This window comes from Sutterella wadsworthensis 2_1_59BFAA, assembly GCF_000297775.1.
Taxonomy (GTDB): domain Bacteria; phylum Pseudomonadota; class Gammaproteobacteria; order Burkholderiales; family Burkholderiaceae_F; genus Sutterella; species Sutterella wadsworthensis_A.
This window is the reverse complement of record NZ_JH815515.1, coordinates 287,407-345,077: the sequence shown is the minus strand read 5'-3', so window position 1 is coordinate 345,077 and position 57,671 is coordinate 287,407. Positions and strand designations below refer to the sequence as shown.

General features: G+C 61.4%; 45 protein-coding genes and 1 pseudogene (1 of these 46 running past the window's edge). 35 read left to right on the top strand and 11 right to left on the bottom strand.

Annotated elements, in window-relative coordinates; translation table 11 throughout:
• The 3 genes in view from HMPREF9465_RS05700 to HMPREF9465_RS05690 are tightly spaced (at most 58 nt apart) and all read left to right on the top strand, a layout consistent with a single transcriptional unit that may run on beyond the window.
• Window positions 1–1,649: the 3' portion of a TonB-dependent receptor domain-containing protein gene (locus HMPREF9465_RS05700; protein ID WP_231289352.1), read on the top strand. It extends 376 nt beyond the left edge of the window; 1,649 of the gene's 2,025 nt are visible here — the last part of the coding sequence; its start codon lies off the left edge, out of view; it ends in the stop codon at window positions 1,647–1,649.
• Window positions 1,650–1,707: 58 nt separating this feature from the next.
• Entirely contained in the window at window positions 1,708–3,414 is a 1,707-nt protein-coding gene (locus HMPREF9465_RS05695) for an ABC transporter ATP-binding protein/permease (protein WP_005434954.1), read from the top strand.
• On the top strand, window positions 3,380–4,237 hold the full coding sequence (locus HMPREF9465_RS05690) for an ABC transporter substrate-binding protein (RefSeq protein ID WP_005434953.1): 858 nt from the start codon (window positions 3,380–3,382) through the stop codon (window positions 4,235–4,237). The genes HMPREF9465_RS05695 and HMPREF9465_RS05690 overlap by 35 nt, the downstream gene beginning before the upstream one ends.
• A gap of 399 nt (window positions 4,238–4,636) precedes the next feature.
• On the opposite strand, the gene HMPREF9465_RS05685 is transcribed toward HMPREF9465_RS05690, so the two are convergent.
• Entirely contained in the window at window positions 4,637–5,812 is a 1,176-nt protein-coding gene (locus HMPREF9465_RS05685; RefSeq protein WP_005434951.1) for an ATP-binding protein, read from the bottom strand.
• Window positions 5,813–5,931: 119 nt separating this feature from the next.
• Here HMPREF9465_RS05685 and HMPREF9465_RS05680 point away from each other — a divergent pair, with 119 nt between their 5' ends.
• Window positions 5,932–6,837: an IS5 family transposase gene (locus HMPREF9465_RS05680; RefSeq protein ID WP_081579432.1), complete on the top strand. Its 906-nt coding sequence runs from the start codon at window positions 5,932–5,934 to the stop codon at window positions 6,835–6,837.
• 210 nt (window positions 6,838–7,047) lie between these two features.
• Here HMPREF9465_RS05680 and HMPREF9465_RS05675 read toward each other — a convergent pair whose 3' ends face one another.
• The 3 genes from HMPREF9465_RS05675 to HMPREF9465_RS13415 all read right to left on the bottom strand — a co-directional run bounded on the left by HMPREF9465_RS05675 (window position 7,048) and on the right by HMPREF9465_RS13415 (window position 8,678).
• Window positions 7,048–7,419, bottom strand: coding sequence for a hypothetical protein (locus HMPREF9465_RS05675; protein ID WP_005434948.1), 372 nt, complete (start codon window positions 7,417–7,419; stop codon window positions 7,048–7,050).
• A gap of 359 nt (window positions 7,420–7,778) precedes the next feature.
• On the bottom strand, window positions 7,779–8,015 hold the full coding sequence (locus tag HMPREF9465_RS13420; RefSeq protein WP_005434946.1) for a hypothetical protein: 237 nt from the start codon (window positions 8,013–8,015) through the stop codon (window positions 7,779–7,781).
• 156 nt (window positions 8,016–8,171) lie between these two features.
• Window positions 8,172–8,678, bottom strand: a complete 507-nt coding sequence (locus HMPREF9465_RS13415) for a hypothetical protein (protein WP_005434945.1) — start codon at window positions 8,676–8,678, stop codon at window positions 8,172–8,174.
• Window positions 8,679–8,931: 253 nt separating this feature from the next.
• Between HMPREF9465_RS13415 and HMPREF9465_RS05665 the strand changes: the two genes are divergently transcribed.
• The 18 genes from HMPREF9465_RS05665 to fabZ all read left to right on the top strand — a co-directional run bounded on the left by HMPREF9465_RS05665 (window position 8,932) and on the right by fabZ (window position 31,947).
• Window positions 8,932–10,077 (top strand): CynX/NimT family MFS transporter, encoded by a 1,146-nt coding sequence (locus HMPREF9465_RS05665; RefSeq protein WP_147645242.1) that lies wholly within the window; start codon window positions 8,932–8,934, stop codon window positions 10,075–10,077.
• An 88-nt stretch (window positions 10,078–10,165) separates the two neighbouring features.
• Window positions 10,166–12,022: a sensor histidine kinase gene (locus HMPREF9465_RS05660; RefSeq protein ID WP_147645241.1), complete on the top strand. Its 1,857-nt coding sequence runs from the start codon at window positions 10,166–10,168 to the stop codon at window positions 12,020–12,022.
• On the top strand, window positions 11,991–12,635 hold the full coding sequence (locus tag HMPREF9465_RS05655; RefSeq protein WP_005434942.1) for a response regulator transcription factor: 645 nt from the start codon (window positions 11,991–11,993) through the stop codon (window positions 12,633–12,635). Before HMPREF9465_RS05660 ends, HMPREF9465_RS05655 begins: the two co-directional genes overlap by 32 nt.
• Window positions 12,636–12,670: 35 nt before the next feature.
• Window positions 12,671–14,065 (top strand): flavocytochrome c, encoded by a 1,395-nt coding sequence (locus HMPREF9465_RS05650; protein WP_196793856.1) that lies wholly within the window; start codon window positions 12,671–12,673, stop codon window positions 14,063–14,065.
• A gap of 131 nt (window positions 14,066–14,196) precedes the next feature.
• Window positions 14,197–15,681 (top strand): FAD-dependent oxidoreductase, encoded by a 1,485-nt coding sequence (locus HMPREF9465_RS05645; protein WP_005434940.1) that lies wholly within the window; start codon window positions 14,197–14,199, stop codon window positions 15,679–15,681.
• Between the two features lie 250 nt (window positions 15,682–15,931).
• Window positions 15,932–16,393, top strand: coding sequence for a hypothetical protein (locus tag HMPREF9465_RS05640; protein WP_005434939.1), 462 nt, complete (start codon window positions 15,932–15,934; stop codon window positions 16,391–16,393).
• A 126-nt stretch (window positions 16,394–16,519) separates the two neighbouring features.
• Window positions 16,520–17,263: a polyprenyl diphosphate synthase gene (gene uppS, locus HMPREF9465_RS05635; RefSeq protein ID WP_231289350.1), complete on the top strand. Its 744-nt coding sequence runs from the start codon at window positions 16,520–16,522 to the stop codon at window positions 17,261–17,263.
• Between the two features lie 355 nt (window positions 17,264–17,618).
• Complete coding sequence (locus HMPREF9465_RS05630) at window positions 17,619–18,467, top strand: phosphatidate cytidylyltransferase (RefSeq protein WP_005434935.1); 849 nt, start codon at window positions 17,619–17,621, stop codon at window positions 18,465–18,467.
• A 77-nt stretch (window positions 18,468–18,544) separates the two neighbouring features.
• Window positions 18,545–19,177, top strand: coding sequence for a YigZ family protein (locus tag HMPREF9465_RS05625; protein ID WP_005434934.1), 633 nt, complete (start codon window positions 18,545–18,547; stop codon window positions 19,175–19,177).
• Between the two features lie 181 nt (window positions 19,178–19,358).
• Window positions 19,359–20,501: a metallophosphoesterase gene (locus HMPREF9465_RS05620; RefSeq protein ID WP_005434932.1), complete on the top strand. Its 1,143-nt coding sequence runs from the start codon at window positions 19,359–19,361 to the stop codon at window positions 20,499–20,501.
• 120 nt (window positions 20,502–20,621) lie between these two features.
• Complete coding sequence (gene dxr / locus HMPREF9465_RS05615; RefSeq protein ID WP_005434929.1) at window positions 20,622–21,788, top strand: 1-deoxy-D-xylulose-5-phosphate reductoisomerase; 1,167 nt, start codon at window positions 20,622–20,624, stop codon at window positions 21,786–21,788.
• Window positions 21,789–21,974: 186 nt separating this feature from the next.
• The gene (msbA, locus tag HMPREF9465_RS05610; RefSeq protein ID WP_005434927.1) at window positions 21,975–23,780 is read left to right on the top strand and encodes a lipid A export permease/ATP-binding protein MsbA; all 1,806 of its coding nucleotides are present in this window, start codon (window positions 21,975–21,977) and stop codon (window positions 23,778–23,780) included.
• The gene (gene msbA / locus HMPREF9465_RS05605) at window positions 23,777–25,516 is read left to right on the top strand and encodes a lipid A export permease/ATP-binding protein MsbA (RefSeq protein WP_005434925.1); all 1,740 of its coding nucleotides are present in this window, start codon (window positions 23,777–23,779) and stop codon (window positions 25,514–25,516) included. Before msbA (HMPREF9465_RS05610) ends, msbA (HMPREF9465_RS05605) begins: the two co-directional genes overlap by 4 nt.
• Before the next feature lie 117 nt (window positions 25,517–25,633).
• Window positions 25,634–26,971, top strand: coding sequence for an RIP metalloprotease RseP (rseP, locus tag HMPREF9465_RS05600; protein WP_005434923.1), 1,338 nt, complete (start codon window positions 25,634–25,636; stop codon window positions 26,969–26,971).
• Between the two features lie 269 nt (window positions 26,972–27,240).
• The gene (gene bamA / locus HMPREF9465_RS05595; protein WP_051009025.1) at window positions 27,241–29,529 is read left to right on the top strand and encodes an outer membrane protein assembly factor BamA; all 2,289 of its coding nucleotides are present in this window, start codon (window positions 27,241–27,243) and stop codon (window positions 29,527–29,529) included.
• 124 nt (window positions 29,530–29,653) lie between these two features.
• Complete coding sequence (locus HMPREF9465_RS05590) at window positions 29,654–30,184, top strand: OmpH family outer membrane protein (RefSeq protein WP_005434919.1); 531 nt, start codon at window positions 29,654–29,656, stop codon at window positions 30,182–30,184.
• A gap of 84 nt (window positions 30,185–30,268) precedes the next feature.
• The gene (gene lpxD / locus HMPREF9465_RS05585) at window positions 30,269–31,366 is read left to right on the top strand and encodes a UDP-3-O-(3-hydroxymyristoyl)glucosamine N-acyltransferase (protein WP_005434917.1); all 1,098 of its coding nucleotides are present in this window, start codon (window positions 30,269–30,271) and stop codon (window positions 31,364–31,366) included.
• A gap of 98 nt (window positions 31,367–31,464) precedes the next feature.
• Complete coding sequence (fabZ, locus tag HMPREF9465_RS05580; RefSeq protein ID WP_005434915.1) at window positions 31,465–31,947, top strand: 3-hydroxyacyl-ACP dehydratase FabZ; 483 nt, start codon at window positions 31,465–31,467, stop codon at window positions 31,945–31,947.
• Between the two features lie 506 nt (window positions 31,948–32,453).
• Here the strand turns inward: fabZ and HMPREF9465_RS05575 are convergent.
• A complete protein-coding gene (locus HMPREF9465_RS05575) occupies window positions 32,454–33,035 on the bottom strand; it encodes a TMEM165/GDT1 family protein (RefSeq protein ID WP_038006611.1) in 582 nt (193 codons plus the stop codon).
• Between the two features lie 1,514 nt (window positions 33,036–34,549).
• On the opposite strand from HMPREF9465_RS05575, the gene lpxA reads away from it, so the two are divergent.
• The 8 genes from lpxA (at window position 34,550) to HMPREF9465_RS05535 (ending at window position 43,541) form a co-directional block, all read left to right on the top strand.
• Window positions 34,550–35,338, top strand: coding sequence for an acyl-ACP--UDP-N-acetylglucosamine O-acyltransferase (gene lpxA / locus HMPREF9465_RS05570; protein ID WP_005434902.1), 789 nt, complete (start codon window positions 34,550–34,552; stop codon window positions 35,336–35,338).
• Window positions 35,339–35,396: 58 nt separating this feature from the next.
• Window positions 35,397–36,572, top strand: a complete 1,176-nt coding sequence (lpxB, locus tag HMPREF9465_RS05565; RefSeq protein ID WP_005434900.1) for a lipid-A-disaccharide synthase — start codon at window positions 35,397–35,399, stop codon at window positions 36,570–36,572.
• A gap of 103 nt (window positions 36,573–36,675) precedes the next feature.
• Complete coding sequence (rnhB, locus tag HMPREF9465_RS05560) at window positions 36,676–37,353, top strand: ribonuclease HII (RefSeq protein WP_005434898.1); 678 nt, start codon at window positions 36,676–36,678, stop codon at window positions 37,351–37,353.
• Window positions 37,346–38,161, top strand: coding sequence for a TrmH family RNA methyltransferase (locus HMPREF9465_RS05555; RefSeq protein ID WP_005434896.1), 816 nt, complete (start codon window positions 37,346–37,348; stop codon window positions 38,159–38,161). Before rnhB ends, HMPREF9465_RS05555 begins: the two co-directional genes overlap by 8 nt.
• A gap of 365 nt (window positions 38,162–38,526) precedes the next feature.
• A complete protein-coding gene (locus HMPREF9465_RS05550) occupies window positions 38,527–39,687 on the top strand; it encodes an iron-containing alcohol dehydrogenase (protein ID WP_005434894.1) in 1,161 nt (386 codons plus the stop codon).
• Between the two features lie 662 nt (window positions 39,688–40,349).
• Entirely contained in the window at window positions 40,350–42,512 is a 2,163-nt protein-coding gene (gene nrdD, locus HMPREF9465_RS05545; protein WP_005434892.1) for an anaerobic ribonucleoside-triphosphate reductase, read from the top strand.
• 10 nt (window positions 42,513–42,522) lie between these two features.
• The gene (gene nrdG, locus HMPREF9465_RS05540) at window positions 42,523–42,990 is read left to right on the top strand and encodes an anaerobic ribonucleoside-triphosphate reductase activating protein (protein ID WP_005434889.1); all 468 of its coding nucleotides are present in this window, start codon (window positions 42,523–42,525) and stop codon (window positions 42,988–42,990) included.
• Between the two features lie 8 nt (window positions 42,991–42,998).
• Window positions 42,999–43,541: a phosphatase PAP2 family protein gene (locus HMPREF9465_RS05535; protein WP_005434887.1), complete on the top strand. Its 543-nt coding sequence runs from the start codon at window positions 42,999–43,001 to the stop codon at window positions 43,539–43,541.
• A gap of 87 nt (window positions 43,542–43,628) precedes the next feature.
• On the opposite strand, the pseudogene HMPREF9465_RS05530 reads toward HMPREF9465_RS05535, so the two are convergent.
• The 6 genes and pseudogenes from HMPREF9465_RS05530 to HMPREF9465_RS05510 form a co-directional block, all read right to left on the bottom strand.
• Window positions 43,629–44,786: pseudogene (locus HMPREF9465_RS05530) on the bottom strand (DASS family sodium-coupled anion symporter).
• A 3-nt stretch (window positions 44,787–44,789) separates the two neighbouring features.
• Window positions 44,790–44,933 (bottom strand): hypothetical protein, encoded by a 144-nt coding sequence (locus HMPREF9465_RS13650; protein ID WP_005434880.1) that lies wholly within the window; start codon window positions 44,931–44,933, stop codon window positions 44,790–44,792.
• A gap of 335 nt (window positions 44,934–45,268) precedes the next feature.
• Entirely contained in the window at window positions 45,269–46,984 is a 1,716-nt protein-coding gene (locus HMPREF9465_RS05525; protein WP_005433715.1) for a transposase, read from the bottom strand.
• 176 nt (window positions 46,985–47,160) lie between these two features.
• Window positions 47,161–48,267 carry a threonine synthase gene (locus HMPREF9465_RS05520; protein ID WP_005434879.1) on the bottom strand — a complete coding sequence of 369 codons (1,107 nt, stop codon included), beginning with the start codon at window positions 48,265–48,267 and terminating at the stop codon, window positions 47,161–47,163.
• Between the two features lie 30 nt (window positions 48,268–48,297).
• A complete protein-coding gene (locus tag HMPREF9465_RS05515) occupies window positions 48,298–48,681 on the bottom strand; it encodes a RidA family protein (RefSeq protein ID WP_005434877.1) in 384 nt (127 codons plus the stop codon).
• Between the two features lie 81 nt (window positions 48,682–48,762).
• On the bottom strand, window positions 48,763–49,422 hold the full coding sequence (locus HMPREF9465_RS05510) for a helix-turn-helix transcriptional regulator (protein ID WP_005434875.1): 660 nt from the start codon (window positions 49,420–49,422) through the stop codon (window positions 48,763–48,765).
• Between the two features lie 265 nt (window positions 49,423–49,687).
• Between HMPREF9465_RS05510 and HMPREF9465_RS05505 the strand changes: the two genes are divergently transcribed.
• The 5 genes from HMPREF9465_RS05505 (at window position 49,688) to pepE (ending at window position 57,316) form a co-directional block, all read left to right on the top strand.
• Window positions 49,688–51,691 (top strand): FAD-dependent oxidoreductase, encoded by a 2,004-nt coding sequence (locus tag HMPREF9465_RS05505; protein WP_005434873.1) that lies wholly within the window; start codon window positions 49,688–49,690, stop codon window positions 51,689–51,691.
• Between the two features lie 22 nt (window positions 51,692–51,713).
• Entirely contained in the window at window positions 51,714–53,531 is a 1,818-nt protein-coding gene (locus HMPREF9465_RS05500) for a [FeFe] hydrogenase, group A (protein ID WP_005434871.1), read from the top strand.
• Window positions 53,532–53,653: 122 nt separating this feature from the next.
• A complete protein-coding gene (locus tag HMPREF9465_RS05495; RefSeq protein WP_005434869.1) occupies window positions 53,654–54,643 on the top strand; it encodes a malate dehydrogenase in 990 nt (329 codons plus the stop codon).
• 170 nt (window positions 54,644–54,813) lie between these two features.
• Window positions 54,814–55,989 (top strand): alanine racemase, encoded by a 1,176-nt coding sequence (locus tag HMPREF9465_RS05490; RefSeq protein ID WP_005434868.1) that lies wholly within the window; start codon window positions 54,814–54,816, stop codon window positions 55,987–55,989.
• Window positions 55,990–56,437: 448 nt separating this feature from the next.
• A complete protein-coding gene (gene pepE, locus HMPREF9465_RS05480) occupies window positions 56,438–57,316 on the top strand; it encodes a dipeptidase PepE (protein WP_005434865.1) in 879 nt (292 codons plus the stop codon).
• Window positions 57,317–57,671 lie beyond the last annotated feature (355 nt).

Here is a 57,671-nt window from a genome sequence, read left to right as displayed (position 1 = left end):
GCAACCGTCCGATGGGCGTCTTTGCCGACCCTGAAATCCTTAAGCAGGTGGAGGTTCGAAACGGCGGCGGCAGCGCGCTGTACGGCAACGGCGGCATCGGCGGCACGCTTGCTCTGGAAACGAAATCGGCCGCTGATTTTCTGGCCGACTCGGACAAGGACTTCGGCGCTCTCGTCAAGGTCGGCTACGGTTCTGATTCCATCTCATGGTCGAAAAGTGCCTATGCGTTTGGACGCAGCGATATGTGGGACGTTGTAGCCGGCGTAACACGCAGAGATTCTGGTGCGGCTAAAACGTCATATAAGGGACTGCGCTCCACGGCGGACGTGGACAATGATTCGACGTCCGTCTTTATCAAGGCCACGCTTTCTCCGACTGACAACAATGCAGCTACGCTTTCCTATGCCTATGACATCGCGCACAACGACAGTGAAAAGGGGACTCGGTTCGACAGTTACCGCTATGAGCAACACCGCATCATCGGCCAGTGGGAGTACGAATTAGACGAGTTCATTAATCTCAAGACCGGCCTTCAGTACGCTCAGTCGAATTTCAATTTTGAAAACAATGTTCCCCGTATCTTTAAGGACAAGTTTGAGTCGTTCAGCGGAAACTTTCAGAACACGAGCCGTTTTGAATTGTTCGGTCGACACGACCTAACCTACGGTTTAGACTTTTCCCGCACGGAGCAAAGCGGGTTAACTAAAAATTCAGGCGAATGGGCGGATGACACTTCGCGCCCTGATGCCGAAGGCCTGGACGCAGGTGTTTTTATCGAGGATCAGTACAAGCTGACAAATTACCTCGCCATCGCGCCCCAGCTACGCTGGTCGTACTTCAAGCGCCAGTCTAACGCAGATTATCCGTCCCTGTCGGACAGCAAGCTCACGCCCGGTGTCACGGTCAAGCTCACGTCGATAGAAGAGGTGATGTTCTGGGGCTCCGTCACGACAGGCTATCGTCCGCCGATTCTTGACGAGATGTATTACCGTATGGACTATTCGAGCTGGGGAATCCAATCAGTGGTCATCCCAAATCCGGATCTCAAGCCTGAAAAGTCCGTCAACTACGAAATCGGCACTAGCCTTGACTTTAAGAACCTTAGCGGTGTTGGCGATCGGTTCACGGCTCGCGCTTCTGTCTTCTACGATGATGTGAAGGACTTCATCAACGTGGAAGTGGAACCTGACAACAGCGGCAGTTTGCCGGTATTCACCTACCGTGCGAAGAATCTGGGCCACGTCGTGAACAAGGGCATCGAGCTTTCGGCTTCGTATGTAATTGACAGCTTCAAAGTGTCGGCATCCTACGGCTACCTCAAGTCGGAGAACAAGGATACGAACGAGCGCGTGACCGGCGTCACGCCTCAGTCCGCCAATTTACGCACCGGCTACAGATTTGAGGAAGTTCAGCTCGAACCCTGGTACAAGCTTCATTGCGCCAAGGGCGGTTGGACTTCCCAGGATAAATATCAGGGCGGCTATGCTACGCATTCCGTCGGCCTGACCTGGACGCCGAAGATTCCGAACTTCTACACCGTGAGAGCCGGCATTGCCGTCGACAATCTCACAAACAAGAAATATGTCTCGGTAACGGATTCCTACGGCTACGCCCGTTCGTTCCGCGCGTGGCTCTCGGCTCAGTTTTGATCATTTCTGACTGCGGGCGGAGCGTCTCTTCAAGCGGATGCTCCGCCGATTTTTTAACATGATTCGGACGACTAACGGAGGCCTGAAGCGACTTCTTCTCGCTTATCTGTTCAATCGGGTTCGTTGGAGGCTGTGGCTTCTTTTTGGCGTCGTTCTGGCGGCCTATGCCTTCAACATCAAGCTTGCGGTTCTCTACAACGATTGGAATGGGCGCTTCTTCAACGCCTTGCAGGCAGTGGACAGCGACGGCATCTTTCGTGAGCTTCTCTACTTCATCGGACTTGCCGCCGTCATTATCCTGCTTTTGGTCTGGGCTGGATATCTCAAGGACCGCCTTACGCTCGCGCTTCGCCGAGACTTGACGTCACTCTTCTTCAACCGGTGGCTATCACCAGACAGCGCGCATTACTTGCTAAGGGAAAGTGGACGCGAGCCCGACAACCCCGACCAGCGAATCACTGAAGATGTCAAGACACTGGTGGCCTATGCAGTGAGCCTTGCCGTAAGCTTCTACGACTCACTTCTAACCATCGGTAGCTTTTCGGTGATCCTATGGAATCTGTCGGGATCTGCAGTCCTGTTCGGCTTCACGATTCCCGGCTACATGTTCTGGACATGCATTATTTACACGCTGATCGCAACGGCTATCACGCATTTCATCGGACGCAAACTTAAGCCTCTCAACATTGAGGCGCAACATCGCGAGGCCAACCTCCGTGCCGCTCTCATCGAAAAGCATAGGCATTCGGATTCAATTGCGGGTGCTCGCGCTGAAAGCGTCGAGGTAGCGGGATTGAAGGATCGTCTCGTTTATCTGGTGGATGTGCAGATAGCGCTGCTTAAGCGGAAGAGGGATCTCGACCTTTTTACTGTTAGCGTTGGGCAGTTTACGCATCTGGCTCCGATCTTTTTCGCGCTTCCTTCATTTTTGTCAGGTTCCATTCAGCTCGGCGGCCTGATGCAGATACGGGGAGCCTTCAACGATGTCGCCCGATCATTGTCCTGGTTCATCATGGCCTATGACGATTTGATGCGGCTCGCCGCTGCATACGAACGTCTTCAAAGATTGGAGCAAGGTCTTACAGATGCAGACGAAACTCATTGCTCGCTCGCCGCGGCGCGTATAGCTTCGGACGTGCCATTGGCTGCAGATATGACGCTGAGCGTCCCGTTTGGAGACAAAATCCGAACGGTTGGCGTCGACCTGAAGCTCAGCCCTGGAACGATCACCCTGGTGACAGGTCCTTCAGGCATAGGTAAAAGCACGCTTCTACAGGTGCTTGCAGGCTTTCGCGGCGGCTTTCAGGGAGACATAGCCTCACGCGGAAGAATATTTTGGCTCCCTCAACGAACCTATCTTCCGAAGGGGACGCTCAAGGCGGCGCTCACGTATCCGATGGCCCCAGGCGATGTGCCAGGCGATTCTGTTCGGCAGCTGCTCGCCGATGCTGGACTGGCGCATCTTGTTGGAAAGCTTGAGGAAACAGCTGACTGGATGACGCTTTTGTCCGGCGGAGAGCAGCAGCGATGCTCACTTCTAAGAGCTGTTTTGGCTTCGCCTGACGTACTGCTTGCAGATGAAATGACAAGCGGTCTCGACGAGCCTGAAGTTGGAAGAATGATCCGACTCCTGCGACGCCGGCTTCCAAATACTGCCATTCTGATGGTTTCACATCAAGACGCCGTTCGCGCGCTAGCGGATGTCGTCATCACGCTAAACGGAGATACTCATGGGCAATCCATTCATTCCCTTTCCACGCAATGAAAACATCATCATTGTTGGCGACACGGCAACCGAAATTCTCGGAGCTCTGAGAATCTTCGGCAAGGGACTCATAGGAGGCGAAGTGCCTTCGATGGAGCTGCGTCATCCCAACGAAAAGCATCTGGAGTGCATTTCGTGCTTTTTGAATCATCCGGAGCAGATTCTTGCGCCTGCCGTCAGAAAGATCGGGGCAGATTTTGTCCTGCTTGAAGCCAACGGAAAGGCTGGATTCGATCCGAGTACCGCAGAAGGGCGCTTGGTTGAAATGGGCATCCCTGTTAAGGTGCTGGATGTTAATGGAACGCCCGAAGAGGTGCTTAGACGAGCAGGTGAACTGTTTGGAGAACAGCGACAGGCTGAGCGCGTGATTCGTGAGAGAAGCGAGCGCCTTGAAGCCCTCTCAAAACTTGAGGTGCCGAAGGGACAGACCGCCGTCATCCTTCTCGCCATTCGGAGTCCTATCAGGCACGAAAGCTATGTATTCCGCGTTGCAGCTCATAGCGAACTGTCACAACTTCTTGCCGAGCAATGGGACGTGATCAATCTATTCGAATCTTCGAGAGAGCTCGATCAGATCGAAGGCATTCAGCCTCTTGGCGACATTTCGGAACTTTTGATGAAGAATCCAGACGTCATAGCCATCGCAGGCGATACTGCGGCGGGGGGAGCCGTGATTCGAAAAGCCGTAAAGGCTCATCCTGAACTGCAATCATACAGAGCTCTGAGAGAAGGACGAATCGTCGGGGTCCCGTACTACTGTCGTCCCCTTGAATGGCAGGCACCCATGATTCTCGAACGTTGGGCAGACGCGTTGATGCTTTAATTGGCAAAGACTCTGCACCTCATGATCAATCGAGTGCGTGATCTCGACCATGATATTGCAACGGTGTTGAAGCTACTGCCTGAGGCAGCCAAGCGAGAACCGCGCGTTTCCTAGCTCCGCCCGATACAAGAGTTTCAACGAAAGATCCATTTCGTTGAGTTGCGCCGGCGCCGGGAACCTGAGTATTGCTTGACAGCGGGGATATCCTTTACCCACAGATATCCCCGAAGAGCTAGAAAGGCTAGGGTGGTCCAGAGATCAGACGCTGGGAGAAAGTCAAAAGCCCGGCCTGATCAGACTATCAACGGAACATTTTGGGATTATAATCCCAAAAAAAGCCGAACATTCTGGGAATATAATCCCAATATTTGCCAAATTGAAGACTTACCGTCGGGACGGTCAGGGATTTGGAGGGGCGTCAAATGCATTTGCTAAGCTCGCAGGCTCCGCCGGCTCTTGGTCAATATTGTCAGGGGAGACAACTGTCACCGGAATGTTCGGATAGGCGCGAGAGAATGCTTTGATTGAGGTGGAGTTGATTTTGTTGCCAGCCTTGCACTCAAAGGCAGCAATGGTGCCGTTCACAATCTCGATAAAGTCCATCTCATGCTGCTTTTTGGTTCGCCAGAAATAGATTTCTCCGCCGTCTCGCCTGAAGGCATGGAGCTTTAAGCGTTCGGTGAAGAACAGGTTTTCCCAAAGAGCGCCCTTGTCTTCGCGTGCAGGCACAGGCGCGAAGTTCTTCAATAGCGCATTGCGAATTCCATTGTCGTAGAAATAGATTTTCTTACTGAGTTTGAGCTCTGCCGTTGGGTTTCTCGACCACGAAGGAACAACCTTCAAGATGAAACAGGAGGCCAATAAATCGACATAGCGTTCGATAGTCTTGTTTTGAATGCCAAGTTCGGAAGCGATGGAGCCGTAGCGGATTTCGGAGCCAACGTTAGCTGCAAGGAACGTAACCAACTTCGTGAGATCGGTAGGCTTCCGGACTTCAGCCAGTTTGAACAGGTCCTTGTACAAAATGGAATCCGTGAAGTCGAGAAGATACTCTTTGGCATGGGCCGGATCATTGATTACATCAGGATGGCAACCATAGATCATGCGATCATTGATTTGACGCTTGACTTCGATCCAGCTGCTGTGTTCGGCAAGTTCTTCCAGAGAAAGAGGCCAAAGGTTGTACGAATTGAAGCGGCCGGCAGCAGATTCTTTGAGATGGCCACCAAGGTCCAGGGCGCTGGAACCGGTTACGAAGATGCGCGAGTCCGTTGTGTTGTTATCGACTAAGCGCTTGATCACGCGGCCAATGTTCGGTACAAACTGCGCTTCGTCAATGATGACATTTGGGAATTGTTGCGTTAGCGTGAGAAATGTCTTCGGATCTGCAAGGATGCTCAGGTCGTCCTCATCTTCTCCGGTGAGCTTAATGAAACGCTGGTTCTGTACAAGATGATCGAGCATTGTACTTTTACCTACCTGTCGAGGACCGAGAATCAGCTCCGCTCGATTGCGGAGTGTGCCTCTTAAGATGGGGGCTTCGAGCTCGCGGCGAATGTAGGGAAAGTTGAACATGATGAGCTAACCTGCAGGTTTGGAACATTTTGGGATTATATTCCCAAAAGGGCGTGTAATTTTGGGAATATGGTACCAGAATTTGCCAAAATTGAACGTCCGGGACCGTTGACACGCTGATGCTCAGACTTTCCGGGATTAAGCCGGAGGCCGAAGCTTCCATGCCGCAATCAACGATGGTTCGGGTTCACCTGCTTCAGGTCTCTCTCAACCTGTCTGATCCAGAGATGGAGTCATATTTGGCGAGCGACATGGTGGCTCGCAACTTCTGCCGCGTGTCCAGCACACGTCTGTTCATCTCAGACTCGACGATACTGCGCTTCAGGTATTTCATTGACCAATATGGGTTTGCTCAAAAATTCCTCGAGCGCACGGTAAATCTGGCCGTAGAGGCCGGAGCTTGTTCTTTTGAAATGGTTGCCGCTGACGGCACCTTTATCGAAGCGCCGTCGTCAACGAAGAACCAGGCTCACGCTCGAGATCCTGAGATGGCTTCGGGCAAGAAGGCCAACACCTGGCATTTCGGGATGAAGGAGCACATTGTAGCCTGCACCGAATCAGGGATCATCTACGGCACGGTCGCCGCACCGGCCAATGAACATGACATTACTCATCTGGGCGATCTTCTGAAGGGCCTTGAGAAGATGGTCTTCCTTGATTCCGGCTACATCGGTTGCCCCAAGCGCGCTGAAATTCAGGCGATTCCTTTCAAGGATGTGTCCTGGTACATAGCAGCCAAACCAAGTGCATGGAAGAAGGAATTGTCAATCAGTAAGAATTTCGGAGGCGAACTTGGTCAAGCGCTCGTCGAATGCGTGAACGTAAGACGGCATTTGGAGCATGCGAAAGCATCGGTGCGATGCTCGATTGAGTGGAGCTTCCTCTGGCTGAAGAGGATTTATGGCTATGCCAAGGTTCGTTATCGCGGGTTGGCGAAAAATCACAGTCGAGCGCTCACGTTGTTTGCTCTCTACAACTGCAACCGCTTGCGCAAATGGTGCGCTCCGCCAAGGCTACCTTGCTGATTACCCCGAAACTCTGGTGCGCGCTTCGTCTCGAGTGCCATGGGGCCTTGCCGACTCTTGAAAACGGTATTTGCCCAATTTTTAGGCAAATATCGAGTTGTTTCAGCATTATTCGGAAAAATCGAACGACTAACGTTCACGGGAACTTTCGACGCTTTTCAACACCTGGGCAAAAGTCACTCGTTTAAACAAATCTGCTTCCCCCATCGTTCAGAGATGGGGGTTTTGAAGAGCTTCCTCAGATGGCTCATTCATACCCAGTTCGTGGCGCCTGTCGTCATAATCCGCACCAACAATCTGGGATTTCAGACCGTCATGTGAAATGGTCTCCGGTCCTTTTTCGAGATAATCCTGTTTGACAGGTGCCGCCAGACCGTCCATACCGCTGATACCCGTCGAAGTCGCCGCGATCTGGGCTTTCATGGCTTCGCCGCCCAAGTGTTGATGATGGCCAATAATTTGGAAGTTCGCCATATCGTAGGCAACATCGGCCCGATAGCCCTGACGCTTGAATTCTTCCGCCATTTTGTTACGTTGAACTGCAGCCTCGCCCGTTATTTGGTTCGAGACGCTACGCAGCATGCCCCTGGCTTCCTCATTGGCATTAATGGCGTTAACCCATTCCGACAAATCGCGCGTTTCGCTCCCTGAAGAGTTGCGTTGGAGGCTCTTCAACCTGAAAACCGTGGAATCTACACTCAGTCAGATTCGTCGAAGAAGAGCTCGAGGAACATCTGGTCTCTGGCCGTCGTCTCCGTAGACCAACGGTACTGAGCCACCCTGTTCCTCACCTCGACTCTTTCCACGCCGCGTTCCACGGACTTCCGAGATGAACCTTTTTTTCAGGGATCAATCCCACAAAAAAAGCGGCGGATTCCGGAAGGAATCCGCCTGTGCGGAATGCACGAAATGGGAGAACTTGCTGAGAGACCTTGTGAGGATCAGTGTTCGCCTGCGGCGTTGAGCACGGCGACCATGTCCTCGAGGTACATGCGGGCGCGGTCAAGCGGAGACATCGTCAGGGCAAGGTTCGCGTTGCAGACCTCGATGGAGATCGGCAGGTGCTTGAGAAGCTGCACGAGGTAGGCAGCGCCGGTGCCCGAAGACAGGCGGAAGTTGCGGGCCTGATAGAGGATGCCGTCCATCGTGTCGGGCATTTCGGCCGTGATGGCGCACATCTGGCAGTACTTGAGCGAGCCGGCGGGCAGGTTGTCGATGTCCTTGTAGTCGTTCTTGGCGCGGTAGAAATGGATCGGGTCGACGAGGCAGCCTGCGTTCGGACGGTTGATCTTGCGGAGGATCTCACCGTGCTGCTTGATGGTCGAGACGTTGCATCAGGGCATCGGCTCGATGCTGAGGTTGAGGCCGTACGGATGGGCGAGCTCGCAGAGTTCGGCGTAGTTGTCCGTCAGGCGGTTGATGTCGGGGTCGTTGCCTGCGCAGAGCACCTGAGTGGCGCCGAGGCGGGTGCCGGTTTCGAAGAAGGCCTTCCAGTTTACGGCACGAGTGTCGGGCTTGATGCGGAGAATTTCGATGTCGAGGACCTTGATGCCGGTGGCCTTCAGATTGGCTTCGACTTCACGGATCATGGGCGTGTTGCCGATCATGTCGTACTGCGTTTCGGTCGGGGTGGCGGGCACGAGGCGGATGCCGACGTGGCTGTAGCCCGCCTTGACGGCGCAGAGCACCTGATTGGCGGGAGAGACGTCGAGAATGGTGAGGGCGGCCAGACTGATCGGACGCGGAAGCTTCAGTGGCTCGTAGCTGCGGTCCTGGAGCGTGACGGGGGCGACCTTCGCGGAGGCGGCACCCTGAAGGAAGCGGCGGCGATTCGAAAGCATGATGTTTTTCTCCTTGGTTGATATGGTTGAGGCGCCCTCCAGGGACCGTGTCCGGCCCCGCGCCCTAAGCATGTCCTTCATCCTAAAGAACTAATCCGAACGCCGATACGGCTCGTGGGAGGTGGCCGCGAGCGGTGGCGAAAACCCTCTGTTCGGGAAAACCAATCTGGTCAAGGCACACACGAAGGGATAGCCTTTTCAGTAATCACTTTTCCGAAGGCTTCTGATGCACAGCCAAAAGCAAATTCTCCTCATGATCGTCCTTGCCGCACTTGTCATGCGCGGGCCCATCAATGCAGTGGGTCCGATGGCGCCCGTCGTTCGCGATGTCTTCGATCTGCCGTGGGAGGCTTTCGGCGTACTCGCAGGCATTCCGACCATGGCCTTTGGACTCTGTAGCCTCGCTGTCCTGCCGCTTGTGGCCGGATTCGGAAGTAGAACCTTCGCCGTCGCTGCTCTGACCGGAGCCGCACTCGGATCCTTCGTCCGATGCATCGAGTGGATGCCCGCTCTCTTTCTCGGAACGCTGATTCTGAGCGTTTCAATCGCGGGCCTGAACGTCTGGGTTCCCTCTGTCATCAAGGTGGTCTTTCATGACCGCCAGTCTCAGGTGATGGGCGTCTATACGGCGGTGCTCAGCATCAGCGGCCTGCTGGGTACGGCCTCGGTCATGCCGGCTCTGGAGGCGGGCGGCGTCTGGTGGGGTCCTTTTGCAGTCTGGGGATTGGCGGCTCTTGCGCCGCTTGTCTGGGCAGTGGGTTTTGGAGGCGTTCCTCTGCCCGTTCCAGAACGGAAGGAAAAGCGTCTCGAGAAGAGCGGAGCTCCCGTTGCACTTCTCGTGTGGTTCGTTGCTATTCAGGCGGGGCTCACCTTCACCGTTGCGTCGATGATGCCCTCAGGGCTTGAGGTTGCGGGCTTTTCCAGACCTGATGCGGTCAATGCCGTGACGTTCTACCTTGGCGCCATGTTTGCCGGATCTCTCGGGTGCGGCTTTCTGCCTGTGGCGAGAACAATCTATCCTGTGGTCGGCGCCGTTTATCTGACGGGGCTCTGGATCTGGATGGAGGGGGTCGGAGGATTCGCAGGCCTCATGGGAGCGGCGCTTGTAATGGGCGTGCTGCAGGGAGCATTCGTGACGATTTCGCTGACCGCCGTGACGAAGAAGACGCCGGAAGCTGACATTCTTCGCGTGACGGGGCTCGTTCAGTGCGGCGGTTACCTGCTGGCCGGCCTTGCACCCATGATGGCGGGCGCCTGGGCTTCGGCCTTCGGATTCGGCCGCATGCCCGTGCTTCTCATGATCCTCGTGCTCATGTGGTGCGTGGTGGCGTGGCTTGTTGCGGGAAGACCTGATGCAACGGATGGCGCGCCTCGGCGTAAATGTGCGTGTCTACCCTGACTGAAGATCAGACGTGAACGATGAGGAGCCTCAGTAAAAGCTGAAGCTTTTAGAATTATCCGAAGCGAACTTGAGGACACTGTACGTCGTGACTGCATTTCCCGTCCGCCTTAAAGCGACATGTCTGGCATTTCTTTTTGGCGCCTCCGCCGCAATTGCCGCTGAGACGGGGATGGTCGCACCCTCCGGGGACGCTTCAGGTGTTGTGCGTGTTGGACTTGTCGACACCTTTACACCGAGCTTTTATATTGACGTCTATACGCCGCTTATCGAGTCGCTCAAGGCCAGACTGCCGCAGTACAGGTTCGAGACGAAGGAGATTTCTCATGCCGATGCAATGAAGCCCGAGTCTGTGGAGAACATCGACTTCGTCATCGTGTCTAGTGGAGGAGCGCGCATGCTTTCGCGTGCGGGGCTCCAGCAGATTGCAACGCTTCGCAAGAGTCGATGTGCAGATGTTAGCCGCAGTGTAGGCGCAGTCTTTCTCGTACCGGCGGGAAGTCCCGTGCAGACGATCGAAGACCTGCGGGGCCGCAGGGTGGCCGCGACGGCACCTTGGTCTTTTGAGGGGTGGCTCATTCCTCAAGGAGAGATCGCCAGACGTGGGTTCGATCCCGAGGACTTCTTTCGTGAAGTGACTTTCACAGAATGGAACTTTCCCGATGTGCTCACGCTTGTGGTGACGGGCATGAGCGATGCGGGCGTGCTTCCTGCGTGTGAGCTTGAGCAGGCGGTCAGAACAGGCGTTATACAGGCCGAGGATGTGAGGATCGTCGGCGAACGTCCCGAAAGGGCGGCAGGCGGCTGTGCAACTTCGACTGAACTCTATCCCGACCTAATGTTCGCCTCTTCCCCATCGGCGGATCCCGATGTGGTGAAGGCGGTAACTGTGGCCCTTCTTTCGATGCCCGCCGATGCCAACGGTCTTGACTGGCTGTCAAACACTCGCATGCAGGGGGGGGAGGCACTTCTTGTTCGGCTGAAAATCGGTCCATACGCCTATCTGAGGGACAATTCGATCACGGCACTTGCGCTCCGTTGGTGCAATGAGCTTGCGGTCATGGGGCTGGTTCTGCTTCTTCTGCTTGTGCATCACTGGCGCGTCAATCGTCTTCTCAAGCGCAGGACGGCAGAACTCAGGGCTGAGGAGAGTGCGAGAGGAGCGGCCGCCGAAGCCCTTAGGGCCAGTCAGGAGAACCTCGCGCTTGTTGAGCGTGCAGGCATGGCCTCTCAACTCGCCGCCATGTTTGCACACGAGATCAAGCAGCCTCTGACGAGCATCGCCAACTATCTGACGGGTATCAGGTTGATGATGAAAATGGGAAACTTTGATGTTCCCAAGTGGACCGAGGCTCTGTCGGCAGCCGAGCACGAGACGCACAGGGCGGCGGACATCATCGAGCGCGTTCGCACGGTTCTTCGAAAGGAAACGCCTGGATTCGAGCCCGTCGACGTACGGGGGCTTGTCGGTGAGGCGCTGAAGCATGCGGGGCACTTGTCCGAGGTGGTCGACGTAAAGACCGTGTTTCCTGACGAAGAGGTACTGGTGAAGGGGGATGCGCTTGAACTGGAGCTCGTGGTTGTGAACTTCCTCAAGAATGCGGTCAGGGCGGTTGCGGATCTTCCCTCTCGGAGCTCGATTGTCGTTGAGGTCCTCTGTCAGAACGAGATCGTTGAGGTGAGCGTTCTCGACGAAGGACCTGCCGTCTCCGATGAGGTGTTCGGAGCGCTGGGCAAACTTACGAAAAGCGTTAGCAAGGAAGGACTTGGGTTCGGACTTTTCATTGCATCCTCTATTGCCGAGATGCATCGGGGCCATCTCGCCTTTGCGCGCAGAACTCCCCAGGGGCTGAAGGCCTCGCTCGTGCTCCCGCGACTGCGGGAGCTCAACATCAACAATCAGGAATGGAAACATGAAGCAGGTGCCTTTGATTCGCATCGTTGACGACGATCCTAGCGTGGGAGCATCCTTCAGATTTGTGCTTGAGGCCGTGGGCTATCAGGTGAGGACCTATGAATCCGCAACTGAGTTTCTTGACGGTGATGATCCTACCCGCGAAGGCTGCATGCTTCTCGACGTGCGCATGTCTGGGCTGTCCGGTCCCGAGCTTCAGACAAGACTCGCGAAGATGAAGTGTGATCTGCCGATCATCTTTCTGACGGCTCACGGCGAAGTCCGCATGGCGGTGGAGGCCGTGCAGGCAGGGGCCCTCGACTTTCTCGAAAAGCCTGTCGATGCCGAAGCGCTTCTGCCGCTTCTCGCACGAGGGTGTGAACTTCATAGGCGGAGAAGGGCTGTCGCAAGGGATCTGAAGCGGGCTGAGGTTCTCTGGAACGAACTCACTGATGCGGAACGGCGGACGGCAGAGCTTGTCGCCAAGGGGCTCCCCAACCGGCAGGCGGCTGAAATTCTGGGCCTTTCGGAGGACACCGTCAGAAGCCGAAGGGCGTCAGTGTTCGGAAAGCTTGAGCTTCACAATGCAGCAGAACTCTCTGAGTTTCTGCATGACATGGCGGAGCTCAGAACTGAGGCACACTGGTGGAGGACGGCAGAATGAGGAGGCGGACTTTGTGCGCGGCGAGCGCGCTTGCCATGATGACTCCTATCCCTGTGAGCGCGTTTTCGTTCGCGGAAGACGAATTTGACGTCGTGGTGGCGGGGGCTGGCGGTGCGGGGCTTGCCGCCGCACTTTCAGCCGCCGAGCAAGGAGCGTCGGTGCTGCTTGTCGAGAAGATGGCGGCGATCGGCGGCAACACGTTGCGTGCAAGCGGTCTGTTCAATGCGTCTGATCCTGCCCGTCAGGAGCCGATGGGTATCACGGACTCCCCTTCCTGGCACTATGAACAGACGATGGCGTCAGGACACGGCCGAAACGACCCGGCTGTTGTGAGGCGCTTCGTGTGCGAAGCGTTGCCAACCTTGAAGTGGCTTGAGTCTCTTGGCGTTCGATTCATGCCCGAAACTGTCGCCACCTGGGGCGCAGAATGGCCGCGCGGCCACAAGCCCACGCAACCGAGGGGGCAGGCCTACATCCGGACGCTTTCCTCGGAGTGCATAAGGCGTGGCGTAAAGATCCGCACAAGATGTGCCATGACGAGGCTTCTAATGAAGAACGGCCGAGCAGCAAGCATCGAAGTCGAGGATCTTTCCTCCGGAAGAGGGAAGGACAAGATGATCTTTCATGCCAGAAAGGCCGTCATTCTGACGGCGGGAGGCTTTGCGGCGAATCCTGAACTGGTGGAAAGCTACAGGGCTGACCTTGCTGGCATTCCTACGGACAACAATCCAGGGAGTACGGGCGAGGTCATGCTTGAGGCGATAAGGGCTGGTGCCGCTTCGAACGCGCTCGAATGCATTCAGTGCGTGCCAGGCGCCCCTGAAGGACGGGGCTTCCAGGTGAGACTTGATCTGGACGCGGGCCGTGTTCTGATGGTGGATGGCGGAGGACGCCGCTTTATTGACGAGGACGGCTCGCGTGACGGACTCGCGAAGGCGATACTCGCCAGACCCAGAGGGTCCGTCTGGATGGTGACAGACGATGGCGCGGTCAAAGCCATGGATCTTATCAGCAGAAAGGACGTCTACAGAGGGTTGCAGACGGGCGACGCGCTCCGTGCCGATTCCTGGGACGCATTGGCTCTACTGATGGGGGTCGATGCAGATGCGCTCAAGGACAGTGTCCGTGTTTTCAACGTCGAAGCAGGCATGGGCGGCGGCAAGTGCGCACGTGTACGCTGCCTGCAGCTGTCGGAGCCGCCCTATTGGGCGTCAAGAGTCGTCCTCAATATTCACACGACGATGGGAGGACTCGTCATTACGCCTGACGCACAGGTTGTTGGACTCGACGGCAAGCCGGTGACCGGACTCTTTGCAGCCGGGGAGATCACAGGAAGCGTGCACGGTGAAAACCGCATGGGCGGCAATGGCATCGCCGATGCGCTGACTTTCGGTCGGATTGCGGGAAGGACGGCGGTTCTCAAGCGTTGAGATCACTTTTTGTCAGTCTTGTCAAGATCCCGATGTGCTTTAGATTCCGTCGGGAGGAGCCTATAGTCGATTTCAAGCGATGCGGGAGCACAACCGCATCGGGACCATAAAGACTAATGGAGAACAGGTAAATGACTACCTCTCGTCGTGAATTCTTCAAGACCGCCGCCATGGGAGCGGTTGGTGCAGGTGCTGCATTCGGCACGGTTGCCGCTGAAGCCAAGGCTGCGGCCCCCTCCAAGTACGACATCATCATTTTGGGCGCTGGTTGTGGCGGCCTCACCTGTGCCGTGCGCGCGGCTGAAAACGGCCTCAAGCCGCTTCTTCTTGAAAAGATGGCCATGCCTGCGGGCAACACGATTTATGCTGCGGGCTTCCTCCTTGGCGTCAACACCTCCTTCCAGAAGGCCAAGAATGTTCAGGGCGATTCCGCCGAACAGTTCCTCAAGGACTGGATGAAGGTCACGCAGGGCAAGGCTGATGAAAAGCTCGCTCGTGTTGTTTGCGAAAACGCCGATGCCACCCTTGAATGGCTTCACGGTTATTGCGGCATCAACTTTGCGGCTGGTTCCAAGCTTGTCTGGCCGATGCTTTCCCGCGCACATCTCGTTGTTGGCGAACACAAGCCGGGTGGCGGCGAGCTGGCCCTGACGCTCATGAAGAAGGCCAAGGAGCTTGGTGTCGAGATCCGCTTCAATACGAAGGCCGTGGCACTGCTTTCCGATGAAAAGACGGGCGCCGTGAACGGCGTGCGCGTCAAGACGAAGGAAGGCCTCTCCGAAATTCATTCGAAGTTCGGCGTCGTGTTGGCCACGGGCGGCTTCTCCGCCAATCAGGCCATGGTCACGCAGTACATCGGTTCGGGTGGGGCCAAGATGCCGATCCGCGGTTCGCGCATCATCGCAGGTGAGAACATCAATCTTGCGCTCCCGTTCATGCCGAAGATCGTCAACGTTGACCAATACCACTGCGGTCCGATCTACGGTCCGACCGGCGCGAACCCGCTCAACATTGTCAATAACGGCATCTGCGTCAATGACAAGGGCGAACGCTTCACGGACGAAGGCCAGACCTACGTGCAGATGTCTCGAGACGTTGCGGCCATGACCAAGGCCAACTGGGCGTACATGATCGTCGACCAGACGGGACATGACGTGCCGATTCTTGCCAATGACTGGGAATCCTACAAACGCACCAAGGCTCCCGTGTACGTCGGTCAGACGCTTGACGAAGCGGCCGAAAAGGCAGGTCTTCCCGTTGACGCCGTCAAGGCCACTGTCAAGGCTTACAACGAGGCGATCGCTGCGGGCAAGGGCAAGACCCTGACGCCGGTCAACACCCTGCCGAAGGCACGCACGGTTGAAAAGGCACCGTTCTATATCGTTCCCTTCCAGGGGGGCATGACGGCTACTTTCGGCGGTCCGCTCATCAACGTCAAGGGGCAGGTGCTCGATACGGAAAACCACGTTATCGATGGTTTGTTCGCCATTGGCAACGCTGCGGGCGGTCTCTTCTACGACAACTACATTGGCGGCGCCCAGCTTACGAGTGCGGCGGTGTACGGCATCGTGGTCGCCGATTTTGTCAAGGCGGCCAAGACTCCCGCCGGCAAATGACCGGCTTCTGATGAACTGAGCTGCCACAGCGGCTGTTGCTCTTGAGATGAGCGCAAGCATGCCGCTCTCGTAAAGGGGACTCCTTTGCAAAAGAGGAGTCCCCTTGTTGCCTGATGCTCCCAGTTTTGTGGACGGCGATTTGCAGGATTTCTAAATCAGAATCATTGTCATTGGCCTAAGTGTTCGCGTATGATTGAAGAACGGCCTCCAGTCGGAGGGTTGACTGAACCATTTGCGGAGAGACAAAAGAATGTTCAAGAAGACTATCGCCATGACCGGCGCTGCGGCGCTTTTGGCCCTGGGCCTGACGGGCTGCGGTGCAACTCTGGGCGGAGGCGCCCAGTCCGAGGAGGTTGCCGCGTCCGCAGACAACCAGCTCTGCGTAATTCCGCGCACGCCGACCCCGCAGCTGCTTGAGGCCGTGTCCGCGGGGTTGAAGACTGCGGGCTATGAAGTCAAGGTCCTGCCCGAAGACGCCAAGACCGACGCCTGTGATCATTGTGTGCTCTACGGCCTCATGCTCAACGAGAAGCGCGACGGCGTGAAGGCCTTCGTCTTCCAGAGCTTCAAGAACGGTCAGCCTGAGCTTGCCGCCAACGCTCCCGTTGAAAACAACCAGGTGAACCTGCAGCAGGTCGCGCAGTATGCGGTCGAGTTTGCAGCGGCGCTCAAGAAGAATGCTGAGGCGGGTGGCACTCCTGCGGCTCGGTAATTCCTCTCTCCGGAAGAACAGCGGCATCCGGCAGGCTTGCGGGTCTGCCGGATGTTTGTTTTGGCTAGCGGACAAATACGTTACGGGATGCGTTCCGGGGCTGTTCTCAGCGCCTCGGCGTGTAAAATGCCTGCCTTGTACAAACACCGCTTTTCCTGCTCCTTTCTCATGTCCGCCTCCCACATTCCCCATCACGTCGCGATCATCATGGACGGCAACGGCCGCTGGGCCAAGTCGCGTCTGCGTCCGAGGACAGAGGGGCACAGGCAGGGCGTCGAGGCGCTCAACCGCGTGGTGGAGGCGGCCGCCAGGGCAGGCATCGAACGCCTGACGGTATTCGCCTTTTCGAGCGAAAACTGGCGCAGGCCCGCCGCAGAGGTCTCGATGCTCATGAAGCTTTTCGCACAGGCGCTCCGCCGCTGGTGCGAGCCGCTCGCCGAGGCGGGCGTCAGGCTTCGAGTCATCGGAGACAGGACGGCCTTTTCCGATACGGTTCGCGAGGCCATCGCTGAAAATGAAGCTGCCACTGCGGGTGGCACGAAGATGGAGCTCGTCATTGCGGCGAACTACGGCGGACGCTGGGACTGCTGTCAGGCGGCGTCCGAATGCGCCGCGGCAGGGCTTGAGATGACGCCCGAGAATATCGGAAGGTTCATGAGCGTGCCTGATGTCGATCTTTTGATTCGTACGGGCGGCGAATGCAGGATTTCCAACTTTCTTTTGTGGCAGAGTGCTTACGCGGAAATCTACTTCACCGATGCGCTCTGGCCCGACTTCGGCGAGGACGACTTGAAGGAGGCTCTTCGCTGGTATGAGGGGCGCGAGCGCCGCTTCGGTCGCACGAGCGAACAGCTCAGGAACGGCGGCTGAAGTCAGGGGAGCTTTCCGACTTTCCGACAACATGGATGTAGAGACGGCCTGCCTTTCAGCGGGACTTTCTTGTGCGCTCCAACCGAAGAGGCGGAAGAACGGGAGTGCTCGTCTTCGCCTGAATGCAGCCGCGTTTTCGGCTTTCTGGGTTTCGGATGCAGGACATGAGGCCTGCAGTGAGGAGCGGGCGCAGGCCTGAACAAGACGGTGTTTTCAACGCGCCCCTTTGAGGAATTCGGCCACGCGAGGTCCTGCATTGGCTAAAATGGCAGGATGCTGGCCTTTATATGAAAGGCGACACCCCCATAGACATACAACGCGCCGGTCACGAGAACCGGCCGGAGGTTCCTTCATCATGTTGCTTACGCGCGTGATCACCGCAGCCGTGCTGCTGGCCGTTCTGACGCTCTCGATCTACATTGGTCCGTTTGCCTTTGCAAGCGTCATGGCCATTGCCTTCGGCGCCACGCTCTATGAGTGGCTGCGCATCGGCGGCCTCGGTCCCCGTCCCGCTCTTCTCGTCGCCGCCGTCGAAATGGTAGTCCAGCTTTCGCTCTACTGGGCGGGTGCGCTTGACCGCATGAACTGGTTCCTGATGCTCATGAACGGCTGCGTGATGCTGGCCTGGTTCGTGATCTTCTTTGCGGAACTCTTCCATCGTGAAAACGGCTTCAAGGTCTCGCAGCGCCAGTGCCTCTGGTCCGCCGTGACCTTCGTGCCCGCCGCCTACCTGTCGCTTCTCTGGCTCTTTGAACAGGGGGACTGGGTGCTCGTCCTCTCCGTGCTCCTTATCGTCTGGGGCGCCGACATCTCCGCCTACTTCTGCGGTCGCGCCTGGGGCAAGCACCGCATGGCGCCCGCCATTTCGCCCAAGAAGACCTTCGAGGGCGCGATCGGCGCCTACGTGATCGTGATCGTCTTCTTCGCGCTCACGTACGTCTTCTGCGTGCAGCAGAACGTCTTCACGAACTACCTTTTCGACAATGCGGGCTTCCTGTGGGGCGTCGGCGTGCTCGCGATGCTCGTTGCGCTCTCGATTGCCGGCGACCTCTGGGAGTCGATGCTCAAGCGCCTTGTCGGAATCAAGGACTCTTCTAACCTGCTGCCCGGCCACGGCGGCTTCTTCGACCGCATGGACGCCTCGCTCCCCGTTCTGCCTGCCACGGCCTTCATCATGCTGTGGATCCAACTGATCGTTCACTAAGCCTGAACTGAGGATCATGCAGAGGGCGCGGTACCGACAACTCGGCCCGCGCCCGTTCTTATTTTGGACCCTGATTCATGACCGACGCCTACAAAGTCCCCGACCTTGCGCCCGGCGCCTTTCACCGGGCTGAAGAGACCGTGCGCCGCTCCCGCTTCATTGTGACGATGGCGAGGGTTTCGAGTCCCGAGGAGGCGAAGGCCTTCATCGACCGCATCCGAGAGGAGCACGCGGGCGCCACTCACAACTGCTGGGCCTACAACGCAGGCGCACCCGGCGACACGGCTCAGGTGGGCGCGAGCGACGACGGAGAGCCAAAGGGCACGGCGGGACGTCCCATGCTCACCGCACTCCTGCACAGTGACGTGGGTGAGGTGGCGGCCGTCGTGACGCGCTACTTCGGCGGCATCCTGCTCGGTACTGGCGGTCTTGTCAGGGCGTATCAGGGTTCGGTCAAGCTCGGACTTGAGGGCCTTCCCGTCACGCTTCGCGAGGACATGCGCCGCTTCGTGGTTTCGATCGAACCCCATCAGGTTTCGGACTTCCAGCACTTTCTCGCCGAGGCGAGGGGACGCGTGCAGTCGTCGGACTTCCGCTTTGACGCAACCTTCGAGGTGCTCGTCCCGTCGGACGAGGCGGACGCCTTCGTCGAGCGCCTGTTGGAGGCCACGGCGGGCGAAGCGCTCATCGATCCGATTGACGAGGAGTAGGTCCTCAGGGAGATTCAAGCCCGGGGGGATCCCATGAATGTGACTGCATCTGTCAGGCTGCAAGTCTTCGCAAGAGAAGGATCGCGTGAAAACATAGCGGTCTAGAATGGGATCATGGGCAGTTCGCCCTGCAGGATTTGCCGGCCGCAAGGCCTAAACAGGACGAGAGGATTGGTTCGCCGTGCGTTTTGCAATTTTTCATGCCGTCTGTGCGCTCTGGGTGCTCTGGCGCTTCTGGCTTCCGATGAATGCACCGCGGGCGGTGAAGGTCGCGGGCTTTGTTGTGACGCTTCTCATCGCCGCCTTTCCCGCCGTCACCGCCACGTTCTTCGGCGGGCTCGTTAGCCCCGAGCTGCCCGCCTGGGTGCTGGCCGCCGGCAACGGCTGCGTCTTCGCGCTCACCGTGCTTGCAGGCCTCACGCTGCTTCGCGAGGTCGTCATCTTTCTGTCCGTTCTGGCCGGCCGTTCGGGAGAGCGCATGCATCGCTTCGTGCAGAAGGACAGGCGCGTGGCGATCGGCATGACGGCCGCGGCCGTCGGCATTTCGGCCTTCGGTCTTCGGCAGGGACTCAGGGTTCCCTGCGTCAAGGAGATGACGGTTTCGATCGAGGACCTGCCTGCGGGACTTGAGGGCATGAGGATCGTGCAACTCTCCGACCTGCATGCGTCGGCGCTTCTGCGCGCGCCCCACATGAAGGATCTCGTGGCAAGCGTCAACAGCCTCTCGCCCGATCTCGTCGTCATCACGGGCGATCTCGTCGACGGCGAGGTGGACGTCAGGTCCGAGGACGTTGCTCCGCTCGCGGAACTTCGTGCACGGCACGGCGTCATCGCGGTCGAGGGCAATCACGAGCACTACCTTGACTACGAAGGTTGGATGAAGAAGATTCCGTCGCTCGGCATAAGGCTTCTGAGAAACGAGTGGAGGGCCGTCGAGCACAACGGGGCCACCCTTGTCGTGGGCGGCGTGACGGATCCTTGGGCAAGGCGCTTCGGACGCGAGCTGCCCGATCCCATCAAGGCCTTTGCGGGCGCACCCGAAAAAGGACCGAGAATTCTTCTTTCCCATCAGCCCAAGCACGCCCGAAAGTACGACGAGGCTGTGCGTTTTGACCTGCTGCTTTCGGGGCACACCCATGGCGGGCAGCTCTTTGCGCTCACCGAGCTGGTGGCGATCCTCAACGCGGCCTTCGTGCGGGGCTGGTATGCGCTTAAGCATGCGAGGCTCTACGTGCATTCGGGCTCGGGCGTCTGGAACGGATTCCCCGTGCGCGTCGGGGTGCCAAGCGAGATCGCCGTCTTCACGCTATCCCGAAAGGTCTAAGGCTTAAGGCCCGGGCGTTCGGCCGCGGGTAAAATACTGCGCAGAACAATGGAAGCCTGACGGCAAGGACCGCAGGCCGACCGACAGGAACAATCGAACCAACAACTGACAAGGGGCAACATGACACAGTCCATCACGATTCTCGGCGCAACGGGCAGCATCGGCCGTTCGACGCTTGACGTCGTCTCGCGCTATCCCGAGCGCTTCAGCGTTCACGCCGTGGCGGGCGGCTCCCGCGTGGAGCCGCTGGTGGACGTCTGCCTCTCTGCACGTCCGAAGCGCGCCGTCATTGCGGATGCCTCGAAGGTGGTGGAGCTTGAACAGGCCCTCTGCACGGTCGGCCTCGGTGACATCGAGGTGCTCGGCGGCCCCGAGGCCGTCTCCCGCCTCGCGGATGATCCCGACACGGACGTCGTCGTGCAGGCCGTGGTCGGCGCCGCGGGTGTTGCGCCCACCTTTGCGGCCGCTCGCGCGGGCAAGCGCCTTCTTCTTGCCAACAAGGAGAGCGTCGTCTGCGGCGGCCGTCTTCTGATGGAGACCGTCAGGAATTCAGGTTGCGAGCTTCTGCCCGTCGACAGCGAGCACAATGCGATCTTCCAGTGCCTCGCGGGCGCGACTGAAAAGGCGAGGGCGGGGGCGAGGATCGTCCTTACGGCCTCCGGCGGCCCGTTCCGCGGTCGCACGAATCTTGAGGGCATCACGCCTGAGCAGGCCGTCGCTCATCCGAAGTGGTCCATGGGCCGCAAGATCAGCGTCGACTCCGCGAGCCTCATGAACAAGGGCCTTGAGGTGATCGAGGCGCGCTGGCTCTTCGACTTCGAGCCCGGGCGCATCAAGGTCGTGGTCCACCCCGAGAGCATCGTACACTCGGCGGTCGAGTTCGAGGACGGCGCGGTCATCGCGCAGCTGGGTTCGGCTGACATGCGCACGCCGATTGCCTACTCCCTCGGCTGGCCCGAAAGGCTTGACGGCTGCGCGAAGCGCCTGAGCCTTGCCGAAATCGGTCGGCTGACCTTCGAGGAGCCCGACACGAAGACCTTCCCGCTTCTTCAGGCCGCCTACGATGCGCTGGCCGCCGACAACGGCGCGACCATCGTCCTCAACGCCGCCAATGAAATCGCCGTCGAGGCCTTCCTCGAGGGCCGCATCGGCTTCACCGACATCTTCAGCACGGTGCGCGGCATGCTCGAGAGCATTTTGGCGCCGCTTCCCGGTTCGGTCGACGAGATCATTGAGCTCGACCGCGCCGTTCGCGCCAAGACCCGCGAACGCCTCGCGGTTCGCTGAATCCGCTCGATCTTCTGACCGGCCGGGCATCGGGAGCGAAACAATGCGTTTCCCGATTTGCCCGCGCGCATCGCCTCTGTAAAATAGCGGCAGGCACGGAAATCGCGTTCCGTGCCGTCCCGCCCGCACCGCAGGCGAGACGCATCCGCACAACGCGCAGGACCCACCGTCTGCACACCTCACTGCATGCCACTTATCCAACGCCTCCAGTCCAAGCTCAATCCCAACCTCGTCAGGCTCCTTGCCTACCTGAAGCCGCACAAGGGAAAGCTCCTCATGTCCGTCTTCTTCATGATCGGGGCGGGCGCGGGCTCCTCGCTCATTGCGCTGCTTCTGGGCAAGCTCACCGACGTGGGCTTCTATGACCAGGAGGAGTGGATCGTGCTCGGCGCGCCTGCGGCGCTCATCTTCATCGCCTTCCTGCACGGCGGCAGCATGTTCATGAGCAACTACCTGCTCGGCAAGACGACGCAGAGCGTTCTCGTGCAGCTGCGCGGCGAGATCTTCAGGAAGCTCCTGCGCTGGCCTGCCGCCACCTATCAGGGCTATCCCACGGGAGCCGTCACCTCGAAGTTCATCTACGAATCAAACGTGGCGCTTTCGAGCGCAGCCAAGTCGAGCATCATTCTCGTGCGCGACACCTGCCAGGTGGTCGCGCTCGTGTGCGTGCTTCTCTGGAACAACTGGATGCTCGCCCTCGTGAGCCTCCTGCTCGCGCCCCTGATCGTCAAGCTTCTGCGATTCATCTCGTCCCGCGTCAAGGTGCTGATGAAGCACTGTCAGGAGTCCTTCGCCGAAGTGCTGGGCCGCATCAAACAGGTGTACGACGGCCACAGGCTCGTCAAGCTCTCCGACACCTACGAATACGAACTCGGGCGCTTCCACAGCATCAACGACACGATGCGCAGGATGCTGCTCGAAATGACGAAGGTCTCCTCGCTCGGAACGCCGCTCACGCAGGTGATCTGCATGTCGGGCGTCGCCGTCGTGCTGGCCTTCGCCATGTACCAGACGAGCCTCGGGCTCCTGACGATGGGTGACTTCGTCACCTTCCTCGCCGCGCTTCTTCTGCTGATGCCGCCGCTTCGCAACCTCGCGGGCGTCAACACGGGCTTTGCGCAGATGGGCGTTGCGGCCGAAAGCATCTTCGGCCTGCTCGACGAGCCTGATGAGGCGGACGAGGGCACGATCGAGCTCAGGGACTGCCGCGGCGAATTCGTCTTCGAACATGTTTCGCTCCGCTACCCCGGAACGGAGAGGGACGCGGTCCACGACCTCTCGCTCACCGTCAGGCCGGGCGAATGCGTCGCCTTCGTTGGTCTTTCGGGTTCGGGCAAGAGCTCGCTCGTGCACATGATCCCGCGCTTCTGGAATCCAACCTCGGGCCGCATCCTGATCGACGGCGTCGACTCTCAGAAATACACGCTTGACTCGCTTCGCGCCAATATTGCGACGGTTTCTCAGGACGTGAGGCTCTTCAACGACACGATCCGCGGCAACGTGACCTACGGCTCTCCCGACGCGACCGAGGAGGAAATCTGGAAGGCGCTCGACATGGCTGCGCTCGGCGACTTCGTGCGCTCGCTCCCCGAAGGGCTCGACACGCCCGTGGGCGAGCACGGCGGCCTCCTGTCGGGCGGCCAGAAGCAGCGCGTCTCGATTGCGCGCGCGTTCCTGCGCGACACGCCCGTCCTCATTCTCGACGAGGCGACGAGCGCGCTCGACAGCGAGAGCGAGGAGAAGATCAAGGACGCCCTGATCGAACTGATGAAGGGTCGCACGACCTTCATGGTCGCGCACCGCTTCTCGACGATCGAGCACGCCACGCAGATCGTCGCGATGGCCGACGGCGTCGTTCAGGAAACGGGCACCCGCGAGGAGCTTCTCGTGAAGAACGGCCTTTTCGCCGAGCTCTCCAGGCTCCAGGCGCTCGAGCATCCAGGGGACTTTTCGGATGCACCTGCCGAGACCGCCACGGAGGTGCAGGCATGAAGACCTTCAAGATGATTGATCCCAACCTGATCAGGCTCTACCGCTACTTCATGCCCTACAAGTGGAGGCTCGGCTTTGCGTGCGTCTTTCTGATGGGGTCCGCAAGCATGTCGTCCATCACGGCCACGCTGCTCGGCAAGATGGCCGACTTGGGCTTCTATCAGCAGGAAAGCTGGATGATCTATGCGGCGCCGGTCGCGCTCATCGCCGTCACGGTGGGCTTCGCCTTCTGCACCGTGATGAGCGCCTACCTGATGGCGCAGGTGAGCCAGTCGGTCCTCCTCACCATGCGAGGTCTGCTCTTCGAGCACATCCTTCACTGGCCCGAAAGCGAATTCCAGAAGCACACGTCGGGCCGCATGAGCTCCAAGTTCGTTAACGAGGCGGCTTCGGCCCTTTCGGGCGCCGTCGGCTCGTTCACCGTTCTCGTGCGCGACTCCGTGCAGGTCGCCGCGCTTCTTGTCGTCCTCTTTTGGCAGGACTGGAAGCTCACGCTTGTCACGTTTGTCATCATTCCCGGTCTGGCCGTCACCCTTCGCTTCATCTCGACGCGCATCCGAAAGATCGTCGGAGAAAGCCAGGAGCTTCTCGGCGGCATGATCTCGCGCGTGCAGGAAACCTACGAGGCCGAGCGCCTCGTCAAGGTAAGCAACGCCTACGACTTCGAGGAAAGGCGCTTTGCGGACGTCAACGACGGCATCCGCAGGCTTAGCCTCAAGTCGCTCAAGCTCAGCGCGGTCACGACGCCCGTCACGCAGATCCTCACGCTCGTTGCCATCGCATGCGTCGTCGGCGTTGCGCTCTATCAGGCGCAGCATGGCATGCTCACGATCGGCGAGTTCGTCACCTTCCTTTCGGCCCTGCTGCTCATCAAGGCGCCGATCCAGCATCTCTCGGGCCTGAGCGGCACGTTCGCGGGCATCTCGGTCGCGGCGGAGAGCATCTTCGAGACGCTAGACTCGCCCGTAGAGACCGAGGGCACGGAGGAGCTTGAGATAGGTCCGGGCGAGGGACGCATCGAGTTCGAGCACGTCGTCGTCCGCTATCCCGGCAAGGACGTTCCCGCCGTCAGGGACTTCAGCCTCACGGTCAGGCCGGGCGAGTGCATCGCGGTCGTGGGCCAGTCGGGCTCGGGCAAGACGACCCTCATCAATCTTCTGCCGCGCTTCCTCGAGCCCGAGTCGGGCCGCGTCATGATCGACGGGCGCGACATCCGCGACTTCAGGCTCGGCAGCCTGCGAAGCCGCATCGCCTTCGTTACTCAGGACGTCGTGATCTTCGACGACACGCTGAGGAACAATCTGACCTACGGCCTTGAGAACGTCACCGACGAGCAGATCAGGGAGGCGCTTGAGGCGGCCTCGCTGACCGAGATGGTGGCGGAGCTTCCCGACGGGCTCGACACCCGCACGGGCGACGGCGGCAGCCTCTTCTCTGGCGGTCAGAAGCAGCGCATCTCGATCGCCAGAGCGTTCCTGCGCAACGCGCCGATCCTCATCATGGATGAGGCGACGAGCGCGCTCGACAGCAAGACCGAGAAGCACGTCTCCGAGGCCATGGGCCGACTGCGCTCGGGTCGCACGTGCCTCGTCGTCGCGCACAGGCTCTCGACCATCGCCGACGCGGACCGCATCGTCGTGATGAAGGACGGCTGCATCATCGAAATCGGCTCCTACAACGAGCTGATGGCCGCACAGGGCGCCTTCGCGCGTCTCGTCGAGCTGCAGACGGCCTGAGGCGGATCCTCCCGAGCAAAAGCGTAACCAATCGTCCGCAGGGCGCGGAGGAGCCGCGCGTGCGCGGCTCAAACCGTGTATCTTGTTGGGTCCGACTCCAATCTCCCGCATCTGATCATGAGCTTTCTTCTGGGCCTCGCAGGCTTTCTACTCACCATCGGCATCATCGTCATCGTTCACGAGGGCGGGCATTTCTTCACGGCCAAGTTCTTCAACATCAAGGTGACGCGATTCTCCTTCGGCATGGGACCCGTGCTCTGGCGAAGGAGAAAGGGGGAGACTGAATACTGCTTCTCGGCCCTGCCGCTCGGCGGCTACGTGAGGATGGCCGACGAGGCGGATGCGGATCTCACTGAAGAGGACCGCAGCAGGCTCTACACCCGTCAGGCCCGCTGGAAGCGCGGCCTCGTGCTCTTTGCGGGTCCTGCCACGAACTTCATCCTCGCCTTTTTTCTCTACGTGATGGTCGGCGCGATCGGAACGCCCGACTTCGCGGCCGTCATGGGCACGCCGCCCGCAGGCACGCAGGCGGCGAGCGAGAACGTGAGGCAGGGCGACCGCGTGCTGTCCGTCAACGGTGCGCCGGTTCTCGGCATCACGGACATGAACGTCGAGCTTTTCGGTCTGGCGGGCAGCGCCGACATTCCCGTCAGGTTCTCCCGCGGTGATGAGACCTTCGTCAGGCATTTCTCGCTCGCAGGCGTGAGCCTTGACGACATGAGCGGGCGCCCGCCCGTCATCCATCTCGGCCTCGTGCCCTGGCTCAGGGACCCCGTCGTGGCGGGAACGGTGAAGGATTCGCCCGCCGAAAAGGCGGGGCTTGCGAGCGGCGACAGGATTCTGGCCGTCAACGGCGCAGGGGTGAGCTCGGTCCAGGAGGCGGTTGAGGCCATAGGCGCGACGCCCGCGGGCTCGCCCGTGAGGCTGACGCTTTCGAACATCAGGACGCCCGAGACCGAGCGCGTGGTGGAGATCATGCCCGTGACGTCCGAGGGCCGCACGGTTGTCGGCATCCGCATCAGGGCGCTTCCCGAGATGGTCGTCGTGAGGCTCTCGCCTGTTGACGCAGTCGCCGCGGGTTGGCGCAAGGTGAAAAGCATCACCACCCTTCAGGCCAGAGGCGTTAGCCAGATGGCCACGGGCGAGGCCTGCACGAAGAACCTGACGGGCCCGATCGGCATTGCCGACATGGCGGGCGACGCCGTTCGCGGTGGCTTCGTGCCCTTCCTTGAATATCTTGCGCTCATCTCGATCGCGATCGGCTTCATGAACCTGATCCCCGTGCCGGTGCTCGACGGCGGACAGCTCGTGGTGCTTGGCCTCGAGGGCCTGCGCGGCCGGGACTTTTCCGAAAGGACGAAGAACTGGATCGGCAAGGCGGGCTTCGGCCTGATGCTCGTCGTCTTTGCCTTTGCAATGAACAACGACCTCACGCGCCTGTTCGAGGGCGTGTGACGGGGCTCGGCGGGAGTCGGGCGGCGCGTGAATGCGGCCTCGAAGACAGGGATTACCCGTTCTGTCGTGAAAGAGGTCCCGCCGCCCGCTAACGGAGAGCCTCAAGATTTGGTAACCTTACACAAATTTGCCGCCGCCGTTTGCGGTCGTCTTCGGGGATGAACCTGAAGCAGACCGTGCAAGGGCGGAGGGCGTGACCCGTGACGATATAGAGAGAATTCATTTTGTCTGCCAATCTGACGAAGACGGCCGCCGCTGTCATTGCGGCCATGGTGTGCGCCGAGGGGGCCTCGGCTTTTGTCATTTCCGACATTCGAGTTGAAGGCCTGATGCGTACCGAACCCGGTACGGTCTTTTCGCATCTTCCGTTCCGCACAGGCGACGAGTACACGCCCGACATGGGCACCCGCGCCATCCACTCGCTCTACCGCTCCGGCCTCTTCAAGGACGTGTCGCTCTCTCAGGACGGCGACGTGCTCGTCGTGCACATCGTCGAGCGTCCCGCCGTGGCGACCATTGAGACGCACGGCATCAAGGCCTTCGACAAGGACGCTGTCGAGACCAGCCTGCGCGACGTCGGCATGGCCGAGGGCCGCATCTTCGACCAGGCGACGCTTGACCGCGCCGACCAGGAGCTGCGCCGCCAGTACCTCGCCCGCGGCTATTACGGCGTGAAGATCAAGACGATCGCCACGCCGCTCGAACGCAATCGCGTGCGCATCACGATCAACGTCGACGAAGGCCGTGCCTCGTCGATCGCCTCGATCCGCTTCACGGGCAACCGCCTCTTCGATGCCGACGAGCTGCTCGACCAGATGCAGCTCGGCATGCCGAACTGGTTCAGCTGGTACACGAAGCGCGATCTCTACAGCCGTGAAAAGCTTGCGGCCGACCTTGAGACGATCCGCTCCTTCTACATGAATCAGGGCTACCTCGACTTCAAGATCGACTCCGTCCAGGTTTCCATCGCGCCCAACAAGTCCGACGTCTACATCACGATCAACATGACCGAGGGCGAGAAGTACACGATCGCCGGCGCCAAGCTCACGGGCGACCTTCTCGGCATCGACGAGGAGCTCAACAAGCTCCTGACGCTCAAGGCGGGCGAGATCTACAGTGCCGAGCAGGTCAACAACGTCTCCACGGCGCTCGTCGACAAGCTCTCCACGCTCGGCTACGCCTTTGCGACCGCGACGCCCAATCCGATCGCCGATCGCGAGAACCGCACGGTCGAGGTCGTCTACACAATCGACCCGGGCCGCCGCGCCTATGTTCGCCGCGTGAACATCACGGGCAACAACCGCACGAAGGACGAGGTGATCCGCCGTGAAGTCCGCCAGTACGAATCCGCTTGGTTCGACAGCTCCAAGGTCAAGCTCTCGCGCGACCGCATCGACCGTCTCGGCTACTTCGAGTCCGTGACGGCCGACCCGGTGCCCGTGCCCGGCACGCGCGACCAGGTCGACGTCGACATCAAGGTGAAGGAGCGTCCGACCGGCTCCGTCTCGCTCGGTGCGGGCTACTCCACGTCCGACGGCATCATCCTTTCGGCGGGCTTCGCGCAGAACAACGTCTTCGGTACCGGCAAGTCCGTGTCCGTCGACGTCAACACGTCGAAGTCCCAGCGCACCTACGCGCTCTCCGTCGTCGAACCGTACATCACGCCCGAGGGCATCAGCCGCTCGTGGGAAGTCTATGACCGCCGCGTCGACCTTGAAGAGCTCGACGTCGCCGACGTGGAATACGAAACCCGCGGCGCCTCGCTCGCGTTCGGCATCCCGTTCACGGAAAACGACCGCGTGTTCCTCGGCGGCAAGATCGAATCCACGAAGGTTGACGCCAACAGCAACTCCCCGCAGCGCTATCAGGACTACGTGAACCGCTACGGCGCCGATCCCGTGTCCGTGGCCGCCACGGTCGGCTGGTCCCGCGACTCCCGCGACAACTCGCTCGCTCCGACGCGCGGCGTGTACCAGCGACTCAACGGTGAAGTCGGCCTGCCGGGCATGGACATCGAGTACTACAAGTTCACCTACCAGTACCAGCACTACTTCCCGCTCTCGAGGACGTGGACGCTGGCCTTCAACGGCGAAGTGGGCTACGGCGACGTCTACGGCCAGACCGACATGTTCCCGTTCTTCAAGAACTTCTACGTGGGCGGCATCGGCTCGGTGCGCGGCTTCGAATCCGGCACGCTCGGTCCGAAGGACAGCACGAACAAGATGAACGACGACGCGGACAATCTGGGCGGCGACCGCATGGTCAATGCCTCGCTTGAACTCCTCGCCCCGCTGCCGGGCGGCGACCGCACGCTGCGTATCTTCGGCTTCCTCGACGCCGGCTACGCCTGGGGCTACGAAGGCTTCGTCAACGCCAACGGCCATGCCGACTACAGGCGTCAGGAATTCAGCATGAGCGACCTGCGCTACTCGACCGGTATCGGCGTGGCCTGGATCTCTCCGCTCGGCCCGCTGAAGTTCTCGCTGGCCTTCCCGCTCAACGAGAAGGAAGGCGACAAGACGCAGCGCTTCCAGTTCCAGATCGGCACGGGCTTCTAAGACCTGCCGAGCCGCGCGGGCGGCCCGTCGTCGGGCCGTGCGCGGCGGTAAAATACGAAAATGCCTGCAGACGGGGCTGCCCAAATCGGGCGCCCCGTTTTTTTCAAGCCCAAAGGTGAACACCGTGAAAAAGCTTCTGCCCTCCGTTCTCTCGGCCGCCGTGCTCGGCCTCGCCATGCTCGCGCCCGTGGGCGCCGCGGATCTTCGCATCGGCGTCGTCAACATGGAGCGCATTCTGCGCGACTCTCTCTCCGCCGCCCAAGCGGGCGAGCGCCTCAATGCCGAGGGCATGCGCCGTCAGGAGGAGATTGATGCGCTCACCAAGCGCTTCAAGCAGCGTCTCGAGCGCTTCGAGAAGGGCGCCTCCGACATGAGCGAGAGCGAGCGCGTCACCGAGCGCAGGGAGCTCGCCGAGATGGAGCGCGACGTTGCGCGCCGCAGCCGCGAGGCCCGCGACGAGTTCAATCAGCGACGCAACGAGGAGGTGCTCCTGCTGCAGGGACGCGCAGGACGCATCATCCAGCAGATCGCCGAGACCGAGAAGTTCGATCTGGTGTTCTACGAGTTCTTCTATGCCAGTCCCAAGGTCGACATCACGGACCGCGTGATGAAGGCGCTTGACGCCGACGTCAAGCCTGCGAAGAAGAAAAAATAATGGAAAAAGCAAAGCGGCATGAACGGGCCTGAGGCCCGTTCGCCGTCATGCAACAACGAAACCACAACTTACTGAGGAGCCGTCATGGCCGAAAATCTGCCGCGTTATGCCGTTACCGATCTGATTGCCCGCGTGTCCGGAATGAGCCGCGGAAGGCTTGAAATGCGCCTTCTGGGCGAATGCGCCGAAGTCTCCCGCTTCATGCCGCCCCAGACTGCGGGCGAAGGCGACATGGCCTTTCTCACGAACGCCGCCTACGCCGAGGCGATGAAGGCTTCGAGGGCCTCGCTCCTCATCATGCGCGAGCAGGATGTCGAGGCGCTCTTCGGTTCGGACGAACCCGGCCGCGCCGTGCTCGTCTGCGACAATCCGTACGCCTTCTTTGCATTCGCCTCCCAGATTCTCTTCCACGTCGAAACGCCTGCGGGCATTCATCCGCGCGCCTTCGTTGAAGAGGGCGCCGAGGTGGATCCGAGCGCAACGGTCGAGGCGCTCGCCGTCGTGCGCCGCGGCGCGCGCGTTGGCGCACGCACCGTCATCAAGACGGGCGCCGTCGTGGGTGAGGACACGGTCGTGGGCGAGGACTGCATTCTTTACCCGAACTGCGTGCTTGAACGCGGCACGGTCGTCGGCAACCGCTGCATCTTCCAGCCCGGCTGCGTGATCGGCGGCGACGGCTTCGGCTTTGCGCCCTTCAAGGGCGAGTGGGTCAAGATCCCGCAGGTGGGCCGCGTGGTGATCGGCGACGACGTCGAGATCGGCGCGGGCACGACGGTCGACCGCGGCGCCCTCGAGGACACCGTGATCGGCGACGGCACCAAGCTCGACAACCAGATCCAACTTGGCCACAACGACCGCATCGGCCGCCACGTCGTGATGGCCGCTTGCGTGGGCATCGCGGGTTCGACCACCGTGGGCGACCACTGCATGGTGGGCGGCGCGGCCATGATCAACGGCCACATCAACATCCCCGCAGGCTCCGGCATCGGTCCGGGAACGGCCATCACGGGCTGGGGCAAGGAACCCGCCCAGAAGACCGGCTTCTTCCCCGCCCTGGAGGGCCGCGACTTCCAACTCGTCAGCGCCACGATCTCGCGTCTTCCCGCCATGCGCAAGGAGCTCAAGGCCCTTGTCCGCCGCATGGCCGAACTCGAGGCGTTAATCCGTTCTGCCGAAGAATAATTTTTCAAAAGGCGCGACAATAAGAGGATGCCCCCGGAGAGCGGCGGCGTCCCGCCGCACGCCAAGGCCCCATTTTTCAATAGAGGTTACGTTCCAATATGAGTACGCTCGACATCCGTGACATCATGGACATGCTTCCGCACCGTTATCCGTTCCTTCTCATCGACCGCATCGTCGAACTCGACACGGAGGCCGGCCGCGTGGTTGCGCTCAAGAACGTCACTGCCAACGAGCCGCAGTTCACGGGACACTTCCCCGGCGTGCCCGTCATGCCCGGCGTTCTGATCATCGAGGCGATGGCCCAGGCCTGCGCGATCATCGCGCTCTCCCGCCTTCCCGAAGGCACGGACCGCAAGAACTCGCTCTTCTACTTCGCAGGCATCGACAAGGCCCGCTTCAAGCAGGTCGTGCAGCCCGGCGATCAGCTCATGATCGAAGGCAAGTTCATCCGCTCCAAGCTCGGTCTCGGCATCTTCGAGGCCGTCGCCCGCGTCGACGGCAAGGTCGTCGCCCAGGCTGAGATGATGTGCGCCTACCGCCCCGTCGCGCCCAAGACGTCCGACGCCGGCAAGCAGGCCTAAGGGCCCTGAAGTCCCGACGCGCCTGAAGCTTGTCAAAGCCGGCGGTAGCAGAAGTCCTGCGCAGGAGAATCCTCTCCGCGCAGGATTTTTTTGGGAAGCGCGAACAGGGAAAAAAGCCTTGCCAAAGGGCTCGAAAGGCACCTGAAGGGACGAAGAAACCCCTAGAAATGCAACAAAATGCATCTAGTACAAACTGCCTAGGCCTTTCTTGTGAAGTTTGAATTCGCCTGTGGTGACGGGCAAGAGCGGGAGGGAGGCAGGGTAACTACTAATCGACCTAGGGTTTTTCCTGAAGACTTGTTACATTTGCCCCGACGTCTGAAAACTTGGCGGAGAGCTCGTCAGGTAAAGTTAGCTCATCGGAGAACGACGCCGGAAGGCGACGAGTCCTCCGCTCCTTTTGGTTGGATTTATTCGCCCGCTGTCACTGAGACCGCGGGCTTTTTTTATTTTTTTTCGAGGCTTCAGGCCCCTGCCGCCGTGGCGGCGGGGTGAGTGCGGCAGGATCAGCAGCCGAGCCAGGCGGCAACGGCGAGGATGGCGAAGACCGCGGCGGCGATCCGGCGCATGAGCTTCATAGAGAGGCGCTCGGCGAGCTTGTTGCCGATGAAGACGGCGGGCGCGTCGGCGATCATCATGCCGAGCGTCGTGCCCGAGATGACCCAGAGGGCCTCGGCGGGGAACTTCGCGGCGAGCGCCACGGTGGCGAGCTGGGTCTTGTCGCCCATTTCGGCGAGGAAGAAGAGCACGACGGTGGTGCCGAAGACGCCGAAGCGCTTCATGCGGCCCTCGTCCGTCTCCTCGTCGTCGAGCTTGTCGGGGACGAGCATCCAGGCGGCCATGGCGGCGAACGAGACGATCAGGATCCAGCGGAGGATTTCGGGCGTGATGAGGGTGGCGAGCATGGCGCCCACGCCGCCCGCCATCGCGTGGTTGAGGACCGTGGCGACGAGGATGCCCCAGATGATGGGAGCAGGCCTGCGGAATCTGGCGGCGAGGCAGATGGCCATGAGCATGGTCTTGTCGCCGATTTCGCTTGCGGTGACGACGCCGGTGGAGAGAAGAAGAGTCTGAAGAGCTTCAAGCATGGGGGATTGTCGGGGACGGCGCGTGGGGCATGTGTTAAGAAACTGCGGGCGCATCCTCTTCCTGCCCGATGCGCCGGCCCGGGCGCGTCCTGGGCGTCCTTGCGGTTTATCCGGAAGAGGACACACCGCAGGTCTTGCTCATGCCGCGCCGGGAACGATGAGTCCCCGAGGCTCGCATTCCTGCGCCATAAAGCAAGGCGCTTCAAGCATGTTGACGCAGGACGGCGGCCGTTGCGGCCGCCCGAGCTACTCCCCTGAAGAGTGCGGAGCGCATTCTAGCATGCCGTTATGCAGTGCCGCAGGGGTTTTCGGAGGAATTTTCCTTCCGAGAACCCGTAAGAAAGGCGCCTGAGATGCTACGGAATGCAAAAGTCGCCGCGAGCCTTTCGCCTGCGCCCGCAACTGAAAAGACCTCTCGCAGTAGCGTCTGGAGGGTTAACCCTAGGTTCGCGGGCGAGGTTTCGTCCTGCGCTCTGTTACGTCCGCCGGGAAGTCGAAACAGCTCGCGAAGCGACATGCCCTAAAGTACGAGACATGGAGAACGAAGTGCGACGAGCACGGAGGACCTCCGCTCCTTTTGGTTGGAAAGCTTCAGGCCTGCAGGCGTTGCCCGCGGGCCTCTTTTTTTGCTTCTTCGGAGCCTCGGGTTTGCCTGCTTCGTCGGGCTGCGGCGGAATCCCGCCAAAATGCGTCAGAATGCAAGTGCGTTCCACGAGGCCGTGCAGCGCCGTCGGGCGATATATCCCTCTGCACGAGGCGTCTTGTGTGCGGAGGGCAGGGAGGCGGAGCGGCGCGGCAGGAAGCTCTGTTACAGAAGGCCCAATGACGAAACAGCACCGGGAGGCCCTTCAGGTACAGTCAATGCATCAGGAAGGCGAAGCTGCCCTCCGGAGACTTCAAGAACATGATTTCGGCCTGCAGGAAAACGACTGCAGGCCTTGTTTTTGACCTCGGCGGGGCGCTTGCAACGAGATGCAAGAATCCTGTGGGGCGTTCTTCGCTCAAAGTCATGCGGGGCGTCTCCTGCAGAGGCGTTTCAAGGGGTTGTTCCGAGATGCTCGAAGTGTTTCGTTCCGACCTCTTGTTACATCTCCCGGGAAGTTCGAAACGGATGGCGGGCGGGATTCGGCTCATGGAGGGCATGGAGAACGCCGCAGCAATGCATGAGTCCTCCGCTCCTTTTGGTTGGAAAACTTCAGCTCGCAGTCCCAAGGACCGCTGGCCTCTTTTTTTGCGTTCGCCCTGCACGCGTGTTCCTGAGGAGGAACGCCCTGAAACGCAAGCTGCGTATGGCATTTTCGGCGGGAGGCTCCTCGCCGGGGCGCGATCCGTCTTCTCGGCGCACGGGCAGTCTAATCTATAATATTGGGATTGCTCGGCTTCCGCCCCTGCGGGAGCCTGCGCGCACGGGCGCCCGTGCTCCGTTTCACGAGAACGTCAGATGCACGGCGGGCGGCGGGATGCCGCGAAATTTCCGAAGAAGGCGCGCGAACAAGGTCAAAAAAGGAATTGTCATGGCTCAAATTCATCCGTCCTCCATCGTTCATCCCGATGCCGTGCTCGCCGCCGACGTCGTCGTCGGCCCCTTCTGCCTCGTCGGGCCGAAGGTTCGGATCGGTGCGGGCACTCACCTGCGCAGCCACGTCTGCGTCGAGGGCCGCACGACGATCGGCAGCGGCAACGTGATCTACGCGGGCGCTTCGATCGGCTGCGATCCGCAGGACAAGAAGTATGCGGGCGAGGACACGGTGCTCGTCGTGGGCGACAACAACGTGATCCGCGAAAACTGCACGTTCTCGATCGGCACGATTCAGGACGAGGGCGTCACGACGGTCGGCAGCGACAACCTCTTCATGGCCAACGTCCACGTGGCACACGACTGCCGCGTCGGCAGCCACACGATCATCGCCAACAACGTCGCGCTCGCGGGCCACGTCCGCGTCGACGACTGGGCAATCGTGGGCGGTCAGACGGGCGTGCATCAGTTCGTGCGCATCGGCGAGCACGCCATGGTGGGCGGCGCCTCCGCCGTTCTGCGCGACGTTCCGCCCTACGTGATCTGCTCCGACAACCCCTGTGCGCCTCACGGCCTCAACACCGTGGGCCTGCGCCGCTTCGGCTACTCCGACACGCAGGTGCGCGCGCTGCACCAGGCCTACCGCCTGATGTACCGCGAGGGCCTCATCGTCAAGGAGGCGCTCGTGAAGATCGAGGCCCTCAAGGCCGACTTCCCGGACGCCGTCGAGCAGCTCACCCGCTTCATCGAATTCATCGGCAGCAGCCCGCGCGGCGTGATCCGCTGATCCGCCCGGCGCATTCATTCTCACCACTACGAACCGTACCATCAACGAGGGGAAACTCATGGGCATTCAGTCTTCCATTCCGACGCTTGAACGCAACGGCGCCGTCTGGCTTGCCGGCGAGGCGAGCGGCGACTTCATCGCCAGCCTTGTGATTCCTGAGGTGGCCGCACGCATGGGCGGTGCTCCGCAGTACGGCGTGGGCGGCGACAAGATGCGCGCCGCGGGCTTTCGCGCCTGGTACGACTCGCGCGAGCTTTCCGTGCGCGGCTATGTCGAAGTGCTCACGCACCTGCCGCGCCTGCTGAGCTTCCGCAAGGACCTCATCACCCGCTTCGGCGACTCGATGCCGCAGGTGTTTGTGGGCGTCGACGCTCCCGACTTCAACCTCGCCGTCGAGGAGAAGTTGCGCCGCCGCGGCGTTCCGACCGTTCACTTCGTGAGCCCCTCGATCTGGGCTTGGCGTCCCGAGCGCATCCAGACGATCCGCCGCGCCGTCGACCACATGCTGCTCGTCTTCCCGTTCGAGCAGGAGATCTACCGCAAGGCCGGCGTGCCCGCCACCTTCGTCGGCCATCCGCTCGCGGGCATCATCCCGATGACGCCCGACACGGCGGGCGCCCGCAGGAGCTTCGGCATTGGTGACGACGGCCTGCCCGTCATCACCGTGATGCCCGGCTCGCGCGTCGACGAGCTCAAGGGCTGTGCTCCGGTCTTCTTCAACGCCGTCGAGCGTCTTCTCGCCCGCAACGGCGGCGCCCACGTCCTGATTCCCGCCGTCGACGAGCAGGTCCGTACCCGCATCCTGCAGGTGGCGAGCATGTACCCGCGCCTTGCCCAGGCGATGCAGATCGTCACGGGTGAAAGCCATCGCACGATCGAGGCCGCCGACGCGGTGCTCGTCGCCTCCGGCACGGCCGCGCTCGAGTGCGCGCTCTACAAGAAGCCGATGGTCGTGGGCTACAAGATGCCCGCCCTCACGGGCATGATCATGCAGAAGAAGGCGCTCATCCACTGCGTTTCCCTGCCGAACATCCTGCTCGGCGAAAACGTCGTGCCCGAGTTCCTGCAGTTCTTCTGCGAGCCCGATCCGATCTCCTACGCGCTTGAGGACGCGCTTCAGAACGAAGCCCGCCGCAGGATGCTCGAGGAACGCTTCTCGGCCATGCACGAGAGCCTCATCGCTGACACGCCCGCTCTCGCCGCCGACGTCATCATGAGCGTCGCAAGATCCTGAGGGGCTCGAGAGCTCTGAGAGAGGGCAAGCCCGCAGGGGCGCTTCGCCGGCCGGTTCCGCGGAGCGCCTTTTCTTTTTCCCATTCATTCACCAGGACCTGACCGTGGCCAAATCCGCCGCTTCCAAAACGCAGCCCACCACCGACCTGCCGAGCCTCTTCGGTTCGGAGGATCCGCTCTTTTCATCGACGCTCGTCGCAGGGGTCGACGAGGCGGGCCGCGGCCCGCTCGCGGGCCCCGTCTGCGCGGCGGCCGTGATTCTTGATCCCGACCGTCCTGTCGAGGGCCTCAACGACTCGAAGAAGCTCTCGGCCGCGAGGCGCGAGGCGCTCGCGCCGCTCATTCGCGAGCGCGCGCTCGCTTGGTGCGTCGCCTGGGCCGACGTCCACGAGATCGACACGCTGAACATCCTTCAGGCGACGATGCTCGCCATGAAGCGCGCCGTTGAGGGGCTCGGCGTCAGGCCCGAGCTCATCCTCGTCGACGGCAACCGCACGCCCCAGGGGCTGCCCGCTCCCACCTCCGCCGTCGTGAAGGGCGACGCCAGGGTCGCCGCCATCTCGGCCGCCTCGATCCTCGCGAAGACCGCACGAGACGCCCGCATGGCCGAACTCGACAAGATCTATCCGGGCTACGGCTTCGCCGCTCATGCGGGCTACGGCACCGCAAGGCACGTCGAGGCGATCCGCACGCTCGGCATCACGCCCGAGCACCGCCGCTCTTTCGAGCCCGTCAAGTCCATGATCGCCGGCAAGGCAGCCAAGGAGAACGAGAATGATTGAAAAGTTCATTGAAAGCGAGGCCAACGCGAAGTTCAAGCGTTGGAAAAAGCTCGCGCGCGACGCGCGCGCCGTGAGAAAGGAGAGGGCCACCCTGATGGAGGGCATCCATCTGATGCAGGTGGCGCTCGAATCCGGCTGCCGCGTCAACGCCGTTCTGATCGATGCGGACCGCGCCTCGCGCGAGGCCCGCGAACTCGCCCTTGAGCTCTGCAGGAAGAGCGGCGCAGACCTCTTTGCGCTCTCGCCCGCCCTCTACGACCAGCTTTCGCCCGTCGAGCACGGCGTCGGCGTCATGTGCGAGGCGGCCGTTCCGCCCGCGCCCGCCGACGACGCCTGGAAGTCCGCCGACGCGCTCTATCTCGACGGTGTGCAGGACGCGGGCAACGCGGGCACGCTGATCCGCACTGCGGTCGCCGCAGGCGTTCGCGTCGTGGCGGCAAGTCCCGTCGCCGCAACCCTCTGGTCCCCGAAGGTGATGCGCGCCGGCATGGGCGCGCACTTCGGCGCCGTCTTCATCGAGAACATCACGCCCGAGGCCTTCCGCAGGGCCTATCGCGGCCGCATCTACGCGGCCGACGCCCGCGGCGGCGAGGATCTCTTCCTCGCGGCGGACGACGTTGCCGAGGGCCCCGTTTGCTGGCTGATGGGCGCCGAGGGACCAGGCGTCTCCGATGCGGGCCTTGAGGCTGCCGACCGTCGCTTCTACATTCCGATCGAGGCCGCGTGCGAAAGCCTCAACGTGGGCGCCGCGGCCGCCGTCTGCCTCTTCGACACCCGCCGCAGGCGCTTTGCGCGCAGGGGCGCCTGACGCTCGCGTGATGCGGTGAAGGGTGGGGGACCGGGTGCTCCTTCGCCCTCGCAGGGTGTCGTGCGAACGCGTCTTCCGACGCCTGCACGCCTCCCGCACGGGGCTTTTCGGGCGGCTGGATCTGCGGTCGTGATGCCTTTTCCGCGAAGAAAGCGGGTGTTGCATATAGGAGAAAATCCCTAAAGAAAAACCCGAATTTTTCATGCAGGGCGGCCGTCAAACGGATAAACTGCGCACCTGACGTCGCCGGGAGTGCCAGGAGCGCAGACCCCGGCGTTTATTTTTTTCGGAAAAAAAAACACAAGGCCGCCGGCCGCCGTCCCTCCCGGCATGAAGAGGAGGGGACGGAGGCCCGCCTCACAAGCATGCTGAACTTTGCCTACCACAATCCTGTCCGCCTCGTCTTCGGACGCGGCGCCGAAAATGAAGCCGGTCGTCTGGCTGAAACCGTTGCCCGCACCCACAAGTGCCTTGTGGTCTACGGCGGCGGCTCCGTCGTCCGTTCCGGCCTTCTCGCCTCGGTGAGGAAGAGCCTCGAGGCCGCAGGCATGACGGTGATTGAAAAGGGCGGCGTCCATCCCAACCCCCGCCTGTGCTTCGTGCGCGAGACGGTCGACTGGATGCGCGATCAGGGCGTGGGTCTTGTCGTCGCCGTGGGCGGCGGCTCCGTGATCGACACCGCCAAGTGCATTGCCCTTGGCCTCGAGTACGAGGGCGACTGCTGGGACTTCTTCGACGGCCACGCCGTTCCCGAAAAGGCCCTGCCCGTGCTCGCCGTGCTGACGATCCCCGCCGCGGGTTCCGAGCAGTCCGTGCGGTGCGTGATCTCGCACCACGGCACGAAGGCCGGTATCGGCGCCGAATGCCTGCGCCCCGCCGCGGCCATCGTCAATCCCGAATGCTTCATGACGCTGCCGCGCCATCAGGTCGCCGCCGGCGTCGTCGACATGATCTCCCACATCATGGAGCGCTATTTCACGCGCACGACCGCGACGGCCTACGTCGACGCGCAGTCCGAGGCTGCCATGCGCACCGCGATCGAATTCGGCCCGAAGGTCTGGGCGGATGCCCGCGACTACGATTCCTGGTGCCAGATCGGCATGGTCGGCAGCTTCGCGCACAACGGCTACTTCGGTCTGGGCCGCGAGGAGGACTGGGCCTGTCACGCCATCGAGCATGAAATCTCCGGCTGGAACGAGGCCATCACCCACGGCATGGGCCTCTCCGTCGTGATCCCCGCCTGGATGCGCTACGTCTCTGAACGCACGCCCGCGCGCTTGGCGCAGTTCGCCCGCAACGTCTTCGGCATCGTCGAGGCCGACGACGCCGAGGCTGCGAAGAAGGGTATCGAGGCGCTCGTCGCCTTCTACAAGTCCCTCGGCATGCCGACCCGCATGGGCGAGCTCGGCGCCGACGAATGCCCCGTCGAGTCGCTCGCGCGCCACTGCTGCCGCCGCGGCCCCGTGGGCCGCCTCCTGCCGCTTGAGGCGTCCGACGTCGAGGCGATCCTGAAGAACGCCTTCTGAAGCTGATGCTTCGAACCTCCCGAGGTTCAGGCTGAATCCGGGGCAACGGGCCGCGCACTTTCCTCACGTGAAGGCGCGGCCTTTTTCACATCCGTCTTCGCCGCCGCCCGCGCACGCCGTCGGACGCCCTTTCCCACATCTTGTGCCGGCGCACCTCCCCGAGTTCGGCTGCCTCCTCCTTCACCCGCTTGTAAAACCCTCTCCCCCATTGCTTTCGACCGTTGTTCGGGGCGTCATTTCTCTGGAGTGAAATCTGTGCAAAACACAAGATATTGTGGTTGTGGTGTCGTCAAACCACATGATGTAGTGACTTTTTCGGCGTCCGATTGTATGGTGCCGATGCTTCTCATAGAAAAAAAAGAATGGATGGAAAAAGGCGGTTCGGACCGCCGGGGGAGGGACTTCAAACGCGCCTCCCTCTAAGGAGGAGCGGATGCGGGGAGGCGTTCCGGGCCGCCGGGGATGTTTTGAGGAAGCACTTTTGCGCAGGTTTGTCAATACCGCAAACATCCGTTTGACGAAGAAAAGAGTGTTGAGATTCTCGGGGCTTTTCCATAAGATTAAGTCCCTGCCGCCCATGGGGCGGCAGTTCGTTTTTTCGGGTCCGTCCGTTGGTTTCAATGACGGCCGCTGTTGAGAAGGATTAAAAGAAGGACGACGACATGCTGACGGTTATCAAGAAGGACAACACGACCGAAGAATTCATTGACGAGAAGATCGTTGACGCGGTGAAGAAGGCGGCCTTCCGCTGCGACACGCTCATCGACGACGAGGGTCTCGCCCGCATCGTCAGTGAGGTCCGTTCGCGCCTTGAGGGCCGCGACGAGGTGTCCGTGCTTGAGCTTCACGAGCTTGTCATCGCCGTTCTCTCCGCCCAGCAGCACAAGCAGGTGGCGGAGGCCTATGCCGAATACCGCTACTACAAAACGACGTACGCCCGCACGTTCGAGCAGCTCCGTCAGGATGCCGACGACGTGCTGCGCCTCGGCGACCGCGAGAACGCTAACTACGACAGCTCGCTCGTCTCCACGAAGGGCTCCCTGATCAAGGGCTACCTCACGAAGAGCCTCTACAAGCAGTTCTATCTTTCGGGCAAGGAGAAGGCCCTGATCGAGCGCGGCGACATCTACATCCACGACCTGCGCGACATGATCCTCGGCTGCATCAACTGCTGCCTCTTCGACATCGGCCACGTCCTCAAGGGCGGCTTCGAGATGTCGAACGTCCAGTATTCCGAGCCCAAGTCCGTGCTTTCCGCTCTTCAGGTGATCGGTGACATCACGCTTGTGGCGACCGCCCAGCAGTTCGGCGGCTTCACGCTGCCCGAGCTTGACAAGGTGCTCCTGCCCTATGTCGAGAAGAGCCTCGCTGCCGCCCGCGCCAAGTACCGCGACCTCGGCCTTGACGAGGATACCGTCGAGCGCGTCGCCTCGCGCGACGTCGTGCGCGAGCTCGAGCAGGGCTTCCAGTCCCTCGAATTGAAGCTCAACACCGTGCCGTGCAGCCGCGGCGATTTCGCCTTCACGACGATCACTTTCGGTCAGTGGAATCCCGAGCTCTTCACCGAGGAGGAGCGCGAGTGGCTCATGACGATCAGCCGCATCATGCTCCAGGTCCGCCGCAACGGCCACGGCAAGGACGGCAAGCCCGTCGTCTTCCCGAAGCTTGTCTATCTCTATGACGAGCGCCAGATCGAGGCCGACAAGTGGTCCGCCCAGCTCTTCGACGAGGCCGTCAGGACCTCCTCCGAGTGCATGTACCCGGACTACCTGAGCCTTTCGTCCGAGAACGGCAGCGTCTCCGAGATCTTCCAGCAGTACGGCGCCATCACGTCGCCCATGGGCTGCCGCGCCTTCCTCTCGCTCTGGTGCAATGAAGAGGGCAGGGCCGTCACGGTCGGGCGCTGCAACATCGGCGCCGTCTCGCTCAACCTGCCGATCATCCTCAAGCTCGCCCAGCTCCGTCATCCCGACACCTGGCGCAATGACTTCTGGCGCATTCTCGACGAGCGTCTCGAATTCATCCGCTCCTTCTTCAAGAAGCGCTACGACATCATCCGCAACCAGAAGTGCTCGAGCAACCCGCTCGCCTTCACGCAGGGCGGCTTCTACGAGGGCACGAAGAGCCCCGACGACCGCGTGGGCGACCTCGTGCGCTACATGACGGCCTCGTTCGGCATCACGGCCCTTGACGAAGCCACCTATCTCTGGAGCGGCAGGCGCCTCGTCGAAGAGGGCGGCGACTTCTCCGCCTCCGTGCTTCGCCACCTCAAGGAAAAGCTCGCGCAGTTCAAGAAGGAGGACGGCCACCTCTACGCCATCTACGGCACGCCGGCCGAGTCGCTCTGCGCCACGCAGGCCCGTCAGTACGACCGCTTCTGCCGCGACGAAGGCGTCGAGAACGTGTTCCGCTCGACCGAGCACTACAGCCCCGAGTACTTCACGAACTCCTTCCACGTCAACGTGACGGAGGACATCACGCCCTTTGAGAAGCAGGACCGCGAGTTCACGGACTTCCATCTCTGCGAAGGCGGCCACATCCAGTACGTGCGCCTCGACAACCCCGAGAACTTCGAGGCCGTCAAGGCGGTCATCCGCCGCGGCATGAAGAAGGGCTTCTATCAGGGCGTCAACTTCGACAGCGCCTACTGCGGCGACTGCGGCAGGCACAGCACGAACGTGCTCTTCAAGTGCCCGCACTGCGGCAGCGCGAACCTCTCCGTCATCTCCCGCGTCTGCGGCTACCTCGGCTACTCCAACGTCAACGGCATGTCCCGCATGAACGACGGCAAGATGGCCGAAATCCGCAACCGCAAGAGCATGTAAGGATCCTCCGATGAACTACATCGGCTTGAGCACCTGCGACACGGCCAACGGCCCCGGCGTGCGCGTCTCGCTCTTCTGCTCGGGGTGCACGCTACACTGTCCCGGCTGCTTCAACGAGGAGAGCTGGGACTTCGGAGCCGGGAGGCCCTTCACCGACGAAACCCTCGCGACGCTTCTCAAGGCGCTCGAGGAGGACTTCGTCGAGGGCCTCAGCCTGCTCGGCGGCGATCCGCTAGAACCCGAGAATCGGGACGAGGTCCTGAGGATCGTCAGGGCCGTGCGCGAAAGGTTCGGCAGCACGAAGACCATCTGGCTCTGGACGGGCCGCCGCCACGAGAAGGTGGCGGACTGCCCCGTGCTCGAGTACGTCGACGTGCTCGTCGACGGTCCCTACGTCGAAAAGCTCAAGGTGCATGAAAAGGGCTGCTGGTTCGGAAGCTCCAACCAGCGCGTCATTCCCCTTCATCCCGCTGGCTGATTCGTTCCATGGCCGTCGATCTCTTCAACCGTCACTTCGACTTTCCCGTGCTTCTCGCCATCAGGGAGGCCTTCGAGTCGGGCACCTGGGACGGCTGGATGCGTGCGGTCACCGCGCTGGGCGATCATGGCGCCGTCTGGATCGCGCTCGGCGTCGCTCTTCTCCTCTTTCGCAGAACGAGGCTCACGGGAGCCGCAATCCTTCTCGCGCTCACTCTGGTCGCACTTGTCGGCAACATGGGACTCAAGCCGCTCTTTGATCGACTTCGTCCCTGCGACATCATGGGCTTCACGCTTCTGCCCGCGTGTCCGCCCGATCCTTCCTTCCCCTCGGGCCACACGGCCGCCTCCTTTGCGTCGGCCGCCGTGCTGTGGCTGCGCCGCTCGGCCTTCTTCCGGCCCGCCCTCGTGCTGGCGGCCCTCATCGCCTTCTCCCGCCTCTATCTCTTCGTGCACTTCCCTACGGACGTCATGGCAGGCATCCTGCTCGGGCTCTGCTGCGCCTGGTGCGCCGCGAGGGGCCTTGAATTCATTGCCGACAGGCGCCGCTGATGCCTCATCGAACCGTACGGTCCATGACGAAAAAGGTCCGCATCCCCGAGGGATGCGGACCGATCGGGCCGTTTGATCAAGCTCCGGTCACCAGAGGCCGATGAGTTTCCACCAGGTCATGCCGACGGTGAGCCACACGACGGTGTTGACCGTGCAGACGATGAAGCCGTTGCGCCACCAGTCGCTCTGGCTCACGTAGCCTGTGCCGAAATAGACGGGGACGGCGCCGTTGCCGTAGTGGGTGAGCGAGATGGGAAGGTTGGCGAAGATGCCGAAGGCGACCGCGACCATCAGGGCGGGGGCGCCGCAGGCCGCCGCGACGGCGACGAAGGCGGCATACATGGCGGAGATGCTGGCCGTCACCGAAGCGAAGCAGTAGTGCGAGTAGATGTAGATGAGCGAGATGATCAGGAAGGAGGAGATCCAGCCCATGTGCGCGTCCGCGATGCCGTCCGCAATGAAGGCAGCGGCCCACTTGATGAAGCCGGATTTGGCGAGGACCGTGGCGAGCGCCATCAGCCCGCCCATCCAGAACATCGCGTCCCAGGCGCCCTTTTCGGCGAGGATGTCCTTCCAGGTGAGGACGCCGGCGATGAGCATGATGGAGACCGCGAGCATCGCGATCGACGTGGCACCCAGACCCGTGAGGCTGCCCGTGGCCCAGAGCACGAGGCACATCAGGAAGACGAAGGAGAGCACGAGTTCGTCGCAGGACATCGGCCCCATCTTCTCGAGTTCGTCACGCGCGATCTGACGTGCATTCGGAATCTGCCTGATTTCGGGCGGCGCAATCCTGAGGAGGACGAGCGGCACGAGGAGCAGGCAGACGAGGCCCGGTACGATGGCGGCGACCGCCCACTGCATTCAGGTGAGCTCGACGCCGATGGCGCTCGCGGCCAGACCCACGCAGAGCGGGTTGCCGGCCATCGAGGTGAGGGACATTATGCAGGTCACGGCGTCGGCATGGAAGCCGACCTGCATCAGGTACTTGCCGATGCGGCCTGCGGTGGGGTCGGGTTCGGAGTCGAAGGCGCTCGAGAGCGACTGGACGATCGGATAGAAGACGCCGCCTCCTCCTCGGGTCGTGGCCGACGGCATGGCGGGAGAGATGATGAGTTCTGCGAGACAGATCGAATAGCCGAGCGACGTGGCGCTCCTGCCGATCGCCTGAATGATGCGAAACGCAATGCGGCGGCCGAGCCTCATCTTGATGAAGCCGCGCGAGAGGAAGAACGCGCAGACGATGAGCTAGATCGTGCCGTTGCCGAAGCCCATCAGCGCGCCCTTCGTCTTCAGAATGCCGAAGAAGGCGCATAGCGTGAGCGACAGGAAGGCGGCGGCGCTCGAAGCGCGTTCGGGTGTGCGGGCGAGGGGCCCGCGCCATTCAATCATGTGCCTGCTCGAGGACGGATTCGGACGTCAAAACGCCGTCTTGTGGCCTGCGTCAAGCCGTCAAAGAGGGTTTGCAATTCAACTGAAATTTCACGTCTCTTATAAATGACAGCCCTAAGGCGTTTTGCCTACGGCGTATTCCCTTCGTGGGACAGGGTTTTGTCTTGAGTCAAAATACTCGGGGAACGTGCTCTCCGTCAGCACTTGAAGGCGGTGTCCGAGGCATCAGGAAGCAGGATGGGAAGGCGGGAGGAGGCCGCAGGGAGGATGGTGAAGGGGGCGGATGCGCGTTGCGGTTCCCTGAGGTCCTAAAAGTCGTCTAATGCGGCCACGATTCAACTGACACCAAGCAGCTTGAGGAATAGCTGATCGCGTTTGGTTGTTTCCGTGGCCCATTTGGAAGCGCTGTCGTTACCTGTCGTAGCAACGTAGTCGACGCAACGGAACCAATCAAGAATTTGAATCAGTGAGTGCTGATCGAGCCAAGCAAGCAGCTTTTCTTCGAGATTCAACTCTTCCTTCGTTTTCTTTTCAGTGCTCTTTTGGGCAAGCCCCTTTTTCACATCCTGAATTCTCTTCGTCAGGAAGCAGTGATAGCCCAGCCCGACGAATTGTGCGAATTGTCTGCCGTAAAGGTTTTCCGGATACCACGTTCTGGGCTTGCGTCCGTCGAAGCTGTCCTTGTAGGTCGCGAACAACTCTTCAATCTTTTCGCGGGAGCGGTATGCTTTCAGAGCTTCAAAGGGATCGCAAATTTCGTTGCTCACGAGGACAAAGTACCCCCAGTATCGCTTGGCTTCTTCGATCTTTTCATTCTTGAAGGAAACCTTGACGCCTTTGCTTGTGCGCTTCACGATGAGGAAGTTGTCGATCAGCTTCTGGGCGGCAGGTCGGAATTCTTCAACACCATCTTCCAAATCTTTCTTGATTGAAAAAAGGCTCTCCTTGAGACGTCTTTCTTGAATCGGAGCTGCTTCCGGCTTGTAACAAACATGAACATACAATCGCCGGGTGAATGTTTCAGTCTGTCCTGCTTCGTAGTTGCCGCGCGTGCGCTGACGAACGATGCTGAAATCGTGCTGGCGACGACGCATGACGGCATTGACACCGACATCAAACGGACAGGAATTTTCGAAAGCGCCAATCTCTTCGCGAACAGCATCAATTTCTTCACGAACCCATTTGTCGGTGCTGTTGGCGAGCATCAGGAACTTCACGTGCTCCCGCGCGAGGTACGTCATGTTGGCCTGACAGTAAAAGCCGTTGTCAGCCACGATAACCGGTGCAGAGAGACCCAGCACCTCAAGCTGCCGTAGAGAATTTGCCAGCGAGATCTTGTCCGGAATGTTTCCCGGCTGCTTGCTGAAAGCTACCGGTTCTCGATTCTCAACTGAATACAGGACCAGAAGCTTGATCGTATCCAGTCCGTCGCCATCCTTGTTGAATCCCTGACGCGCTTCGATTTGATTCTTCGAATATGTAGAAAAGGTCGTTGTGTCCAGAGCCAAATTCAAGCCCGACGAGGAAACTCTTTGAGCACGGCTTCGAAAATAGGCTTGCACGCCTGACTCATTACGTCCGACAGACGCAAAAAGCTTGCCGTACACATCCTGCGTGATGGGGTACTCGTAAGGCAACGGATTCATCATCTGCCACGTCTCCATGCGAGGCAGCGTATCACCATCAGTGGCAACCCAATATCGGGCGATTGAACTCAATTTCTGAGCCTCCCCAATCTCGAAGCATGTCTTCAGATCCTCATCGATGCCCGATTCCTTTCCGGCCCATTCGAGAATTGTCTGCAGTCCGACATGCGTGCGCACAGCTTCAACCGGAGGCTCTACAACCTCAGAACGCGATTTTTTGGGGCGAGTCGGGATCATTTCCGTCGTTCCGGCCAGGATTTTTCCAAGAAGTCGGGTAGAGATCGTCTTGGTTTTCTGCGTCTTGGCGTCATATCCGGTGACGCGTTCATACACGTAAACATCGCCATTCGGGCGGGTGTCACGACGAATTCCAACATGCTTTTTTCCAGTGAGAGGACGTCCCATAATCTGCTCCAATGGTGTACCTGTATTATATTATAGGTGCACTATTGGAGTCAATAAAAAGTCCGTGTGTTTCACGGACTTTTAGTTTAAAAGACCTACTCCCAACAGGGTTTCGTGGGGTCTTTCGACGACTTTTAGGCTGAGGTGCAGGGAGCCGCAACGGCTGAGCGTGCGGGTCAGTGGTCGGACTTGATGCCTGCGCCGCACATGGTGATGAGCGTGTCGGGCGTGGGGCCGTAGAGCTCGCAGTAGCGGCCCCAGGCGGCGTAGTTGGCGGCCGTGGTGTGCTCGCAGTAGATGCCGCGGCGGGCGAGCAGGGCTCGGGCCTCGAGGATGCGGTCCTCAGGAGCGTGCACGACCCTGATGTCGTGGCGCTTCATCATGTCAAGGATCTCGCGGCCGCGCATCGGAACGCCGATGGCGATGCCCTCGGCCATCGTGGGCGCGGGCGTGACGCGTGCAGGATCCTCAAGCCCCGCCTCGCGGGCGCGGTAGAGCGGATCGCACTTCTCGCTCTGGAGCGCGATGATGTTGGGGAAGCGCTCGATTGCCCCCGAGGCGTGCAGATGCTCGAGCGCCTTGACGGCGCCGATGAAGAGCGTGCCGTTGCCGACGGGAATCACGATGTTGGCCGGGATACGGCCGAGCTGCTCGAAGGTCTCGTAGACGTAGGCCTTCATGCCTTCGTAGAAGTACGGGTTGTAGACGTGGTTGGCGTAGTACGCGCCGCGTTCGGCCACCTGCGCGCGGCAGACGTCCGCGCAGTGGTCGCGCGTGCCCGGCACCACGTGCACCTTGGCGCCGTGGGACTCGATCATCGTGATCTTCTTGGGGCTCGTGCCTTCGGGTACGTAGATCTCGCATGCGATCCCGGCGCGGGCCGCGTAGGCCGCGACGGAGTTGCCCGCGTTGCCCGAGGAGTCCTGCACGCAGGTCCTGACGCCGATCGCCAGCATGTGGCTCACGAGCGTCGCCGCGCCGCGGTCCTTGAAGGAGAGCGTGGGCATGGCGTAGTCCATCTTGAGCAGGACGCCGTTTCTGCCGTCCATCTCGATCACGGGCGTCATGCCTTCGCCCATCGTGACGGAGCGCCAGATGTCGCCGTCCACGGCCATGAAGTCGCGGTAGCGGAAGATGCTCCATTCGGAGCGGTCGATGCGGGCGGGATCCCACGCGGGTGGCGTGAAGTCGAGCTCGAAGAGGCCGCCGCAGCGGCACTTGGGTTCATGGGTGTCGGCGGCGCATGCGGCGCCGCAGGAGGTGCAGACGTAGCCGGAGGTCATGTGGCTGTCTCCCAGAAAAAGAGATGCGGATCAGTTCTCGTCGAGCTCGGCCACGGCCTCGATCTCGACGAGGCAGCCGAAGTGCAGCTCGGGCACGGTGGCGACGAGGCGGCCGGGCTTGTGCGCGCCGAAGAATTCGGCGTAGACCTCGTTGATCGGGCCCCAGTACTCGCCCTTCGTGGTGAAGACACGGCAGTAGACGACCTGGTCGCGGCGCACGCCGGCCTCCTTGAGCACGCGGTCGACGTTGCCGAGCGCAAGGCGCGCATGGGCGCGGATGTCGCCCCGGCAGACCTCGCGCGTGTCGGGATCGATCGAGAGCTGGCCCGAGACGTAGAGCATGCCCTTCGAGATGATGCCCGGCGTGTAGTGGCCCTTGTTTTCACCCTTGAACGGGGGTTGGACGAATTTCATCAGAGTCTCCTTGTCTGGTCTGTGAATGCAGAACGCCCCGGACCGCAGGTCACGCGGTTCGGGGCGAGAAACAGGTGGCGGTCAGCGCTTGCCGCGGACTTCGTCGAGGTAGGAGTAGACGGTCACCTTCGAGATGCCGAGCTTTTCGGCGACGCGGTCGATGGCGCCCTTCACGAGGAAGACGCCGCGCTGGTCCATGAAGCGGATGAGCTCGATCCTCTTTTCTCGCGTCATCGAGCCCGAGGGAATGTCGCCCGTGATGTTGTCGACGAGGTCCGTCATGATCTCCATCACGGTGCGGTTCGTGTCGACGGGACAGACGTCCTCGTTTTCCTCGTCGGGCAGGAGCGGAAGTACGCCCTTGTCGATCCCGGGGAGCATCTGAGCGAGCATGTCGATCTGGCGGGTGATGCGCGTCGTGTCGACGTTGATGCAGAACGCACCCGCAATGTGCCCGTTCTCGTCACGGATGATCGAGGAGGAGCTGCGGATGAGGCGCCCCTCGTGGCGGAAGTAGAAGTTCGGGTTGACGTCGCCCGATTCGCCCGGCGAATGGATCGCCTTCGTGATCAGATGACGGAAGCTTTCGCCCACCTGGCGGCCCGTCACCTTGTTGTTGGCGACGTAGACGACCGAATGCTGCGGATCCGACAGGTCGTGAAGAACGACTTCAACGTCTTCGCCGAAGGTCTTGGCAACAAGGTCGGCAATCGGAACGTACGGGGCGAGTATGGGCTTCATAAGTGGATATATAAAAAAATTTATTGCTTGTAAAAATTTTTCTAGCTATAATTTCCTCCCGACGGGAACCCTTGCCTGAACGCCGGCTGAAGGCCGCGTCGGGACGGTGCTGAGAACCGCTAGACCCCATCATACAGTGGCGGCTCCTCTGCGTCTATAAAAAACTATACACTTGACGGGTTCCCGTAGACTTTTATGCTGAAACTCCCGGTCCGCGCATGAAAAGGCGCGCCCGGCCGAATCCTGCTTGAGAGGATGTTTTCATATGGACGAGCTGATTTACGGCGTCTGGAAGGGACGCGCGTACGACAACCGCCGCACGATCGACGGAAAGGCGCCCGAGGGCCTTCCGCTGAGCGAATTCCTCGCCTTCAACAGCGGCAATCCCGTTGCGGGCTTTGCCGGTCCCCAGGGCTTCCTGATGTTCGACAATCGCGTGACGCTCGCGGACGTGCTGCTTTCCTATTACAAGCGCGTCAGGGAGCTCGCCTGCGGCCGCTGCACGCCGTGCCGTGCGGGCGGCGTGATGATCGTCGAGGCGCTTGAAGCCGCCTGCGAGGGCAGGGGATCCGAAGTCGACTGGGAGCGCATCCGCGACATTGCCCTTCAGATGAAGGAGACGAGCCTCTGCGGCATAGGCCTCACGACGCCCGAGCCCATTCTCGGCGCGCTCGAGCACTTTCCCGAGCTTCTCGTCAACGCGCCCGTCATGCCCGCCACCCAGCGCGACTTCATCAGCGTGGCGACGGCCCCCTGCATTGAGGCCTGTCCCGCGAAGGTGAACGTGCCGCGCTACATCGACTACATCCGCGACGGCCACCCCGAGCTCGCCACGGGCGTGTTGCTACGCCATTATCCGCTCGTCGGCTCCTGCGGCCGCGTGTGCGTGCGCCCCTGCGAGACGGCCTGCGCGCGCAACCACGTCGACCGCCCCGTCGCGATCAAGGACCTCAAGCGCTATGCGGCCGACTACTGCGGCCAGACGATCGAGGCGCTCTTCAGGAACGAGCGCGTGGAGCCCACGCCCGTCTCGAAGCGCGTCGCCGTGATCGGCGCGGGTCCCGCCGGCATCAACTGCGCCTACCATCTGCTTCGCCGCGGCCACATGGTCGACATTTATGAAGAGCATGCGGGCGCGGGCGGCATGGCTCGCCTCGGCATTCCCGCCTACCGTCTGCCGAACTCGCTTCTCGAGACGGAGACGACCGCGATCGAGCGCATGGGCGGCCAGTACTTCTTCAACAGCCGCTTCGGGCGCGACTTCACGCTCGACTCGCTCTTCAGACGCGGCTACAACGCGGTCTTCCTCGGCGTGGGCTGCGCGCTCGGCCAGTACCTCAACCTGCCGGGCGAGGACAAGTCCGCCGACGGCTACCTCAAGGGGCTCGACTTCCTCGTCGACGTCGAGGGCCACCAGAGCCGCGGCGAGCCGATCGAGCTTGACGGCGACGTCGTGGTCGTTGGCTGCGGCAACGTCGCCATGGACTGCTGCCGCACGGCCCGCCGCCTGATGAAGGGCGGCAGGGTGACGGTCTCCTACAGGCGCACCCGCGCTTCCGCCCCCGCGGACCCCGAGGAGATCAAGGCCGCCATGGAGGAGGACATCGGATTCGAATTCCTGACGGCGCCCGTTGAGGTGATCGTCGAGGACGGCCGCGTCACGGGCATCCGCCTCGTGCGCATGGCCGAAGGCGAGCCCGACGCCTCGGGCCGCCGTTCCGTCAGGCCCGTCGAGGGGAGCGAATTCGTCGTGCCGTGCCGCTATGTGATTGCCGCCATCGGCCAGAAGCTCGACACGTCGATCTTCTGCGAGGCCGACGGCATCCGACTCACGAAGCGCGGCACCATCGAGGTCGACGAGTCGCTGCGCACTTCGCGCGAAGGCGTCTTCGCGGGCGGCGACGCCTCCTCGGGCCCGACGTCCCTCATCTGGGGCATGGCCCAGGGCCAGAACGCCGCCATGGCGATCCACGAGTACCTGATGACCGACGCACCGGGGTTCAATCCGCGCCTGCGCTTTGCGGACCTCATCAGGAAGGCCGACCTTCTCGGCAAGTGCGTGCCCGACCGTCCCGTCGTCTTCAGGCCCCGCAGGGAGATCGGCATGCTGTCCGCCGCCGAGCGCGTGGGCAACTGGGAGGAAGTCGAGCACGGACTCACCGAGTCCGACGCCCGTGAGGAGGCGAAGCGCTGCCTGCGCTGCTACCGCCTCTTCGGCGTGAAGACGCTCTTCCCGATCCCCGGCAAGAGCGCCATGGACGAACTCTGATCGCGTGAAGGAGACCTCCAGAATGCTGGCCACGATCAATCTACAGCCCGTCGAGTTCACCGAGGGCGAAACCATTCTAGAAGTCGCCCGGCGCACGGGCACCTTCATTCCGACGCTTTGCGAATTTGCGGCGCTCAATCACCGTCCGGGCACTTGCCGCATGTGCCTCGTCGAGGTCACCCGCGCCGACGGCACGAGCCGCGTGGTGACGGCCTGCGAGACCCGTCTTGTCGAGGGCGACGTCGTCGACACCTACTCGCACAAGGTCCGCCGCATGCAGAAGCTCCAGGCGGAGCTCCTCTTCTCGGACCACTGCGAGACCTGCTCGGGCTGCGCGCGCCACGGCGCCTGCGAGCTGCAGAAGGTCGCCCGCGTCGTGGGCCTTGACGTCACGCGCCTTTCGGGCCGCCTCGCAACGCGTCCCGTCGAGACGGACGCCTCGGCCAACGGCCTCGTCTTCACGCCCGACAAGTGCATCCGCTGCCTTCGCTGCATCGAGGCCTGCCGCCAGGTGCAGGGCATCGGCGTCATCAAGCTCGACCATACGGGTACCAACGCCGCGGTGAGCTTCGGTGGCCCCTGGGGCGAGTCCGAGACCTGCATCCAGTGCGGCCAGTGCGCGCTCGTATGCCCGACCGGCGCCCTGGCCGTCAAGGATCAGACCGACTGCGCGCTCGACTGGTTCGACGATCCCGCAGTCACGACCGTCGTGCAGTTCGCGCCCGCCGTGCGCGTGACGATCGGTGAGAGCATCGGCGCGCGTCCGGGCGAAAACCTGCAGGGCAGGATCGTCGCCGCGCTCAGAAAGCTCGGCGCCGACTGCGTGATGGATACGCGCTGGTCCGCCGACGTGACGATCATGGAAGAGGGAACCGAGCTGCTCGAACGCCTTCTCAGGCAGAAGGAGGAGGGGACGCTGCACGGGCATCCCGACACGATGTTCACCTCCTGCTGTCCGGGCTGGATCAACCACATCGAGAAGAACTGCCCCGACATGATCCCGCACATCTCCTCGACGAGGAGTCCGCAGGCGATCTTCGGCGCGCTCGCCAAGACCTGGCTGCCGAAGACGCTCGGCATTCCCGCGGAGCGCATTCGATCGATCTCGATCATGCCCTGCACGGCGAAGAAGGACGAGGCCGCGCGCGAGCTTCTCAAGCACGGTGGCGAACAGGACGTGGATCTCGTGCTCACGGTCCAGGAGTTTGCGGCCATGCTCGACCGTCGCGGGATCGACCTCATGAGCCTCGAGCCCGCCGAATTCGACTCGCCCTTCATGAGCGAGGGTTCGGGCGCCGCGCAGCTCTTCGCGACGACGGGCGGCGTGATGGAGGCCGCGCTCAGGACGGTTTCGGCGCTTGCGGGCGGGCCTGATCTCGGCCGTATCGCCTTCGAGCCCGTCAGGGGGCTTGCGACCTTCAAGGAGGCCGAAGTCGAGACGGAGGCCTTCGGCAAACTGAGGATCGCGGTCGTGCACGGCATGCGCGCGGCCGACGAGGTGATCAGGATGGTGCGCGAGGGTCGCTCACCCTACCACTTCGTCGAGGTCATGGCCTGTCCCGGCGGCTGCGTGGGCGGCGGCGGAACGGTGCGCGGCATCGTCTGGCGCAGCACGCTCGAGCGCAGGCAGAACGCCGTCTACAGCACCGACGCCTCGATGAAGCTGCGCACGTCGCACGAAAACGAGGACGTCGTGAGGCTCTACAGGGACTTCCTCGGCGAGCCCGGCAGCCCGCTTGCGCACGAGCTTCTGCATTGTGAATACAGGGAGCGCGAACGCCGCTCCGAAAAGCCCGACTACCGCACCATCGAGTCGGCCGTCGAGCTCGCCAGCGTTTGATTTCCGAGCAGGGCGTCCGCAGGCGCATCCGCCTGCGGGGCCGTGCATAATAAGCAGACAATCCGGTTAAACATCCGAATTCATTTTCATCCTGAATGCTTCAGGATCAAGGAGAAGAAACCATGAAAGCACCCGTTCGCGTGACGGTGACCGGCCCCGCCGGCCAGATCGGCTACGCCACGCTCTTCCGCATCGCCTCCGGCGCCATGTTTGGCCCGGACCAGCCCGTGTTCCTCACGCTGCTCGAACGCGCCAACCCGACCTCCGCCGCCGCCCTCAAGGGCGTGATGATGGAGCTCTCCGACTGCGCCTTCCCGCTTCTGGCCGGCATGCGCGCCGTTCAGGATCCCGTCGAGGCCTTCCGCGACTGCGAGGTCGCGCTCCTCATCGGCGCCCGTCCGCGCGGTCCCGGCATGGAACGCGCGGACCTGCTCGAGGCCAACGCCGCCATCTTCCGCCAGCAGGGCCAGGCCCTCAACGTCGCCGCCAGCCGCAACGTCAAGGTGCTCGTCGTCGGCAATCCGTGCAACACCAATGCCTGGATCGCCATGAAGAACGCCCCGGATCTTGATCCGAAGTGCTTCTCCGCTATGCTCCGCCTCGACCAGAACCGCGCCATGTCGCAGTTCGCCGAAAAGACGGGCGCCCCCGTCGCCTCGATCGAGCACATGGCCGTCTGGGGCAACCATTCCCCGGCCATGGTTCCCGACATCACGTTCGCCACGGTCGAAGGCAAGGCCGCTCCGTCCCTCGTCGATGACGAATGGGTGAAGAACGACTTCATGCCGACCGTCGCCAAGCGCGGCTCCGCCATCATCGCCGCCCGCGGCGCGAGCTCCGCCGCTTCCGCCGGCAGTGCCGCCATCGACCACATCCACGACTGGTTCTGCGGCTCCGAAGGCCGCTGGGTCACGATGGGCGTTCCGTCCGACGGCTCCTACGGCGTCCCCGAAGGCATGGTCTTCGGCTTCCCCTGCATCGTGAAGGAGGACGGCTCGTACGAAATCGTCAAGGGTCTCGAACTCACCGAGGACACGAAGGCCCGCATCGCGAAGAACGTCGCCGAACTTCAGGGTGAACAGCAGGCCGTCGCCGCCTTCATCCCGAACTGATCGACGCTCCGCCGCCGACGCACGCACCTGCAGGCGCCTGCGGCGAGTTCCGTTCCGAGCCCATCGGACGCCCGCGAGGCGTACGGTGGGCTTGATCACATCTGCAGGATCCCCGCGCAGGCCGACCACCTTCGCAGGACACAGCCCACAGCCTTGAGGAGAGTTAATCCATGACCAACTGTCTCCGTCCCGCCGACCCCGTCGGCCGTCTGCTTACCGACCCCGAAGTCGCTACCCCCGCCTTCGTCATCGACGACGCGAAGCTGCAGGTGAACCTTGACTGCGCAAAAGAGAAGGCCGCCCGTCTCGGCGTGACCCTGCGCCCGCATCTCAAGACCCACAAGTCGATCGAGATCGCCCGCCGCCAGATGCTTTCGCCCGAAGGACCCGCCACCGTCTCCACGCTCGCCGAGGCCCGCTACTTCGCCGAAAACGGCGTGAAGGACCTGATCTACGCCGTGGGCATCGCCCCGCAGAAGCTCGCCGACGTCGCCGCCATCCGCGAAGCCGGGTGCGATCTGAAGATCATCCTCGACAACGTCGCGGCCGCGAAGGCCGTCAGCGCCTTCTGTGCCGGGCGCGACGTCACGATTCCCGTCCTCATTGAGGTCGACTGCGACGGCCACCGCTCGGGCGTCAGGCCCGAAAGCGAACTCCTCATCGAGATCGCGCGCGCCCTCACGGACGGCGCCGAGCTCGCGGGCGTTTTCACGCATGCGGGCGCAAGCTACGACGTCGAAAACCTCGCCGTCATCCGCAGGGCCGCTGCCAATGAACGCGACGGGATCGTGACGGCCGCGAACCGCCTGAGGGAGGCGGGCTTTGAAGTGCGCATCGTCTCGATCGGCTCGACGCCCACCATGACCCATGCCGAGGACGAGACGGGCGTGACCGAAATCCGCGCGGGCGTCTATGCGCTCGGCGACCTCTTCATGATGAATCTCGGCGTCGTGCCGATGGACCGCATTGCAGGCACGGTGCTCTGCACCGTCATCGGCCACCAGCCTGAAAAGGGCCAGGTGATCGTCGACGCGGGCTGGATGGCCATGTCCCGCGACCGCGGCACCGCCCGCCAGCACTGCGACTTCGGCTACGGCCTCGTCTGCGACGTTGACGGCAGGCCGCTTCGCGGCTGCGACATCCGCATGACGGGCGCCAATCAGGAACACGGCATCATCGAGGCCGCCGCAGGCGACCGACTCAAGCCCGAGGACCTGCCCGTCGGCACGCGCCTTCGCATCATGCCCAACCACGCCTGCCCGACCGCGGCGCCCTATGAAAAGCTCCTTCTCGTCAATGAGGAGGGACGCGTGACGGCCGCGCTAGATCACGTTCGCGGCTGGTGACGCCTTCTTTTCGTCGTCTTGAGGCGCGGGCCACCGCCCGCGCAGCCTTCGGGGCGTCCGTTCTCATCGGAACGGGCGCCCTTTTTGACGTTCTTCTTTCGCCCGCTTTCGGGCGGGATCCCCCAGTCGGGATTTTCCCGCAAGTTGTTGCCGACCTTTTCAGGCATCGGGAAAACGCGGGCAACGTGTCGCCTTTCGACGGCGTTGCGCCGCAAGCTCTTCGCGGACAGGCGTTTTGGAAAGTGTAAGAGATGTAATGCACAATCATGGATAACACCATGAGCGGTAAGGATTTCCCGTGGTGTCGGGGCCTGGGGTCTCAACGTAGACTCAACGCACGTGCTTCGACAGGGGCCGCCCGAATGCGTGCAGCGTGTCGGACACGGTGACCATCAGTCCGGATTTCCGACCAGAATCCGGAGACCTTTTCGACATGAAGGAGAGAATCATGTCGCTGTCACGCCGTTCGCTCATGCAGACCGCCGTTCTCGGCTCCGTCGCCGCCCTTGCGGGCGCTGCGGGTTCCGCCCAAGCCAAGATCAAGAAGCCGCTTCCCGCTCAGAAGGTGAGCGAAAAGCGCCGCGTCCTCATCCAGTCGAGCTCCCACTACCACACGTCGGGCTACCTCGACTTCGCGGGCGAGCAGTACGAGCAGCTCTACGGCAGCACGAAGTACGAGATTCTCTTCATCCCCTATGCCAAGGTTGCGGGCACTTACGACGGGTATGAAAAGCAGGTTCAGGACGCCTTCAAGCCCTTCGGCCACAAGATCGTCTCGATCCATCGCTTCAAGGATCCGCAGAAGGCCGTTCGCGAAGCGTCCGCCATCGCGGTGGGCGGCGGCAACACGTGGGCGCTCGTCACCCGCATGTACGAGGCCGGCATCATCGACCTGATCCGCGACCGTGTCAACGGCGGCATCCCGTACTGCGGCTGGTCCGCCGGCGGCAACGTCGCCTGCCCGACGTTGCGCACGACGAACGACATGCCGATCGCCGAACCGCCGTCCTTCAACACCTTCGGGTTCATCCCGTTCCAGACGAACCCGCACTTCATCTCCGCTGCGGGCACGTCCGGCCTCAACAACGAAACGCGCGAAGACCGTCTTGAAGAGTTCCTGTGGTACAACAAGGACGAGGAAGTCATCGGTTTGCCCGAAGGCACCGCTCTCTTCGTGACCGGCGAACATGACTGCGAAGTCATCGGTCCGAAGGACGCCGAAGCCCTTTACTGGTTCCGCCAGGCCGAGATGGGCATGAGGCTCGAGCGCATCGCGCTCGGCACGAAGTTCGACCTTCGCAAGATCGTCCCGGGCGGCAAGCTCTGAAACGCATGACGCTCTGAGTCCGAAGTCAGTGACTTCGGGAAACGCCCGCCGAGGCTCGCGCCCGGCGGGCGGTTCTTTTTGTGCGGCAGTGATGGCGATGGAGGAGAAGCCGAGGCGTTTTCCCCAGCCGCCTGGCATGACCGCTGCGACGGTCAAAGTTCCTTCAACCTGAGCGCTCGCTTCACAGAAACAGCCGCAGGAAGCCTCCGAATTCATTCGGATGGAGGAATGCGGCAAACCTCTCTCTTCCGATCTATTTGGTTGTCCCCGATGAAAGGCGTGTGTCTTTCCACCCCCTGTGCTAAGGTACTCCCATGAGCACGAAATCCTTCATCATCAATCTACCGATCATCAC

Coding starts and splice junctions, on each gene's coding strand:
- HMPREF9465_RS05695 (WP_005434954.1), top strand. CDS start 1,708: ATGATTCGGACGACTAACGGAGGCCTGAAGCGACTTCTTCTCGCTTAT.
- HMPREF9465_RS05690 (WP_005434953.1), top strand. CDS start 3,380: ATGGGCAATCCATTCATTCCCTTTCCACGCAATGAAAACATCATCATT.
- HMPREF9465_RS05685 (WP_005434951.1), bottom strand. CDS start 5,812: ATGTTCAACTTTCCCTACATTCGCCGCGAGCTCGAAGCCCCCATCTTA.
- HMPREF9465_RS05680 (WP_081579432.1), top strand. CDS start 5,932: ATGCTCAGACTTTCCGGGATTAAGCCGGAGGCCGAAGCTTCCATGCCG.
- HMPREF9465_RS05675 (WP_005434948.1), bottom strand. CDS start 7,419: ATGCTGCGTAGCGTCTCGAACCAAATAACGGGCGAGGCTGCAGTTCAA.
- HMPREF9465_RS13420 (WP_005434946.1), bottom strand. CDS start 8,015: ATGTGCGCCATCACGGCCGAAATGCCCGACACGATGGACGGCATCCTC.
- HMPREF9465_RS13415 (WP_005434945.1), bottom strand. CDS start 8,678: ATGCTTTCGAATCGCCGCCGCTTCCTTCAGGGTGCCGCCTCCGCGAAG.
- HMPREF9465_RS05665 (WP_147645242.1), top strand. CDS start 8,932: ATGATCGTCCTTGCCGCACTTGTCATGCGCGGGCCCATCAATGCAGTG.
- HMPREF9465_RS05655 (WP_005434942.1), top strand. CDS start 11,991: ATGAAGCAGGTGCCTTTGATTCGCATCGTTGACGACGATCCTAGCGTG.
- HMPREF9465_RS05650 (WP_196793856.1), top strand. CDS start 12,671: ATGATGACTCCTATCCCTGTGAGCGCGTTTTCGTTCGCGGAAGACGAA.
- HMPREF9465_RS05645 (WP_005434940.1), top strand. CDS start 14,197: ATGACTACCTCTCGTCGTGAATTCTTCAAGACCGCCGCCATGGGAGCG.
- HMPREF9465_RS05640 (WP_005434939.1), top strand. CDS start 15,932: ATGTTCAAGAAGACTATCGCCATGACCGGCGCTGCGGCGCTTTTGGCC.
- uppS (WP_231289350.1), top strand. CDS start 16,520: ATGCCTGCCTTGTACAAACACCGCTTTTCCTGCTCCTTTCTCATGTCC.
- HMPREF9465_RS05630 (WP_005434935.1), top strand. CDS start 17,619: ATGTTGCTTACGCGCGTGATCACCGCAGCCGTGCTGCTGGCCGTTCTG.
- HMPREF9465_RS05625 (WP_005434934.1), top strand. CDS start 18,545: ATGACCGACGCCTACAAAGTCCCCGACCTTGCGCCCGGCGCCTTTCAC.
- dxr (WP_005434929.1), top strand. CDS start 20,622: ATGACACAGTCCATCACGATTCTCGGCGCAACGGGCAGCATCGGCCGT.
- msbA (WP_005434927.1), top strand. CDS start 21,975: ATGCCACTTATCCAACGCCTCCAGTCCAAGCTCAATCCCAACCTCGTC.
- msbA (WP_005434925.1), top strand. CDS start 23,777: ATGAAGACCTTCAAGATGATTGATCCCAACCTGATCAGGCTCTACCGC.
- rseP (WP_005434923.1), top strand. CDS start 25,634: ATGAGCTTTCTTCTGGGCCTCGCAGGCTTTCTACTCACCATCGGCATC.
- bamA (WP_051009025.1), top strand. CDS start 27,241: ATGGTGTGCGCCGAGGGGGCCTCGGCTTTTGTCATTTCCGACATTCGA.
- lpxD (WP_005434917.1), top strand. CDS start 30,269: ATGGCCGAAAATCTGCCGCGTTATGCCGTTACCGATCTGATTGCCCGC.
- fabZ (WP_005434915.1), top strand. CDS start 31,465: ATGAGTACGCTCGACATCCGTGACATCATGGACATGCTTCCGCACCGT.
- HMPREF9465_RS05575 (WP_038006611.1), bottom strand. CDS start 33,035: ATGCTTGAAGCTCTTCAGACTCTTCTTCTCTCCACCGGCGTCGTCACC.
- lpxA (WP_005434902.1), top strand. CDS start 34,550: ATGGCTCAAATTCATCCGTCCTCCATCGTTCATCCCGATGCCGTGCTC.
- lpxB (WP_005434900.1), top strand. CDS start 35,397: ATGGGCATTCAGTCTTCCATTCCGACGCTTGAACGCAACGGCGCCGTC.
- HMPREF9465_RS05555 (WP_005434896.1), top strand. CDS start 37,346: ATGATTGAAAAGTTCATTGAAAGCGAGGCCAACGCGAAGTTCAAGCGT.
- HMPREF9465_RS05550 (WP_005434894.1), top strand. CDS start 38,527: ATGCTGAACTTTGCCTACCACAATCCTGTCCGCCTCGTCTTCGGACGC.
- nrdD (WP_005434892.1), top strand. CDS start 40,350: ATGCTGACGGTTATCAAGAAGGACAACACGACCGAAGAATTCATTGAC.
- nrdG (WP_005434889.1), top strand. CDS start 42,523: ATGAACTACATCGGCTTGAGCACCTGCGACACGGCCAACGGCCCCGGC.
- HMPREF9465_RS05535 (WP_005434887.1), top strand. CDS start 42,999: ATGGCCGTCGATCTCTTCAACCGTCACTTCGACTTTCCCGTGCTTCTC.
- HMPREF9465_RS13650 (WP_005434880.1), bottom strand. CDS start 44,933: ATGATTGAATGGCGCGGGCCCCTCGCCCGCACACCCGAACGCGCTTCG.
- HMPREF9465_RS05525 (WP_005433715.1), bottom strand. CDS start 46,984: ATGGGACGTCCTCTCACTGGAAAAAAGCATGTTGGAATTCGTCGTGAC.
- HMPREF9465_RS05520 (WP_005434879.1), bottom strand. CDS start 48,267: ATGACCTCCGGCTACGTCTGCACCTCCTGCGGCGCCGCATGCGCCGCC.
- HMPREF9465_RS05515 (WP_005434877.1), bottom strand. CDS start 48,681: ATGAAATTCGTCCAACCCCCGTTCAAGGGTGAAAACAAGGGCCACTAC.
- HMPREF9465_RS05510 (WP_005434875.1), bottom strand. CDS start 49,422: ATGAAGCCCATACTCGCCCCGTACGTTCCGATTGCCGACCTTGTTGCC.
- HMPREF9465_RS05505 (WP_005434873.1), top strand. CDS start 49,688: ATGGACGAGCTGATTTACGGCGTCTGGAAGGGACGCGCGTACGACAAC.
- HMPREF9465_RS05500 (WP_005434871.1), top strand. CDS start 51,714: ATGCTGGCCACGATCAATCTACAGCCCGTCGAGTTCACCGAGGGCGAA.
- HMPREF9465_RS05495 (WP_005434869.1), top strand. CDS start 53,654: ATGAAAGCACCCGTTCGCGTGACGGTGACCGGCCCCGCCGGCCAGATC.
- HMPREF9465_RS05490 (WP_005434868.1), top strand. CDS start 54,814: ATGACCAACTGTCTCCGTCCCGCCGACCCCGTCGGCCGTCTGCTTACC.
- pepE (WP_005434865.1), top strand. CDS start 56,438: ATGTCGCTGTCACGCCGTTCGCTCATGCAGACCGCCGTTCTCGGCTCC.